A 57671-nucleotide genomic window follows, 5' to 3' on the forward strand; every position below is an offset into this window, starting at 1 on the left:
ATGGCCCGCAGCCTTGCCGGCCTGCTCGCTGATCGCGACATCTGGGAGCCACGCCGGACCCGCGCCCGCGCCTTTGTCGAGGCCGAGCGCAACTGGTCGATCAATGTCGGTCGTTACGATCCTGTTTACCAAAAACTAACCAAGAGCGTGCCATTCGAGGAGCCATGGTCTTCGTCTCCCGCCGCCAACGCCTGAATCTCCCGATCGCGCCGCTTGTCGCTGCGCTGATCGGCGGGCTGACCGCGCTGGTCTTCGCGCTGATGCCGGTCGACAGGCTCGAGGATTTCGTGATCGACAGCGGTATCGCCGCGGTGCTGCCGGCCGCCGAGCCGCCGCTTGGCGACACGGCGCGCGCGGTGCTGATCATGGTGGGCGGCGGCGGCACGGCGCTGATCGCCTGGTTCGCCCTGTTCCTCATGATCGGCGCGCGCGCGATCGTCATTCAGCGCTCGGGCGCGTCCGACGAGGGGAGGGCGCCGGTGCTGCGCCGCGCCGATGCCCATCCCGATGCGCCTGCCCGGCGCCCTCTGTTCGCCAATCGCGAGTTGGGCACCCCTTTTCTCGACGTCCGCGCCAATCGTCCGATCCATATCGTCGCCGATCTGCGCGAGGCCGAGGACGCCCGGTTCGAGCCCGTGACCGAGGAGCGCGATCTCCCCGCCGATCTCGACACGCCGCTCGCCGCATTCGATCCGCAGGCAATCCCCGAGGAGCCGCTCGACTGGTTCCGGAAGCCGGCGCCGCTGCTCCGCACGCCGCGCCGGCAGGTGTTCGATCCGAGCGAGCGTTTCGAGACCTTCGACCTGACGCCAATGCGCCGCTCGGCCCCATCGCCGCTGTCGCCGCCGACCCCATTCCCGGCGCCCCTGTCGCCAGTGCCCGTTTCGTCAGAGCCCGCGTCGCCAGCGCCCGCTTCGTCGGCGCCCCTGTCACCATCTCCCGCGTCGCCGCCTCCCTCACCGATGGCGCCCGCGGCGACCACCCCGGCATCGCCGGTGTCCGAATCGCCCCGGTCGCGTGCGTCGGCGCGTGTCGAGCTCGATCCTTCGGCAACCATCCACGCCCTGCTCGATCGGCTCGAGCGCGGCGTCGGACGGCGCGAGACGGCGCTCCCGCCGCCGCCACCGCCGCGGCGCGAGGAAACGCTCGAAGACACGCTGGTCGCCTTGCGCCGCCTCGCCCAAAGAGCCTGACGCTCATTCCTCGACGGTCAGGGCTTCCAGCCCGATCGTCGCGCTGCCCCCGGCCCGCCGCACCGACATCACGACGATATCGGCGACGAGATGGCCGCGGATCGGCAGGTCGGCCTCGGGCAGCCCCGCCAGCCAGCCATCGAGCGCGTCGCCTTCGGTAGCCTCCAGGCTCAGTTGATGGCGCGCGCCGCTAAAGGTCGCGCTCGCCCAGCGAGTCCAGTCGGAGGAAACCAGCCGCACCGCGCACCGCGCCCGCCCGGCATCGGCCTCGATCGCACGCACCAGGGCGGTGCCGGCATCCGGACCGCGGCTCATTCCGAAACGCTCCCCTGCTCGGCGCACTCAGCCAGAAACGCCTCGATCCGCGCAACCACCCGCCGGCCGGGCTCGCGGCCGTTCCTCAGATCGCCCACCAGCCGCGGGTCCCTGACGGCAAGGCGGCCGAACCGGGTGGGCGGCATCGCGGTTTCCTTGAGATAGCGTTCGATCTTCCGCAGCACCGACATATCACAGCCTCTCCGAGTCTCGGGTTGTGTTCCTGATCTGTTCCACAATTTCCAACTTGTCTAGGAAAAATCCTACGGCTATTGGAACCGATATGGAGACAGGTGATCCCCGGGCGGCGCTTGACGCCCTCGTCGTGGCGAGCGGCGAGAGCTATGCCGCCTTGTCGCGCATGCTCAGGCGCAATGCGGCCTATCTTCAGCAATATGTGAAGCGGGGCACGCCGCGGCTCCTGGCCGAACGCGATCGCCGCTTGCTCGCCGGCTATTTCAGGGTGGACGAGGCAGTGCTTGGCGGGCCGCCCGGCACGGCGGAACCTGCCGGCGCACGGATCCGCCGGCTCGACATCGCCGCCTCGGCCGGGCCCGGCGCCCTTGCCGAGGATGATCGCGCGCTGGGCAGCGAATATTTCGATCCGCGCCTGCTCGTCTCGCTCGGCGTCGATGCCGGGCGGAGCGCGGCGCTTCGCGCCAGGGGCGATTCAATGGCGCCGACCATCGAGGACGGGGATCTGATGCTGGTCGACGAGAGCGACCGGCAGGTAATGGCGCGGGCGGGGATCTTCGTCATCCGCATCGACGGCGCGCTGATGGTGAAGCGCGTGGCGCGTACCGGCGACGGGCTGAAGATCACCAGCGACAATCCCGATTTCCCGGTCATGCTGCCGCGGCGGACGGATGGCGTTGATGTGGTGGGGCGGGTGGTGTGGCTGTCGCGCTCGCTGAAATGAGGTGAAGACGGAACGGAAGCCGGGGCCTGAACTTCAGCGGCTCAGCCGGGCCTGTCCTGTCAACGCCTGCGATCGACCAGCCAGATCAGGATTGCGATCGCCGCGCCGGCGGCGAACCCGATCAGGAAGCCCGCCGTCACCTGGCCCTGGGACGCGCCGATCACGGCGCCCCCCATCGCGCCGATCGCGATCGGCGCGCCGCCGGCTAAAGGGGTGCGGGGCGGGGGTTTGCTGGCCATCCCCCGCTCTGCCATGTCCCGCCGCAGGACGCCAGCGTCCCGCGACGGGATCGGTGGAGCGGCGGCCGGAGCGGCGTTTACCATTGCCTCCCGCCGCCCGCCGCGATTCCGCCGCTCTGGCACGCCCCTTGAAGCCACGGGTCCCATGATCCGAGGAATTCCAATGTCCTACATGCCCTATCTCGCCGATCGCGCCCAGGTCGCCGACGCGACGACGCTGATCGCCCTGTTCGGCGACGACGCCGGCATGGAAGCCGCCGCCCGCGCCGACGAGAGCCGTGATGTCGGCAATTATCTCCATTTCTGCCGCTGGCGGCAGATCGAGCGGCTGATCGTTCTGCTCTCGGTGGAAAACGCGATCGGCACGGTGCACTGAGGAGGCGTGAGCGCGGGACGGGGCCGCGCGCTGTCTTCGCGTCCTCCTCAGCTTCGATGGCGATTTCAATACGATCAAGCAGGATTTGCCCAAGGGTGCCGGCAAACGCTTCTCTAGGCTCAGCTGCATTCACATAGAGCTGAAGAAACTAGCGGGACGTGCGCGCGTCGCCGCAGCAATGTCATTGATCGAGTTCGCATGTGCCGAATCGCGGTTCGCGATAACGGCTGACGTTGAATGTGGATTGTCATTCAGACGACCGGAATCAAGATCAACCGACTGGAGGGCACGATGATCGATCTATTGATGGTGCTGGCGGCGCGAGCCGGTCCCGACCCAAATCCGGGAGCGAAGGTCGTTACAATGCGGCTCGCAATTACAAAGGCCGTCACTCCTACTAACATAGTCAAGATATAGGCCAGGCCTGCTACGAGTCGCTTACTCGCCACAGTAGGCTTCCTGCGCATATGTGATCGCAAGAGAGGTTCCTACGCCCACCAGCAGCCCAATACCAACACCCACTGGTCCACCGAATGCACCCACCTCACCACTAATTTCTGCACCCTCGACAGCTCGGCTGACCGCGATCGAGCCCCGAATCATACGAGAATACCTTGCAACGGTTGGGGCAGTTAGGATGCCGGCCGTTGTAGAGGCTAGAGCGTTGGCAGGGTTACTGCAGACGACTCTCTTCAAAAGAGATGGTTTTGGCGTCGGATTCGGGTCCTCCTTTTGCGGCAAACATCATTTTCGCCGGAACGTTTGATAAATAAATGCCGCCGCTAATATCACACAAATTGGAGAAACAATCAAAGTATATGCATGCTTCACAAAAAATGGAGATACAATGCCTACGAGAAGCATAATAGCAAACCATATTTTTAACATATATTGATCAATCATCTTATATGTATTCACGTTATCCTCCGCAAGGATCTTTTCCGAAGGCGCCTTCGGATAGTTTATCATATGTATTTCACAATACTACTCTGCCAATGGCGCCCACCCGACTCAGGGTTGGCACCTCGAAAAGACTTCCGGCGAATTGGCCGCTATTGTAATTACTGCCTCCAGAAGCCATCCATTTAATGCCTTGGCCCGCGCTGGACACCGCCGCGCCCCAGAAATATACGCTAGCTCCAGCCCCTGCTATTGCACCTCCAGCGCCAATACCAACACCCCTTATGGCTGTTGCCGCGCCAACGACCCCACCTGCCACCACACCGACCGTACCAGCCGTTTTGCCATAGCCGCCAAGGCTGTCGATGAAGCCGCCAGCCTTATATGCGAAGCTGCTACAATAGGATGCCTTTGCGGCGCTGGATTAGAGCCATTTGTTCCTGCCACAGCTTCCCTTTCACGCCTCTAATGAGGAACAATAGGCGCGTGAATTGGCGTTGTTAGGGCAAAAGTAAGAAATAAAACTATTATGTATATTGTTGCATAGAATATAATAAAGGCTTTATCTCTATAGCTAAGGCGGTCAAATTTTCTTTCAAATCTTGTTCCAATCCCTCGTCCTATCAGGAGAAACTGATTGACTGCCGCCTCAGAAAGGCAAATAACTGACAATTCTAGGAAATTTGGACTCCAGGTGTACGTCAGTTCCCTGAAAATACAATTAATAGCGACAAAAGTCGTAAAAAGAGATATCATTGATACAACGGCAATCGCTTTAGTATTGTCGGCGTCCATAGAATCCGGCCACGCCCCTTTATTAATTCTGTAAAATATAAGGTACATAAAGGGATATACGCTGAGAATGAGGTGGAGTTGATTTAGATTCTTCTTTCTATTCATGAATATGCTCTTTGGATGCAACATAGTATTTCTGTGTAAATCGTACAATCTGAAATTTATTTGTTCAGAAATGGATCTGGGGAGCCGGCTGCCGCATCTACCAAGAAATACGTTGTCGATGCCGCCGCTCCGATCGGTCCACCTAAAACACCAATGACTCCCATTACCGTATTGAGTCCTAGTTTTTCACCACTCAAATTCCCAGATTCATAGCTCGCAAGATCATTAAGAAATCCAGCGACCGCCAATCCAGCTCCAAATCTAAATGCGACACGACCTACACTTGCGGTTTTGATAACTCCGTTGCCACGCCATCCGCTAGCGTAAGTTTTTAAATTGGTTCCGACTGTCGAAAGCTTCGAAGCTGAGTCAACAATGGAGCCTACCAGTCCGCTCTCGCCAAGGACTAGAGAAAAATTCCCAGAGAAATTCGAGGTCTCCGTTTGGCTTGAACCCGAGTTTTGCCAAGAGAAATACACACTTGGTACCCAAGTTAAACTGGGCACGATATCAGCATCTTCCATGTGGGAAGGAAGTCCGTCAGTATTTTCGAAATGTCCGGGGATATAGTTTAGCACTCCCGCCGCATTATAACCGGATGAAATATAGTTTTCGAAATATGGATCATTTCCTGGGATTCCGCCTGCTTGAGGAGGTGTGTAATTCTGTCCGGGCCAGTAACTCATGCATGATGAGAAGGTCCCTGTCCCGGAAGTACAGACCCCATCCGTCCCGCTCGGGTCGGCCGCATTGACCGGGTCGCTCCCGACATAATTGTACCAGTTCATCCCGTCACTATAACCGATCGGATCGGTCTGCAGGAACCGGCCGATCCGCGAGGAATAGATCCGGGCCTTGTAGTAGTAGAGCCCAAGCGTCGGAAGATATGCCTGGCCGGTATATTGGAACTTGCCGATATTCCCGCTCCCCGGCACCCCATATTCGTCATAGCTGTTGATACCGAGCAACGCACCGCCCGCATCGGTCACGGCAATGACCGAACCACGCTCGTCCGTATGCAGCCAGCGCCGGTCGGTTGTCCCAGCGCCCTCGTACCAGACCAGCGGCGCCTCGCCGTCCGGGCCGAACACATAGCGGCGCAACAAGGTGCCTGCGCTGCTATATTCGCCGACGCGCTGGCTGCCGTCATAAGCATAGAATTCACTGGTCGTGCCCGACGCCTCATAGAGGCGCTTCAAGGGATCATAGACGAGCGTCGTGCTCGATGGCCCGGTCCGGAGCAGGTTCTCCGAGCTATAGGTGTAGGTGTTGGTACCGGTATTCGTAAGATTGCCGCGCGCGTCATAACTCAACGCGCCCCCGCCGACGGTGGTCATCTGGTTAAGTCCGTTGAGGGCATAGGCCCTGTTGGTATTTCCGGCTGTGGTCGCCAGCCAGGCATAGCTGTCGTTCGAGCGCGTGGCACTCATGATCTGGCCCGCCGGATTATAGCCGAAGCCAAGCGTCAGATCGTTCGCCGTGCCGAACAGGTCCTGCGCCAGCGAGGTCAGGCGCGAAACAGTGTCAAAGCCGTAGCTCGTTGCGGTTCCGTTGCCCCGCGCGATACTGGTGCGCCTGCCGAGATTGTCATAGCTGTAGCTAGCCAGCACGCCGACACCCGAGGTTGCGCCATTCTCGCGAATGGCGCTTACCTCGCCGGTGACCAAATGGTCGTAATTCACATAGAAGCTATCGGGCCAGACGGTTGTCGTGCGACGTCCGGCAAGATCATAGCCCATCGCGACCGTCCCGAGCGGCGTGGTCTGCGACGTGGCGCGACCCAGCGCGTCATAGCTCGTCGCCACGGCATTTCCACTCGTGTAAGCTGAGGTTATATGGCCGAGATTATCGTAGCTATATGCCACGGCAGGCTCGCTGCCCGGCAGGGTCTTCAAACTGGTCCGGTTGAGATGGTCATAGGTCATGACGATCGAAGTGCCGTCCCGTAGGCGCCGGCTGAGCATATTGCCGTTCGGATCATAGCTGAATTGTTCATAGTCGGTCGTTGAGCTCGTCCCCGAGCCGGCGGTGCTCGAAGGGTAGCGCGTCTTCACGAGGCGATCTAAGCCGTCATATTCATTCGTCGTCGTGTTCAGCTCGCCGTCCGTGGCCGTCGCCACCAGGCCGTTGATCGAATAGGAGGTCGAATTCGTGGCTGCGGCCGGCGTGCCGAGCGCTGTGGTCGTGCCAGTTACCCGACCGGCAAAGTCATAGTTCATCCGCGTGATCCGGTCATTGCCGAAGCTGGCCGATGTCCCGAGCGAACAAGCCCCAGGCGCCGAGCCGAATGCGGCCGGGTTCATCCGAACCGCAACGCAGTCCGATCGGCCCAGTGCGTCATAGCTATAGTCGGTCTGAGCATAGGTCGTGCCGCCCGCGCTCACCGTATCCCGGGTCTTGCGCGCGTTCGCGTCGTAGCTGCTCGCCGCCTGCTGCAGCGACGCGAAACCCGCCCAGTCGGGATCCGACTGGCTGTTCACCGTGCCGATCTCCGAAAGAGTCACCTGGCCGTCAACGTTACGGGTGATCCTGGCTGCGCGGTTCTTGAGCGCGCCGCTGCCATCGGGGTCGGGACCGACCGCGCCGACCACCTCGCGTGCCGCATCATATCTGATCCGGGTCGTGTCGGCTGCCCCTGCCAGCGGACCATCGACCGTCAGCACATTGCCAATCATGTCATAGGTCACCGTCGAAGACGCCGTCAGGGAACCGTCGCCGGCGCCCGTCGTGCTCGAGACCGGAAGCAGGTTGTTGGCCGTGCCCGCGGTCTGCGGTCCATAGGCAATGGTCGTCTTCACTTCGTTGCTGGTGGCGGCACAGCTTGCTCCGGTCTGGCAGCTCGAAACGGAGGTCGGCATCGCGATCGGCTCTCCTGACGCCACGATCGAGCCGGCGCTGTTCTTGAAATAGGCCTGAAGTGCTGTGTAACCGTAGCGGGTCTCCGGGCGCACCCCCAGCGCGACGGGCGCGGGGGCGAGCACGGAGGTGATCATGCCGGTCGACGGGTCATAGCTATAGTCGGTTTCATTGTTGTTAGCGTCGAAGGTGGCGTTCGGAAGGTTGCATTTTACGATATTGGTGCAGGTCGTGTCGTAGCTTGCGGAAGTCACGATGTCCGGGGGCGTTCCCGGTGTTTTCGAGATGGCGCGCGTCTCCGTCACATTGCCGCGAGCGCCATAGGTGGTTTTGACCTGGTTTCCTTCCGGCGCGGTGACGTAGGTCAATCGTCCTGACGTGTCATAGGTGTACGACGTAATGTGACCGAACTCGTCCTGCACCGAGGAAGGTCGCCCTACAGACAGGGTCGTGATCGCGATCCGGGTCTTGCCCGCCGGATCGGTTCGCGTCATCGTCGCGACGCCCCCGCTAACGACGTAGTTATAAGTGTATGTCACGCCTTCCCGGGTAATCGATGATACATGATTGCTGGCATCATATCCTATACTGACATCCGGCGTCGCCGCACCCGGACGCTGGATCGCGGTCACGTAATTGCCCGACAGGGTGAAGTGGGTCGTGTGTCCCAACGGGTCCGTAAGGCTGGTGATGGCGGGATAGGCATTGGCGAGGAAATAGGGCGTCGTTGTTGAAACAGAAGGCCAGGATTGAGTCAGTCCGGTGCAGCTGTCGGCGGTCGGATCGCAATAATCGACAGCTGTGTTGATGGCCGTAACTGAGGAAAGATAGGTTGCTGTTGGATGTGAATAGCCATATTTTATCATGTAACCATGATTGCTCGTTACCGACTGAAGCCGGGAAACTACCACCATGTTCCAATTGCCGTTCGGTGTATTGGCAGGCGCGGTGATAACCTTGTAGAACAATCTGAGAATTGTCCCGTCCGGATATTTTACCGAGATCGGCGAAGCTCTCGTCCATACCGGGGCCGAATTGACCGCCGTCCGGACGTCGTAGGTGATGACCGTGCCGCCCGATTTGGTGTAGACATAATAAGTGCCGTTGAAGGTTAGGGTCGCCCCGGAACCTTGCGCCGATACCCATGTCGAACCCGACGGATTGAAATATTCGGTCGAGCCGCCGAACGACACGCTGATGCCGCCGCTTCCGGTAGGCAAGGCGAGACCGAAAAAATTATCGGCAGCCCATTGTCCGTCCAGCGTCTGCGGGCCGTAAGAGAGGCCACCCGCTCCAGCCGGGCCGATGCTTAAAACGCTTGAGCTGTAATTGAAGGTGCCGAGGGAAATGTCGACACCATTTTCGTCAATCTGGCTATAGCTGGGCGGCAGAGGGACGGTGGATTGCCCGAAGGCGGAAGAGGCCTGCACGGTAATCAGCGCCGTGGAAAGAAACAATCCTGCCCGGCGGGCCAATGCGCGACGGTTTTCTCTCTGGCGTGATGATTGCACGATTTCGTCCCCTCCAAATATGCTTTTTGATGTCAGGTGATTCCGACCAGCCGAGGTGACGCCGCTTGCGGAGCGCCGGTCTCCCGGCGGAAATCATCCAGTCATCGTCGATGAAACGTGATGGCCGCCGGTGCGCCGTCAGGGCGCCCCGGTAACGTTCAGATGCACGCGGTTATCGGCGCGATCGAACGTATAGTTCGCCACGACATTGTTGTTCACGCTGCCCGCGTGTTGCACGAGCACAAGCCGCCCTTTGGCGTCATAGGTATAAGTGATCGTCTCGGAGGCGCTCGCAATGCCCACCGCGGCGATCAGCGCGCCGATGACGATGAGCTCGATCGCTCTTTGCCGTTTCATATATTACACCCCTCCTGCCGGCCGATTTCCCGCCCGTGCGAACGTAAGACATAGACATGCCGGTGCGACCGTTCGCAGCCGGTCTCCCGGTCTCCCGGTCTCCCGGTCTCCCGGTCGCGCGCCGCAATTAGCTCAAATCACGATATATTCTCGAGCGGGCGAAAATCGAAACGAGCGCCGCCGTTCGACTCGATCATCGTGATGCGCAGTAGATTCCAGAGGCAAACGCCCCGCAAGCCTGAAACGGGGAAAGCAACCGATCTGGATGCAATTGCCTTGGCGAGGGGTACGTCGATTCGACATTGCATGGTTGGGGAATCTGGCGGCATTATACTTTTTGTCAGGTCGGAAAGGGCTGGGCGGTGTCAGATTTGAAGTGCGACATTTGAGGCGATTCAACCACCGCCGAAAATTGTGGAAGGCCACGGTTCGGACTGGACACTGCCCGTTCCGCCCCGCTCTTTGACATGACCGCCATCCTTGAACGACGCCTCGCCGCTGCGCCGGCGACACGTCCCGCTGTTATGCCGCTGTTCGCCGCTGTTATGGCGCGCTGTCCCGCTGTTAATCCCCGCTGTTCCCTCGCTGTTCTCCGCTGTTATTCGATAACAGCGAGATTCCCGGTATACTATTGATAATAAATAGAAAGCTCCTTCGAAAATTCCAACATAACAGCGGCAGAAAAGTTTTTTTTCCGAAGAACAGCAAAGAACAGCGGGAATTCGCGATCATCAGCCGCGATTGCGATATGCGTCCAGCAATCCTGGCGACACCTCGACAGGCTGGTCATGACAGAAGAGACCGGTTCCGCCGGCGTTCGCAGGAGCCGGCTCCGCCCATTCCCGGCGAACCGGCGTTCGAACGGCACGGACCACCCAATCGCTCCAGCCGTTCGCCTGATCGCCGCCACCGCGCTAACCCTCTGTCACTTCCGGATTTGACCCGCTAGGACAGGGCATGTCGCTTTTGTTGGCGCGGCGTGGCGCGCTTCTGTGTGCCGCCGCGGGTCTTTTCGTCTGTATCGCCCCCTGTGCGCTTGCGCAGGAGAGCCAAGCGGCGAGCGCTCCGCAAACCGCCACGCCGCCACCCGCCATGCCTCAGTCCGGCGGTCTCGATCCGCAGTCCCCGCTCGCGCCGCTGCCCGGCCTCGGCGTCGACTGGCCCGATCTCAGCGCCCTGCCGCCCGAGCCCGCCGATCCCAACGCCCCGACCGGGATCAGCGGCGACTCCCGCTATACCTACCGCGTCGACGGCCTCGATGGCGTGGGCAGCCCGCTGCTCCATCAGCGCTTCAGTCAATTGTCGACGCTCAATGCCAATGACGGCCAGCCCGCCAACGCGGCCCAGCTCGATCGGCGCGCGCGCGAGGACAGCGCGCTGCTCGCCAGCCTGCTCAAGGGCGAGGGCTATTATGATGCCAGCGTCACCTCCCGGGTCGAGCCCGGCGGCGGTCGCCCGCTGGTCGTGCTCGAGGCGACGCCCGGCACGCTCTACAAATTCGACACCGTCACGCTCGACGGCCTCGCCGCGGCTGACGGCAAGGCCGATCTGTTGCGGGGCAGCTTCGGGGTGAAGGCCGACGATCCGGTCAATGCCGATACCATCGTCAAGGGCGAGGCTGATCTGCGGGCAACGATCGGCGAGAAGGGCTTTCCCTTCGCGAAGGTGAGCGAGCCCGAGATCGTCGTTGATCACGCCACTCATACAGCGACGCTCGCGATGACGGTCGCGCCCGGCGGCGAGAAGAGGTTCGGGGTGATCACCACGCCGGCGAACAACAAGGTGTTCAACGCAAAGCATATCCGCGAGATCGCTCGCTTCTCCAAGGGCGATGTCTATGATTCCTCCTCGCTGGTCGATCTGCGCCGTGCGCTGATCCAGACCGGACTGGTCTCCTCGGTCGATGTGAAGCCGGTGCCGGGCGCCGATCCCGATGTGGTCGATATCGCGGTGTCGCTCGAGCCGGCGCCCAAGCACACCATCTCCGGCGAGATCGGCTACGGCACCGGCGAGGGGGCGCGGGCCGAGGTGAGCTGGACCAACCGCAACATGTTCCCTCCTGAAGGCGCGCTTACCTTGCGCGGCGTGCTCGGCACTCAGGAGCAGCTCGCCAGCGTGATCTTCCGCCGCAACAACTTCCACACACGCGACCAGGCGCTCAACCTCGGCGTCACTGCCTCCAACCTGACGCACACTGCCTATCAGGCACGGACCTTCTCGCTCACCGGCAGCCTGGAGAAACAGACCAACATTTTCTTCCAGAAGAAATGGACCTGGTCGCTCGGCGCCGAGCTGACCGCGAGCGACGAACGCGACGTGATCCTCTCGACCGGCGCGCCGCGGCGGCAAACCTATTTCATCGGCGCGCTGCCGACCACCCTCAGCTATGACGGGTCGGACGACCTGCTCGACCCGACCCGGGGCTTCAGGCTGAGCGGACGGCTCTCGCCCGAAGTCTCGCTCGAGGGCAAGGCGTTCGGCTATGCCAGGATCCAGGCGGATGCGAGCACCTATCGCAAGGTCGGCGGCCGGGTGGTGCTCGCCGGGCGGGTCCGGCTGGGCACGATCGCCGGCGCCCCGCGCGAGGCGATCGCGCCGTCGCGGCGTTTCTATGCCGGCGGCGGCGCCTCGGTGCGCGGCTATGGCTATCAGGATATCGGGCCGCGCGACCCCAATAACGTCCCCGTCGGCGGGCGCAGCCTCACTGAATTCTCGCTCGAGGCGCGGGTGAAGGCGTTCGGCAATTTCGGCCTGGTGCCCTTCCTCGATGCCGGCAACATCTACACCTTGCAGCTGCCGAAGTTTAAGGATCTCCATTACGGAACGGGCCTCGGCGTGCGCTATTATTCGAGCTTCGGGCCGATTCGCCTCGATGTCGGGACGCCGATCAACCCGCAAAAGGGCGATCCGCGCGTCGTCGTCTATGTATCGCTGGGGCAGGCGTTTTGAGCGAGGACGAAGCGCCTCCCGCCGCAGCCGCTGCCCCCGCCCCCGCCGCGCCGGTGCGGTCGCGCCGCCTCTGGCTTCGGCGCCTGGCTGGCGGGCTGCTCGGCCTTGTCGCGCTGGCGGTGGTGGCGCTCGGCGTGCTCGACACCAGCATCGGCCATCGCTGGGTCGCGAACCGGATCGGCGCGCTCAGGCCGGCCAATGGCCTGCGCTTCACGGTCGGGCGGATTGACGGGTCGCTCTATTCGACGGCGATCCTCACTGACGTGCGCGTCTCGGATCCCAAGGGCCTCGTGCTCACGGTGCCGAGCGCGACGCTTGACTGGCGGCCGTTCGCCTGGCTCGACAACCGGCTCGAGATCAGGAGCCTGCTCATCCCGCGCGCGACCCTGGTCAAATTGCCGGCGACGATCCGCACCGGCAAGGCGGGGCCGATCCTGCCCAGCTTCGACATTCGCATCGGCACGCTCCGGGTCGATCGGCTGACGGTGGCGCCGGCGATCACCGGCGTGCAGCGCACCGGCCGGTTGCGCGCGCAGGCCGATGTCCATGCCGGCCGGGCGCTGGTCAACCTCAACGCGCTGGTCGAAGGCAGCGACCGGCTGACCCTCAAGCTCGACGCCGAGCCCGATCGCGACCGCTTCGACATCGATATCCACGCCCGCGGCGCCGCCAACGGCGTACTGGCCAAGCTTTCCGGCGCGACCCGACCGATCGCCGTCGACGTGGCGGGCGATGGAAAATGGCGTGCGTGGAAGGGCAGCGGCCATGTCCGGGTCGGCAGCGTCGCGCTGGTCGATCTCGCGCTGACCAATCATTCGGGCCGCTATGCGTTGACCGGCACGCTCGATCCGGCGCCGCTCGTAACCGGCAAGCTGGCGCGGTTGACGAGCCCGCGGATCCAGGTGCGCGGCGCGGGCACGCTCGCTGATCGCCGCCTCGACGGCACGCTGGCGCTGCGGTCGGCGGCGCTCGCAATCGACACCGTCGGTGCCGTCGATCTCGGCCAGGGCAGCTTCCGCAACCTGCGCATCCAGGCCCGCTTGCTCCAGCCGCCCGCGCTCTTCCCCAACATGACCGGCCACGCCATCGAGCTGCGCACCATCCTCGACGGCCCCTTCGCCACCGCCCATTTCGATTACCGCCTCGCCGCCGATCGCTTCGCCTTCGATCAGACCGGTTTCGAGGTCGTGCGCGCCGCGGGGGCAGGGCATTTGTCGCCGGCGCCGGTGCTCCTGCCGATCCGCCTCACCGCGGCGCGCGTGACCGGCGTTGGCGATGTCGCGGGCGGCATCCTGCGCAATCTGAGCGTCGAGGGGCTGTTGCGGGTCACCAGCAAGCTGGTCACCGGCGACGATCTCCGGGTGAAGTCGGACAAGCTGACCGGCCGCATCAACCTGATGCTCGATCTCAGGACCGGCCAGTACGAGGTCGGGATCAACGGCGCGCTCGGGCGCTATCTCATTCCCGGGCTCGGGATTGTCGACGTCACCTCGACGCTCAAGGTCGTGCCCGGCCCCGGCGGGCATGGCAGCCGCGTGGTCGGCACCGGCACCGCGCAGATGGTGCGGCTCGACAATGCCTTCTTCCGGTCGCTGGCGGGTGGCCTGCCGCGCATCGTCACCGGGCTCGAGCGGACGCCCGACGGCGTGCTTCACCTGAACAACCTCGTGCTGACCGCGCCCTCGATCCGGATCGTGGGCAACGGCTTCCGCCGCCGCGACGGCACCTTCCATTTCGACGGGCGCGGCCAGCAGGCGACCTATGGCCCACTGACCCTGAAGCTCGACGGCAAGATCGACAAGCCGACGCTCGACCTGGTGTTCGAGCGGCCCAATGCCACGCTCGACCTCACCAAGGTCGCCCTGCATCTGGATCCGAACGCGGCCGGCTTCGCCTTCACCGCGCATGGCGGCTCGATGCTCGGGCCGTTCAGCGCCAATGGCGAGATCGAGCTGCCCAAGGGCAGCGACGCGACGATCGCGATCGCCGAGATCGACGTCAGCGGGACGAAGGCGAAAGGCGCGCTGCACGTCGTGCCCGGCGGGTTCGACGGCAGGCTGGATCTCGCGGGCGGCGGGCTGTCGGGGTCGCTGCTGTTCAGTCCGGTCGGATCGGTTCAGCGGATCGAGGCCCATATCGACGCCGACAATGCCCATCTTGCCGATGCGATGACGCTCAGGCGCGGTCATCTCGATGCGGTCGTCCTGCTCGATCCGGCGGGAACCTCGGTCGAGGCGACCGCGACCGGCACCGGGCTGCGGCGCGGCACGCTGTCGCTTGGCAGGTTCGCGAGTCACGTGTCGCTGCGCGGCGGCACGGGCGAGATCCGCGCGTCGATCGCCGGCTCGCGCGGCCGCGCCTTCGATATCCAGACGGTGACCAGGGTGACGCCCGACAGCTATACCGTCTCGGCCCAGGGCACGCTCGATCGCCGCCCGCTGCAGCTCGTCACCCCTGCGGTGTTCACCCGCGACAGGGATGGCTGGCGCCTCGCGCCCACCGAGCTCAGCTTCTCGGGCGGTAGCGCCCGCATCTCGGGCCGCTTCACCGGCACATCGAGCGCGATCGACGCGACGCTCGCGCGGATGCCATTGTCAGTGCTCGATATCGGCTATCCAGGCCTCGGCCTTGGCGGGACTGCGTCGGGCAAGCTCTCCTATGCGCACGGCGCGGGCGCGCCGACCGGGCGGATCGATATGACTGTGCGCGGCCTCACCCGTTCGGGGCTGGTGCTCTCCTCGCAGCCGGTCGATGTCGGTGTTGCCGGCATTCTCCAGCCCGGCAAGGCGGCGATGCGTGCGGTCGCAGCTTCCGGCGGCAAGACGGTCGGCCGCGCCCAGGCATTGCTGACGCTGAACGGGTCAGGCGACCTGGCCACCCAGATCCGGAGCGCAGCATTGTTCGGCCAGCTCCGCTACGACGGACCAGCCGACACGTTGTGGCGGCTGACCGGCCTCGAGATGTTCGATCTCAGTGGTCCGGTCGCAATCGGCGCCGATCTCGGCGGCAAGGTCTCGGATCCGCAGATCAGGGGCGTGGTCGTCGCCAAGGGCGCCAGGCTCGAAAGCGGCATCACCGGCACGGTGCTGACCAATGTCCAGGCGACCGGTCGGTTCGGCGGATCGCGGCTGGTGGTCGACAAGCTCACTGCCGATGCCGGCAAGGGCGGGACCGTCACCGCAACGGGATCGTTCGATCTCGCCGCGGCCAACGGCTTCGGTATCGATCTCAGCGTCCAGGCGCAGAATGCGGTGATGATCAACCGCGACGATATCGGCGCGACGGTAACGGGTCCGCTGACGATCAAGTCGGACGGGTCGGGCGGGGTGATCTCGGGCGACCTGCTGCTCAACAAGAGCCGATATCGGCTGGGCCGGGCAACGGCGGCGAGCGCAGTGCCGCAGCTCAACATCCGCGAGATCAATCTGCCCGGCGGCGGCGAGGAAGAGCAGGCGCCGCGCAAGCCCTGGCGGCTGGCGGTCAAGGCACGCGCGCCCAATCAGCTGATCGTCAGCGGCCTGGGCCTGCGCAGCGAATGGTCGGCCAACCTCCAGATCGCCGGCTCGCCCGACAACCCGGCGATTGCGGGCCGCGCCGATCTGATCAAGGGCAATTATGAATTCGCCGGCCGCGAATTCCAGCTCGAACGCGGCATCATCCTGTTCTCGGGCGATGTACCGGCCAACCCGTCATTGGATATCGCCGCCAACGCCGATTCAACCGGGCTCAACGCGACGATCCGGGTCACCGGCCCGGCGCTCAAGCCTGAGATCACCTTCTCCAGCGTACCGGCGCTGCCCCAGGACGAACTGCTTTCGCGGCTGTTGTTCGGCACCTCGATCACCAATCTCTCGGCGCCCGAAGCCTTGCAACTCGCCTCTGCGGTGGCTGCGCTGCAGAACGGAAAGGGGGGTCTCGACCCCATCAACGCGATCCGCCGCGTCGCCGGGCTGGACCGGTTGCGCGTGCTCCCCCCCGATGCCCAGACCGGTGCCGGCACCGCGGTCGCGGCGGGCAAATACATCACGAGGCGGCTCTTCGCCGAGATCATCACTGACGGTCAGGGCTATTCGGCGACGCAGGTCGAGTTCCAGGTGACGCGTTGGCTCTCGATCCTGTCGACCATCTCGACGCTCGGGCGGCAAAGCGCGAACGTCAAGGTATCGAAGGATTATTGAGGCGGCGCATCTCGCACGGCGGCGGCTGATCGAGATCTTGCGACGGGCCGTGAATGAAGCAGCCGTCTCCCGGCCGCTTTGGGCTTGGCGCCGCTAAAGCAGGGCGCGCATCGCCTCGGCAAGGCGGGCAGGGAGCTCGGGTGCCATATGAGGGTAAAGATCGGGCTCGATTGCCTCCAGCTCCATCAAGGCGAGGTTGCCGTCCGGGAGGCGCAGCAGGTCCACGCGCGCATAGAGCGACGGCACGGGCAGGGCGGCGATCACCCTTTCCGCCAGCCTCAATTGCCCGGTCTCCGGCTCGAACCGGCTGAAAACCCCGCCGAACTGCGGCTGGATGCGGAAGTCACCCGGCTTCGCCACCTTGCGCACGGCGTGGCTGAAGACCCCGCCGACGAACAGGAAGGACAGCTCCCCTTCGCCCGATACAGCGGGCATGAAGGGCTGGACGATCGCATCGTCGAGCGGCGCGACCGGATCGCCTGAGCGAACCCGTACCGTGCGATAGCTGCCGCCCGAGACCTGCGGTTTCACCACCAGTTCGTCGGCACCGAACGCCTCGAACGCAGCCGCGACGCTCGCCTGGTCGGCACGGCCGAACCAGCTCGGCACGATCGGGATTCCCGCCGCCTCGAGTTCGAGCAGATAGGTTTTCCGCGTGTTCCAGGCGAGCAAACGCGCCCCGTTGAACAAGGGCCGCTCCGCCGGCCAGGCCGCAAGCATCGCCTCCCAGCGGGCGACGTCGAGATGATAGCCCCAGGCGAACAGCGCCAGCGTCGCCTCGCCCCCATTCTGGCTGACGCCCGGCCCCAGATCCCAGGGCCGGGCGGTCAGCGTCATGCCGCGGGCCGTGAATGCCTGGCGGTACTGATCCAGTATCTGCCGCGCCGCCGCGCCATATTCACTGCCGGCGGCCGGCATGAGGACATCAATGGCAAGCCCCATCGCCGTCAGGCAGGCTCGCCGACCACTGTCTTCACTTCCATGAAGTCGGTCAGGCCATATTTGCCGCCCTCGCGGCCGTTGCCCGATTGCTTGTAGCCGCCGAACGGCCCGCCGCCCTCGGGCGCCCAGGAGTTGATCGTGACCAGCCCGGCGCGCAGGCGCGGCGCCACCTTGGCGGCGGCTGCGGGATCGCCCGAGATCGTCGCCGACAGGCCATAGGGTGTGTCGTTGGCGATACGCACTGCCTCGTCCTGACTGTCATAGGAGGTGATCGTCGCGACTGGCCCGAACGTCTCTTCCCGCGCGATACGCATGTCCGGCGTCACGCCGGTGAACAGGGTCGGCTTGATGAAATACCCCGCATTGCGTCCGTCGGGCCGCCCGGTGCCGCCGGTGACGAGCGTCGCGCCTTCGTCGATCGCCGACTGGATCAGGCCCTGGATCTTGTCATACTGCGCCTTGTTGACGACCGGCCCGATATGCGCGCCCATCACCGAGGGGTCGCCGACCTGGGTCGCCTCCATCATCGTCTTCACGATCTGCGTTGCCTCGCCGACCTGCGAGGCATGGACCAGCAGCCGGGTCGGCGCGATGCAGCTCTGGCCCGAATTGGCGAGCACGCCCGCCACCGTCGGCGGCAGCACCGTGGCCAGATCGGCGCCCTCGAGCACGAGATTGGGCGCCTTGCCGCCCAGTTCCTGATGGACCCGCTTGACGGTCGCGGCCGCCGCCTGCGCCACCGCGATGCCGGCGCGGGTCGAGCCGGTGAAGCTCACCATGTCCACATCCTTGTGGCTCGACAAGGCAGCGCCCACACCCGGCCCATCGCCATTGACCAGGTTGAACACGCCGGCGGGCACGCCTGCCTTGTCCAGCACCTCGGCCAGGATCATCGCGCAGGCGGGCGATTCCTCGCTCGGCTTCAGCACCATGGTATCGCCCGCCGCGAGCGCTGGCGCGACCTTCGCGCAGATCTGGTTGAGCGGCCAGTTCCACGGGGTGATCATCGCGACGACGCCGAGCGGCTCGTGCACCACGCGCGCGCGGCCGAGCCGCTCCTCGAACTGGAATTCGTTCAGTGCTTTCAGGGTCGACATGAAATGGCCAAGCCCGGTCGGCGCCTGCGCCGCGGTGGCGAAGCCGATCGGCGCGCCCATTTCCTGCGAGATCGCGGCGGCGAGATCGGGGATGCGCGCCTTGTATTCCTCGATGATCCGGCCGAGCAAAGCGGCGCGCTCGGCAACGCTGGTCTGCGAATATGTCTCGAAGGCGCGGCGCGCGGCGGCGACCGCCTTGTCGACATCGGCGGCGGACCCAAGCATGATCTCGGTGCAGGGCTGCTCGGTGGCGGGATCGATCACCTCGTGGCGCGTGCCGCCCTCGCTCTCGACCCATGCGCCGTCGATATAGTGCCTGAGGTAGCTCTTCATCCTCGCCTCCAACTTTTTTGAACCTGCGGTACGGTGAACCGTCTTGATGGCGGGCAAGACGAAGCGTTGCAACCTGAAACGCGATGACTATCTGCAAACGACCCCAAAGGAGACCGACATATGGCACGCGTTGCACGGATCGAGAAAACCGGCGGCCCCGAGGTGATTGAGTGGGTTACCGTCGACCTCCCTGATCCCGGCCCCGGCGAGGTTCGGGTCCGCACGACGGCCGTCGGGCTCAACTATATCGACGTCTATTTCCGGACCGGCCTCTATCCGTCGCCGCTGCCGAGCGGCCTAGGCAGTGAATCGGTCGGCGTGGTCGAGGCGCTGGGCGAGGGCGTGACCGGGCTTGCGGTAGGCGACCGGGTCGGCACCTTCGGGCCGGTACGCGGCGCCTATGCGACCGAGCGCAACCTGCCGGCCGCACAGATGCTGAAGATCCCGGACTCAGTCGACGATCGCATCGCGGCGGCCGTGCTGCTCAAGGGCTGCACTGCCGAGTTCCTGGTCGAGCGCTGCGCAAAGGTGCAGGCTGGCCAGACGGTGCTGGTCCACGCCGCCGCAGGCGGCGTCGGCCATATCCTGGTCGGCTGGCTCAAGCATATCGGCGCGACCGTGATCGGCACCGTCGGCACCGAGGACAAGGCAACCCAGGCAAAGGCGGCGGGCGCCGACCATGTGCTGATCCACAGACAGGTCGATGTCGCGAAGCAAGTCCGCGCGCTGACCGGGGGCAAAGGCGTGCCGGTGATCCTCGACGGTGTCGGCAAGGCGACATGGCCGGTCTCGCTCGATTCAGCGGCGCGTCGCGGGCTGATCGTCAGCTACGGCAATGCCAGCGGCGCGGTCGACGGCGTGGCGCTGGGCATCCTGTCAGCGAAGGGATCGCTGTTCGTCAGCCGGCCGACCCTGTTCGATTATTATGTCACCCCCGAGGAACGCCAGGCCGGCGTCGACCGGTTGTTCGCCATGCTCGCGAAGGGTGCGATCGTCCCGGAGATCGGCCAGACCTTCGCGCTTGAAGATGCCGCCGACGCGCACCGTGCGCTCGAGGCAGGCGAAACGCGCGGCGCGACAGTGTTGATTCCCGGCTGACCCACCGCGGCCCGAATGCATCCCGGTCTCGCCGCGGCGATCGCGGCGACGGATCTGGACGATTGGGCCTGATCTGCCGGGAGGCGCCCGTTTTGCCGGATGGCTCCTGTCGCCGCGTTACGCCGCTTTCCCCGGCAGTTTCTTGAACGCCTCGAGCAATTCGGTCGGGAACATGGCGATGATCGTCGAATTATGCTCGACGCCGATTTCCGCGAGTGTCTGCAACCTGCGCAGCTCGAGCGCGCCCGGTGCTTCGGCGATGATCATCGCCGCGTCGGAGAGCTTGCGCGCCGCCTCCTGCTCGCCCTCGGCCTTGATGATGCGGGCACGCTTCTCGCGCACCGCTTCGGCTTCGCGGGCGATGGCGCGCTGCATCTGCGGCGGGATGTCGAGATCCTTGATCTCGACGGCGTCGAACTCGACCCCCCAGCGGTTGCAGGTCGCGGTCAGCAGCTCGTTAAGCCGTGCGTTGATCGTGGTGCGGTCCTTGAGCATCTGGTCGAGATCGCTCTGGCCGATCGCATCACGTAGCGCCGTCTCGGCCGCCTGGATGATCGCCGATTTCCAGTTGGCGACGGTGGTGACGACACCGGCGGCGTCGAAGGCGCGGAACCACAGCACGGCGTTGACCCGCACCGCGACGCCGTCGCGCGTTACGGTCTCCTGGGTGTCGAGCGCATAGGTGATGGTGCGGATATCGACCTTCACCACCCGTTCGACGATCGGGATCAGCCAGAACCAGCCCGGCCCCTTGGTGGCCTGGAGCCGGCCGAGCCGGAAGACGACGCCGCGCTCATATTCCTGGTTGATGCCGAAGGATTTGAGCGCGAGCACCAGCAGAATGATGCCGACCGGCATCAGGGTGAACAGCAATGTGGGGACGAGCATCGAAATGCCTCGAAGATACCGCGAGCAAGCGGCGTGACGCGGCGAATGCCGCGAGCCTCTGTTTACGCCTTTGCGCGTCCGGCTGGAAGATACTGAACATCAATCACGCGTGCAGAAACTGCATGAGCCAGGTGTTATCCTCGACACTCACTTCCGGCATGATGATTGGGAGAGAGAGGTCACCCACCCAAAGCCCGCCGCGCCAATCCCTCGCAATCCGCATCAGTCGCCCGCGGCCCATTATCCCCGCTGATGGCGCGCCCGATCGCCTTGAAGATGTTGCCCACCGATTTCACCCCCGGCGTCACCCCGACATGCGGCTCGCGGATCGTGCCGCCGACGATGATCGCGCCGGGCAGTTTGATGATGACATTGCCCTTCGGCGTGCCGACCAGGCGCAGCGCCATCGCCTCGGACGGGAAGCTGATCGTGCCCTGGCCATTGGCCTGGCTCGCGGTCGTGTCGATGAGGAAGGGATCGGCGGTGCCGACGCCGCCCCGAACCGCGAGCCGCAACACCACGCAGCGCAATCCCGCTTCATCATCGCCGCTCCCGAACAGCCCGCGCACTGCGTCGAAACCGAGCTGGGACGCGACCTTGGCCGGCAGCGCACCGTCACGCGCGACCAGGCCGATCATGCCGTCCGACGCACCGACCGCTTCGCGGATCGTGCTGCCGGTGCCGATGAGCGTCACCCGGCCATCGACTCGCCCGTCGACCTCACCGCCGCCGCCCGCCAGCGCTGCGATGCTGCTGCCGCGCATCGCCAGGTCGATCGTCACCAGCGGCACCGGGCGACCGCCGCGCTGGTCGACCCGCATCGAGCCGGTGATCGCGCCGCGGGTGAGCTGGAGCGTGAAGGGTGCGATCGTCATCAGTTGATGGTCGAGGGTGAGCGTGCCGTGCATCGCCGCTAGCGCTGAGTTGCCGTGCCCGACCAGGTGGCGCGCGGTGAAGACGATGGTGCCGTCGCTATGGGTGATCTTGCGGATGTTGATGCGGGTGTCGGGCACCAGCCGGGGGCCGATCTGCTGGCGCTCGGCGGCCGCAGCGGCGGCGCCGGCGCGCGAGGCGAAATCGTCGAAATCGAGCGCGTTTGAGGTCACTTCCCCCTTCAGTTTGGTTCGCCCGTCGACCTTGTCGACGTCCAGATGGCCGACAATGTCCGAGCTGCCGATCCGGCCGTTGATGCTGCCCACCTTCCATGCGGTGCCGTCCCGCCGCACATGTGCCGCCAGCTGCACTGGCTTCGTCCCGAACAGCCCCGCCTCGATGATGGCATCGACGAATTTCAGGTCGTCGGCGCGCGCGGTGACGTCGAGCGTCATATGAGCGAGGTCGAGGGGCCCGTCGGCTGTGCCGTTGGCCGTCATCGTCAGCGCCGCGCCGTCGATCGCCGCGTGGAACGGCCACGGCTTGCCGCTCGCCTGCTCGATCGCCGCGCCGCGCGCCGCGAGCGTCACTGCCTCGCCCCGGACCGTGCCGGTGCCCTTGATCGTCACGCCGGTCGCCGCGTCGGCGCTGATCTTCACGGCAAAGCTGCGGTCCTGAAAGGCGTCGCGATAAAGGATCATCGAATGGGCGATCCGCAAGCCCTTCAGCGCCAGCGGGCTGCTGCCACCGCTTTTCGCATCGCCGGGCCTGGTCCAGTTGTTGCGGCGATCGGCATCGCGGACCAGCACCAGATGCGCGCCGTCCACATCGATCGTGCCGGGGCGGAAGCGACCGAACAGCAATTGGAATGCGGAGAAGCGGACCCGGAGGCGTTCGATCCGGGCCAGGTCGCCGGTGCCGGCCCATGCCGCCTGGGGGATGCGCAGATTGTGGATCTCAACCGTCGGCGTGAAGGAGAAGCTGTCGACCCGCTCCACCGCGCCGATCGTCACCGGCCGCCCGAACCGGTCGCTCAGGCCGCGTTCGATGCTTGGCTTGAAGGCGCCCCAGGGCATCATCGCGAGGGTGATCAGGCCGATCGCCAGCAACCCGACCACCACGCCGGCGGCGATGTGCAGACGGCGGCCAGCGAGAAAGGGGAGGGGAATCATCGCGTCAGGACGAACCGAGGGGCGTTTCGTTCCGGTGCGCGTCATTCACTTTGCCCCCTTTTCTGGGGAAGGAGTAGCGGAAGCGGCTCTCACCAAAAAGGGCGCCCGACATAGCCGGACGCCCCTTCCTCTCAACCGGAAACCGGATGATCAGTAGCTGTAATACATGTCGAACTCGACCGGGCTGGGGGTCATTTCCCAGCGCGCGACGTCCTCGTACTTCAGCTCGATATAGGATTCGATCTGGTCCTTCGAGAACACGTCGCCCTTGAGCAGGAAGTCGTGATCGGCGGCCAGTGATTCGAGCGCCTCGCGGAGCGATCCGCACACGGTCGGAACCTCGGCGAGCTCTGCCGGCGGCAGGTCGTACAGGTTCTTGTCCATCGCCTCGCCCGGATGGATCCGGTTCTGGATGCCGTCGAGGCCGGCCATGAACAACGCCGCATAAGCGAGATAGGGGTTCGCCATCGCGTCGGGGAACCGCACCTCGACGCGCTTCGCCTTGGCGCCCGCACCATAAGGGATGCGGCACGAAGCCGAGCGGTTGCGCGCCGAATAAGCGAGCAGCACCGGCGCCTCGTAGCCCGGCACCAGCCGCTTGTAGCTGTTGGTGGTCGGGTTGGTGAAGGCGTTGATCGCCTTGGCGTGCTTGATGATGCCGCCGATGAAGAACAGGCAGGTGTCCGAGAGGCCGGCATAGCCATTGCCGGCGAACAGGGGCGTGCTGCCCTGCCAGATCGACAAATGGGTGTGCATGCCCGAGCCGTTATCTTCCTTGATCGGCTTCGGCATGAAGGTGACCGTCTTGCCATATGCCTGGGCCACATTGTGGCAGACATATTTGTAGATCTGCATGCGGTCGGCAGTGGTGGTCAGGGTGCCGAAAGTCAGGCCGAGCTCATGCTGGGCGGCGGCGACCTCATGGTGATGCTTGTCGCAGGGCAGGCCCATTTCGAGCATGGTGGAGACCATCTCGCCGCGGATGTCGGTCGCTGAATCGACCGGCGCGACGGGGAAATAACCGCCCTTGGCGCGCGGACGGTGGCCGAGATTGCCTGCCTCATAGGTGGTGCCGGTGTTGGTCGGCAGCTCGATATCGTCGATCTTGTAATAGCTCGTCGAATAGCTGTTTTCCCACTGCACATTGTCGAACATGAAGAATTCGGCTTCGGGCCCGACATAGACGGTGTCGCCGATGCCGGTGGTCTTCAGATACGCCTCGGCGCGCTTGGCGGTCGAGCGCGGATCGCGGGCATAGAGCTCGCCGGTCGAAGGCTCGACGATGTCGCAAACCAGGATCAGCATCGGCGTCGCCGAGAAGGGATCAGTCCACACTGCGTCGAGATCCGGCTTCAGGATCATGTCGGATTCGTTGATTGCCTTCCAGCCCGCGATCGAGGAACCGTCGAACATGAAGCCGTCGGTCAGCTCATCCTCGCCGACCACGCCCGCAACCATCGTCAGATGCTGCCATTTGCCCTTGGGATCAGTGAACCGCAGATCGACCCACTCGATCTCCTGGTCCTTGATCATCTTGAGGACGTCATTCGCCGAATTCGCCATATGCCCCGTACCTTTCGCTATCGATAGTCTGCCCGACAGAATCGGGAATCTTGTTGTCACCCGGACGCGCCTGCTGTCACATTATGTTGCGTCGCGTCAAATCGCGTCTTCGTTCCGCTCCCCGGTGCGGATGCGCAGGGCCGTTTCGACCGGGATGACGAAAATCTTGCCGTCGCCGATCCGGCCGGTCTGCGCGGCGGCGGCGATCGCCTCCACCACCCGCTCGGCCAGCGCGTCCTCGACGACGACCTCGAGCTTCACCTTGGGCAGGAAATCAACGACATATTCTGCACCACGGTAAAGTTCGGTATGTCCCTTCTGGCGGCCGAAGCCCTTTGCCTCGGTCACGGTGATGCCGGAGACGCCTACTTCGTGGAGCGCCTCCTTCACCTCGTCCAGCTTGAACGGCTTGATGATCGCCTCGATCTTCTTCACGTAAAAATGCCCCCGGTTGCTGGGTTGAAGCCACGGCCTTGTCGGCAACCCTTACAACAAGCGTGCCAGCTTCGCGAGCCGCGAGCATCCGTAGCCGAGGCCGGGGTGGCGGGTAAACAATTGCCTAACGCAAGTGCAGGCGGGCAGGCGCTGCCCTATTTTGCGGCAGCTCGTGAGTCGCCGAAATAGAGCACGCTCGCCAAACGACCCATCGCGTCTTCGCCTTGGGATCGTGCTTTTCGAGCGCAAGCGTGCGACCGGTCTATGCTTTGGGCGCTCCACGCCACCCCGCGCTCCCGAGTGGCCGCCCCGTCGTCTCGGATTGGCGCGGTGCCGCACAGGGCGTACCGCGCAAGCAACCTAATTCACATATTTCGCCATGCGCAGCAGACACAGGAGCAACGTATCGAGCTGATCATCATCTTCTCTTACGTCCCGCCCGGGATTACGCCAGCGCCAGATAACCTGCATCGCCAGCGGATCCACCTTGCGAAACTCTTCCCTGAAGGAAGAAGCCAGGTCGATATTGCTGATGGTCGGCGTATCGTCGACGATGGACCTGAATATCGTCGACGGCTTATTTCCGGAAAGGATTTCGTTCATCATGGCGGCGCATCCTGCTTGAAGGCTTGTCCGGATTCGGCCCGAATTTACCCCGTCATCGTTGCAGTGATGTTGCGGGTTTCGGGCGATCAGATGACAATGGCTCAGCCCGGCTCAGCCCGGGACAGCGTCGATCAGCTCTGCCCGAATTACCCCAGGCGCGGCGCCGTTTTCGGCGGATTTCCGTACGACTCCGGCCCTGGCGACGCTGATTTGGGCACAATCCCGAGCGCCATCGGGTCTCGATTCAACCGCATGTCCGCGCGTTGCTGTGGCTGAGCTGCCGCCGGCCGGAGCAGTGGGCAGGAGCGAGCCGCGCGACGCGCCGAAGCGGCTGCGCGTTCAATGCGTTCCGGCAGCACCTCGAACAAGGCGACGGCGGGGCGCCCGCCAAATGGGGCTGACGGGCCCTCCAAGCCCGCTCAGGCGTAAGGCGGCCGGTCGAGTCCCGCAGGGCTGGTGGTGAAGATCTCGCATCCGTCCTCGGTGATGCCGATCGAATGCTCGAATTGCGCCGAGAGCGAGCGGTCGCGGGTCACCGCGGTCCAGCCGTCGTCGAGCAGCTTCACGTCAGGCCGGCCGATATTGATCATCGGCTCGATCGTGAAGATCATGCCGGGGCGCAGCTCGGGGCCGGTGCCGGGCCGGCCGACATGGACGACCTCGGGCGCGTCGTGGAACAATTGCCCTAGCCCATGCCCGCAGAAATCACGCACCACGCCGAAGCGGTGCTTCTCGGCGTGCACCTGGATCGCGCTCGCCACATCGCCCATGTGGTTGCCCGGCTTCGCCTGTTCGATGCCGAGCATCAGGCATTCATAGGTCACGTCGACCAGGCGCTTCGCCTTGATCGGCACGTCGCCGATCAGATACATCCGGCTCGAATCACCGTGCCAGCCATCGACGATCGGCGTCACGTCGACATTGACGATATCGCCTGCCTTCAGCGTTTTTTCGCCGGGGATGCCGTGGCAGACGACATGGTTGATCGAGATGCAGCTGGAATGGGTGTAGCCGCGATAGCCGAGCGTTGCGGGTACGCCACCGCGATCCCTGATGAAGCGGAAGATCATGTCGTCGATATCGCCGGTCGCGACACCGGGCACCATGTGCGGCACGATCATGTCGAGCGTCTCGGCGGCGAGGCGGCCAGCCTTGTGCATGCCTGCGAAAGCAGCGGGGCCGTGGAGCTTGATCGCGCCGGTGCGGCCCGCAGGGGCGTCGGGCGTAACGGTTACATAGTCGGTCATGGCGATGATATAGCGAGGCCAGCCGGGCTTTGCGAGACCCGCGCGAGCGGCTATGCGCAGGCGATGAACGAGCGCATCTGGACAGCCGCGCTGGCGGTGATCGGCGACGAGATCCTGTCGGGCCGCACCCAGGACAAGAACATCGCCCAGGTTGCGGCGTGGCTCAATGTCCAGGGCATCAGGCTGGCCGAGGTGCGGGTCGTGCCGGACCGGACCGATGCGATCGTCGAGGCAGTCAATGTGCTCCGCGCACGCAACGACTATCTCTTCACCACCGGCGGCATCGGGCCGACTCATGACGACATCACCGTCGACGCGATCGCCGCTGCGCTCGGCGTCCCGGTCGTCCATCACCCCAGGGCGCTGGCGGTGCTCGAGCACTATTATGAAACGCGCGGCGGGCTGACCGAGGCGCGGATGCGGATGGCGCGGGTGCCCGAAGGCGCCGACCTTATCGAGAACCGCATGTCGGGCGCCCCCGGCATCCGGATCGGCAATATCTTCGTGATGGCGGGGGTGCCGCATATCACCGCCGGCATGCTCGATTCGCTCACGGGCACGCTCGAAGGCGGGCTACCGGTGCTCTCGCGCACGATCGGCTGCTGGGTCGCGGAAAGCGAGGTCGCGGACCTGCTCGGCGCGGTCGAGCGCGCGCATGACGGCGTCGCGATTGGCAGCTATCCCTTTTTCCGCGATGGCCGCACGGGCGCCAATTTCGTCGTCCGCGCGACTGATCAGGCGCTGGTGGACAGCTGCATCGCCGATCTCACCGCGCGGCTCGAGGCCGAGGGCTGGGCGGTCGTCGCTGACGGCATTTGATGGTAATGCCGCTGCCCGGGAACAGGACGGTTCCTGTGACTTGATTTCCGCCAGGAAGAGCCCAGCTAGGGCCCGTCGCGGCGGCGGGATGGGGTGACCAGGCATGACGGACAGGAGTGTCGCGGCGGTGGGTCGCGCGGTGCGGGTACCGAGCACGCCGGAACCGGCGATCGTTTCGTCGCGCAGGAGCGATTCGGGCGAATTGAAGCCGCCCCTTGCGTTGTGGATCTATGTCGCCCGTGGAATGGCCAGGATCATCTTGTCGGTGCTGGCGCTGCCGTTCGTCTGAACCTCCGGATCAGTCGGGCAATGTCTGGAAAGCCTGCAGATTGGTCGGGAGCATCGCCCAATCCGGGCGGTCCCGGGTGAAGATCGCGATCGTCGGACTGAAGGCACCGGGGTCGTCGAGCGAGCCTGCATAGATGGTGTGAGATGAATCCACGCCGACCATCCCGCCGAAGACGAGGCTGCCGCAGGCGGCGCAGCGGTTGCGCACCGCGTCACCGCCCCGAAACGAAGGCGAGCTGAATTGTCGCGTCTCGCCGCTGAACCTGACCTTGTCGCTCGCAAATCCCATGAACGGAATGAAGCCCGAACCCGAGGCCCTGCGGCAATCGGCGCAATAGCAATGGCCCGCATTGATGGGCTCGCCCTCGGCCTCATAGCGCACTGCGCCGCACTGGCAGCCCCCGCTATATCGGAGAGTAGCGCCGGTCATTCTTGAATCCCCTTTTAAGCTACGGTCAGCATGCATTTCGACCTCGGGCGAAACGGGGGCGCCCCGGTCCGATCCGACTTTCCGCAAGGGCGCCACATCGGAAAGGCCTATTCGGCGAGCGACAGCGCGCCCACGCCGTTGATCTGCTCGATCAACGCGCGGTGCGCCGGCAGGTCGAGCGTTGCACGTTCCCCGAAATGGCGGATGCGCGCGAAGGTCTTTTCCGCGGCGCCCGTGTTGGGAAAGTCGGCCCGGCCCGGCGACAGGTCGGTTTTGAAGCCCATCCCGTAGAGGATGTACTGGTAATTGAAGAAGGCAAAGGATTCGAGATCGAGGGTGAAGTCGAATCGCCCCGGTGGCCGGTGGCGCCATTGCTCGAGCAACTCGGTCAGCCGCTCGGGCATCGAGGCGGGATCGGCATTCTCCCGCCAGAAGGGCTCGCTGCGCCGGCTCAGGCAATAATGCAGCTTCAGGAAGGTGACGATATTGTCGTAGCGCGCAGCGATCAGCTCGTTGAAGCGCCGCGCCGGGGCGTCGACCGGGCCGTAATGCGGGAACATTTCGGCGATCATCCCGATCGCCGCCTCGATCAGCAGCACGCCGGTCGATTCGAGCGGCTCGAGAAAGCCGCCCGACAGGCCGACCGCAACGCAGTTCTTCACCCATTGCCGCTCGCGATAGCCGGCCTCGAACGCGATGCGCCGGGTTTTGATCTCATGGTCGCGCGGGCCAATATAGTCGTGCAATATCTCGGCGGCGCGGTCGTCGCCGATATGGTCGCTCGAATAGACGCAGCCGATCCCGCGCGCGCCATTCAGCCCGATGTCCCAGGTCCATCCCGCTTCATGCGCCGTCGCGATCGTGTAGCTTTCGATCGGCGTATCGGGCCGGTCATAGGGGATCTTGCAGGTGAGCGCCCGGTCAGTGAACAGGATCGGCCGGACCGATTTGAACGGTACGCCGAGTGCCCGGCCGATCAGCTCGGCGCGAAACCCGGTGCAGTCGATATAGAGATCCGCCTCCAGCCGGCCATGCTCGAGGCTGACGACATGGTCGATCGCGCCCGTCGCGTCGAGCTCGACCTGCCCGACCAGGCCCTGGAGATGGACGACGCCGAGCTGCCTTGCCCGTTCGGCCAGCACGTCGGCAAGCCGGGCGGCGTCGAAATGATAGGCATAGTTGAGCGGCCCGGAGAAATCGCCTTCGTCGGGCCGTTTCGGCCCGCGCTTCGCCTCGGCGACTCGGTTCTGGATCGTCATCGCCTCGGCAAAGGGGCGGCGGGCCTTCTCGTCCTGGAGAAGCCAGTAAGGGACGAGGTTCGCGCCCTCGATCTGGAAGGGGGCTTCGAACGGGTGAAAGAAATGCTCGTGCTCGCCATTCTCGGGCGTGCGCACCCAGTCGACGAAGCGGATACCTTGCTTGAAGGTCGCCGAGGCGGCTCGAATGAAGCGGCTCTCGTCGATGCCGAGGAACTTCAGCGTGGTCCGGATCGTCGGGAAAGTGCCCTCGCCGACGCCGATGATGCCGATATCGGGCGATTCAAGCAGCGTGATCTCGAGCCGCCGGTTGTCGAAGATCTCGAGCGACTTTGCCAGATAGGCAGCCGTCAACCATCCCGCGGTGCCGCCACCGACAATGAGGATTCTGCGTTTGCCGTCCATCGTCCCCTCGTAGCCTGTGCTCACGCCCTGACGAACAGATTCTTGAGCCATTGCGGTCCGGCCTTTGCCGCCTGCCGCCAATCGCCATCCTCATCCGCCGCCTCGGCGCGGTAGGTCCAGGGATTCAGCACCTTGATCCGTCCGGCCTTGAACGCACCCGGATTGCCGGTGGCGAGCGTCAGCCCGTGCTCGACCGCGGTCGCGGCGATCAGGCCGTCGCGGGCGTCCGTATAGGGAAGCTGGCTCCGGCGCCGCACCACCGCCGTATCGACTGGCAGGATCCGTCCGTCGAAAGCGCCAAGCACCTTGGTGTCGATCCATTCCTGCAAGGCGAGCCCAGCGGCTTTGTCACCGCGCGCGACCCGCGCCGCGCCGTTGCCGAGCTCAAGGAGAGTGATTGCCGAGATGAACAGATTCTGCCGTGACAGGCCGGCGGCCCAGCTCGCGAAGCCGGCATCGGTCCCGCCAGCGCGCGCTTTTCGTAATTCAAACACAACGCCCGTATCGAGCAGGTACATCAGCCGACCGCCTCATGCCGATTCCACAGGTTTTCGGGGCGTGTGTCGGCGAGGTCGATTTCGGGGATGTCGGGCATGGCAAGGAGGTCGACAATGGATTCGGTCTGGCCGGTGAGCTGTCGAAAGGCATCGATGCTCATCAGGACATGAGTTGGTCGGCCGCGATCAGTGACGAACACCGGTTCGAGTCGCGCGGCGCGCTTCGCCGAACTCACATCCTGGTTGAATTCACGGCTGGCGATGACCTTCACAAATGCGCCTTTCCTGAGCCTATGATCCTACAATATCCGCTTGAACTTGTAGGTACAATACTATGCTGTGGCGGCGTCGCAACAACCGGTTGGCAAATTCGGGAAAAATGACAGCGCCAGACAGGAGCGCGGCGCTTTCCGGATTGTGCGGCGGCCCGAAATTCGTCCTTTTCGCGTGGGTCGCGCAGTTGCGCGGTAGGAGACAACCGAAAGAAGCGGGGATGTTGCATGGCAAACGGGGTGGTGGACAGCATGTGGTCGACGATAGGGGGCATCCTGTCGGCGCACGGTCCCGCGGTCGAGGCGTCGGCCAAAAGCTACACGCCGGGCGATTTCAGCGTACATTTCTTCCTCCAGCTCGCGATCATTCTGCTCGCCTGTCGCGTGGTCGGCTGGGCCGGCAAGAAATTCCTCGGCCAACCCCAGGTCGTCGGCGAAATGATCGCCGGCGTCATCCTCGGGCCATCGCTGCTCGGCCTGTTCTTCCCCGGTGCGCAGCTCGGTCTCTTTCCCAAGGAAACGCGCAATGTGCTCTATGCCGGCGCGCAGCTCGGCGTCGGGCTCTACATGTTCCTGGTCGGCACCACGCTGCAGATCGACAAGTTCAAATCCAAGGCGAAGAGCGCGGCTGGCGTGTCGATCGCCGGCATCGCCGCGCCGTTCATCATCGCGGCGCTGATCACGCCCTTCCTGCTCGGCGTGCCGGGTCTGTTCGCGGCCGGCATCTCGACGGTCGACGCCACCTTGTTCATGGGCGCGTGCATCGCGTTGACCGCCTTCCCGATGCTGGCGCGCATCATCAACGAGCGCGGCCTCGCCGATACGGCGCTCGGCACCCTGTCGCTGACCGCGGGCGCTTTCGACGATGCCTGTTCGTGGTGCGTTCTTGCGCTCGTGCTGGCGACCTTCGGCGCCGGCCCCGGCGTGGCGGTGCTCGCGATCGGCGGCGGCGTTACCTATGCCGCTTTCATCCTGCTGTTCGGCCCGAAGCTGCTGGCGCCGCTGGGTCGCGCGGTCTCGCGTGCCGGCGAGATGAGCGTAACGGTGCTTGCCATCACGCTGATGCTGTTCTGCATGTCCGCCTTCCTGATGGACGCCATCGGCATCCATGCGATCTTCGGCGGCTTCATCCTCGGGGTCGTCATGCCGCGCGGCCTGTTCACCCAGGAACTCAAGAAGAAGGTCGAGCCGGTCGCGGTTGTCCTGCTGCTGCCGATGTTCTTCACTTACTCGGGCCTCAACACTCGGATGGACATGGTCAATTCGCCGACCTTGCTGCTGATCGCGTTCGGCATCCTCGTCGCCTCGATCCTCGCCAAGGGCGGCGCCTGCTATCTCGCCGCGCGGCTCGCGGGCGAGGATAATCGCACCGCGCTCGGCATCGGCGCGCTGATGAACTCTCGCGGTCTGATGGAGCTCATCATCATCAATATCGGCCTGCAAAAGGGCATCATCGGCCCGACCCTCTTCTCGATGCTGGTGCTGATGGCGATCGTCACGACGATGATGGCGGGGCCGCTGTTCGAGCTCGTCTATGGCCGCAAGGCACGCGCCTCGGGCGAGCTTGGTTCGATCGACGGCCGCCTCGCCCCCGAACCTGCCTGAGGTCCCTCCTGGAGCGGGCGGCCCCTGACCGGGCCGCCTGCTTCCTTTTCCTCTTTCGGCGCACTGCCTGAAATCGAAGGATCTTCCCGTGAACAAGACGAAGAATTGTGCGCTGGCATTCGCAGCGCTGGGCGCATGCGCGCCGGAAGCTCAGGCGCAGGATATCAAGCTGAAGCCGCTGATCGATGCGCGCTTTCGCTACGAGCATGTCGACCAGGATGGTGTTGCCGACCAGTCCGACGCGGCGACGTTGCGGGTCCGCAGCGGCGTTCAGGCAAGCACCGGCCCGTGGGCGGCGCTGGTCGAGAGCGAGGCCACGATCGGCATCGACAATCATTACAATGACGGCCTCAACGGACGGCCCTTGCCGCTGGTCGCCGATCCCCAGAATATCGAGCTGAATCGCGCGCAGCTTCGCTATGTCGATCATCATGTCACCGTCACCGCAGGGCGGCAGCTGCTCGATCTCGCCGATCAGCGTTTCGTCGGTCCTTCGGCCTGGCGGCAGAACGAGCAGACCTTCGACGCGGTGCGGGTGACCTGGGCAGGCGTGCCGCGGCTCAGCATCGACGCGACATATTCCTGGAGCGCGCGCACCGTGAACGGCATCGACGGCACGCCCGCGCGTCCGCAATCGGTACCGGGCGACAACTGGTTCGGGTTGGCGAGCTACGCCGCCCCGGTCGGCACGCTGACCGGCTTCGCCTATCTGGTGGACCAGGACCTTGCCTCGCTGCAGGGCTTCCGCCTGTCGAGCCAGAGCTATGGCGCGCGCTTCGCCGGCAGCCGGACGATCGCGAAAGGCTGGAAGCTGGGCTATGTCACGAGCTTTGCGCGGCAGAGCGATTACCGCAATAATCCAAATCGTTACGTTGCAAGCTATTATCTCGCCGAGGCGTCGCTGAGCGGTAAGGTGTTGGCGGCGACGGGCGGCTACGAGGTGCTGGGTGCGGATCAAGGTACGGCGCTGACCAGCTTTCAGACTCCGCTTGCCTCCTTCTTCCGCTTCCAGGGCTGGGCGAGCAAATTCACCACCACGCCGCCCAATGGGTTGCGCGATCTTTACGGAACGCTGGGCGCGAGCTGGAAGGCCAATGGACCGGTCAGCGGCTACAGCGTGAGCGCGACCTGGCATCATTTCGACAGCGACCGGCTCTCGCAGCATTATGGTGACGAGATCGACCTGCTCGCCCAGGCCAGGATCCGCCGCACGACGGTGGCGGCGCGGCTGGCGCGCTATGCGGCCGACGCCTTCGCGACCGATACGACCAAGGTCTTCCTGACTCTGGAATGGTCGCTTTCCTGAGGTGGTGAAGGGTAGTGATCCCCTCGGCCCCTCGACGCCGGGGCGCATCACGAAAAGCGTTGTGCTGCAAAGCAATTTTAGGCAGGGCTCGTTCGGGGCGAGGGGCGAACGACATGCATCGATGAACGATCAAACGCCCTTCGACGACGCTTCGCGGCGACGATCCCTGCAGAAATTCGACAGCCCCTTGATGCGCGGATTTCGCAAGACGGTCTGGCGCCGCCTCCCTGTGGCACTGCGGGCGCGATTGCTTGCGATGATCGCGCGGTTCAGCGGCGGACCGCTGCCGATCGACGCAGCGGCTGACGATCCGGTCTGTGTCGCCGGCATCCTCAGCACCGCGACCGGGATCGGTGAAGGCGCCAGGCTCAGCGGGCGCGCGCTGGTGGCGCTGGGCTATCGGGTGCGCAGCTTCGACATCGACGAGGTGTTCGGCGCCGAGCCGGGACACGACCGTGCTCCACCGCTCGAGCGGGGCGCCGGGACGGTTCTGCTCCACTTCAACCCTGATCACCTCACGCCGCTGCTGATGCTGCTGAGCCGCAGCCAGCTCCGCGGCAAGCGGCTGATCGGCTATTGGGCCTGGGAGCTTGCCCGTATTCCCGATCTCTGGATTAGCGCGCTCGACCAGGTGGACGAGGTTTGGACGCCGAGCGATTTCGTGTCCGATGCCGTGCGACGCCACACCAGCAAGCCAGTCAGGACAGTACCGCATCCGGTGGTGCAGGGGCGCCGCGGCACCCCGCGCCGCGCCCATTTCGGCCTTGGCAACCAGTTCGTCGCGCTGACGATGTTCAGCTTCGCCTCCTCCTTCCAGCGCAAGAACCCGATCGCGGCGGTAAGGGCGTTCAAACAGGCCTTTGGCAACGCTGCCGACCGGTTGCTGATCGTCAAGGTTTCGCAAGCGCATGAATCGCCCGAGGAGATGGCGCTGTTGCTCGCGGAGATCGGCGATGCGCCAAATATCCGCGTGGAGCAGAAGATGCTGAGCGACGAGGAGCGGCTCGACCTGATCGCCAGCGCCGACGTGCTGCTCTCGCTGCACCGCTCTGAGGGTTTTGGCCTGGTGATGGCCGAGGCGATGGCGGCAGGTGTCGCGGTGGTGGCGACCAACTGGTCGGGCAATCTCGATTTCATGGACGAAACCAGCGCCTTGCTCGTGCCGTTCCGAATGATCGCTGTCGCGGATTGCAGGGGCGTCTATGATGGGCGCGAGCAATGGGCTGACCCCGATGTGGCCGCGGCGGCGGCGCATCTACAGGGCCTGGCCGCGAATCCGGCGGGGTACGAGGACATGCGCCGCGCCGCGCGTGTGATGGTCGAGGAACGGCTTGGGCTCGACGGTTTCCGTGAGGCCGTGCTTGGGCCGCTCGGGCCGCCGCGGCGCCGCGCGGTATCCGGGATCAGCACGCTGCTGCCGGTGCGCGCGGCCGATTTCGTCCAGGGCGGCGCGGCATGATCCCCGTCCCGCGAGCCCCAGCCGCTGACGACCGCGTGCTGGGTGGGGCGGTGCCGGGCAATACATCGCGTTACGGTGCGGCGCTGGCCGATGTGGTCGATGGTGCGCGGCACTGGCCGCAATGGTACACGCTCGGCAATCTCGACATCTGGCTGCGTTTCCGGCGCACCGGCCTTGGTCCGCTCTGGACGACCTTGTCCTTCAGCCTGATGGCGATAGCGCTGGGCGTGGTCTATGCTCGCGTGCTCGGCGAGGGCATGCGTACCTATCTGCCTTATGTTGTGACGGGGCTGTTCGTCTGGAACTTCGTCGCTGCAACCTGCCAGGAAGCCTGCGAAGCGTTCGTCGACTCCCGGCACATCCTGAAGCAGCTCTATCTGCCGCGGATGACCGTCATCTATCGGACCTTGTGGCGCAATATCGTGCTGCTCGGCTTCAATTCCGTCACGGTCATCGCGGTGATCATGCTGTGCCGCGTACCGGTTTCCTCGTCGATATTACTGGCCCTCGCCGGGTTCGTGCTGCTGTGCGTCAACCTGCTCTGGCTGTCGCTGTTGCTGTCGATCGCGGCGACGCGGCTGCGTGCCGTCTCGCGGGTGGTGGCCACCGGCATGCCGATCGCGCTGTTCATCACGCCGCTGATCTGGCGGCCCAACGCCGACAGCCCGCGCATCCTGACTGACTGGAACCCGCTATATTACGCGATCGAGCAGGTGCGCGGGCCGCTGCTCGGCGCGCCGCCGGCACCCTGGATCTGGGCGGCTTCCGCCGGCTGCGCGCTGATCGGAAGCGTTGTCGCGCTGCTCGTGTTCGGCGCGACCCGGCACCGCATTCCCTATTGGCTCTGAACATGGCGTCGATCAGCCTCGACCATGTCTCGGTGCGCTTCCCGCTCTATGGCGCGCGCAGGCCCCGGCTCGGCGCCGCGCTGCGCCATGTCGGGGGGATCATCAGCCGGCCAGCACACGGGCCGGCCCATGTCGACGCGCTGCGCGACGTCTCGCTGAGCCTCGAAAATGGCGATCGCGTCGGCCTGATCGGCCATAACGGCTCGGGCAAGAGCACCCTGCTGCGCGTCATCGGCGGCATCTACCCGCCCGTCAGTGGGTCGGTACGGGTTTCGGGCCGGGTGCTGGCGCTGTTCGATCCGCTGCTCGGCATGAACGTCGAATGCACCGGGCGCGAGAATGTCGTGCTGCGCGGCATCTTTGTCGGCCTCACGCCGCGCCAGGTGATGGCCCAGATCGACGAGATCACTGCGTTCAGCGAGCTCGATGCCTATATGGACGTGCCGCTCAAGGCCTATTCGACCGGCATGCAATTGCGGCTCGCCTTCGCCATCGCGACAGCCTTTCAACCGGATATCCTGCTGCTCGACGAGCAATTCGCGATGGGTGACGCCGCCTTCATGGCGAAGGCCGAGCGGCGGCTCGCGACCTTTGTCGGCCGCGCCGGGATCGTCGTCCAGGCGTCGCATTCCGAGCGGCTGTTGCGCGAAACGTGCAGCCGGACCATCCTGCTCGATCAGGGCGATATGGTGATGTTCGACGAGACCGACCGGGTCTTCGCGCGCTATCACGCGGGTATTGAAGGAAAGGCGGCCCATGCCGATTGACCGCCCGACCATCAAGGGCCGCCTGCGGCGCGTTGCACGCGCGCTGCTGCGTCCGGGAGCGTCATTGCCGACCTATACGTCGCGCATGCTTCACCTCAACGATATCGGCACCCTGCATCGTGCGGCGCTGGAGGATGCCTGTCGGCGGGACGCGAGCCCGGCCTATCTCGGCGACCATATCGGGCTGTGTCGAATCCTCGGGCGCTATAAATTCCATGTCGACACCCGCGACAGCGGTTTCGGCGCCAACATCCTGCTCGACGGCTATTGGGAATTGTGGCTGACCCAGTTCATGGCGCGATCGGTCGCACGTGGCGCGGTCGTCGTCGATGTCGGCGCAAATTACGGCTATTATTCGTTGCTGCTCGCTGACCTGGTCGGGCCGGCTGGGCATGTCTACGCGGTCGAGCCCAATCCGGCCGCGGCGGCGCTGCTCAGGCGCTCGATCGCGCTCAATGGTTTCAATCCGCGCACCACGATATGCGAAGTGGCCGCCGGCGCCGCAGACGGCGGCACCGCGACGCTGTTCGTGCCCGATGGCGAACCCAAGAACGCAGCGATCATAGCGGACGGGGCAGGCGCGCCGGCGCATGGGGCGGCCCATCACGTCCCCGTCGCGACGCTCGACAGCCTGCTGACGGCGCATCCCAGGATCGACTTCATCAAGATCGATGCCGAGGGGGCCGAACAGGGCATCATCGCTGGCCTGGCGCGGACCTTCGCGGTCCACCGCCCGGATATGGTGCTTGAGTTCAACGCGGCGCGCTATGCCGATCCGGCCGCATTCCTTGCCGAGCTGACTGCCATCTACGGGGCGCTGCGCCATGTGGATTTCACCGGCAACGCAGCCGCGATCACGCCCGAGCGCGTGCTTACCGAGCAATTCGGTGAAGACTGGCTGCTGTTTCTCAGCGCGTCATGATCGACGCGAGGGGCCAGCAGGGGGAAACGCGCGCCTTCCTGCCGCAAGTCGAGTCGCTGCGCGGCTTCGCGGCGCTGGCGGTCGCGTACAGCCATTGCGGGATCGCGCTGATCTTCGGCGCGAATATGCGGCGCGGGGCGGTCGAATATGGCTTCAGGGGATGGGTGCTCCGCCCGCTGGGATGGGCGACCAATGGCGAGGCAGCGGTCATCACCTTCTTCGTGATCAGCGGCCTGGTCCTCAGCCTCGCGCTGGACGCAAGGCCAGCGCACCGCGCGCTCGGCAGCTATGCCGCCTTCGGCGTGAAGCGAGTGTTCCGGCTCTATCCCGCCCATCTCGCGGCGCTGGCGCTGTTCGTACCGCTCGCAGCGCTGACCGTGTTCCGCGTGCCCGTGCTCGATCCGGCCCGGCTCGCCGCGCTCAGCTCAGGGTTGAAGCCGTGGGTCGACGGCACCGTCTACGCCCATCCATCGCTGGTCGGGGCGCTGAAGACGGGTGCGTTGCACGACAATTATTATAACCCGGTGACCTGGACGTTGCAGGTCGAAATCCTGGCCTGCCTGTTCCTGCCGTTCTTCGCGGCGCTCTCCCGGCACGGTAGATGGTGGATCGATACTGCTGTGCTCGCCCTGCTGGTCGGCGCGGCGGTGGCGCTGGATTCGCAGGCGCGGCCTGATCTCGTTCCGCTCTATCTGCCGGCCTTCTACGCCGGCTGCATGGTCAGGACGCATGGCCGCCGGTTCGCAGCCCTGCTGGGCCGGGCGCGGGGCGGGCAGGGGCTTGGGTTTGCCGCCTGCTTCCTGCTGCTGGTGGGCCCCGCCGCCGCGCTCAGCCCGGATCAGGCGCGGCTCGCGATCGTGCTCGATATGGCGGTGGCGGGCTTCGGCCTGGTCTCGATCATTGCCTGGGGGACCAGCCCAGCCCTCTCGCGCCTCATGCTCAACCCGGTCTCGCGCACGATGGGCCGGCTCTCCTACTCCTTCTACCTGTGGCACGACCTGACGCTCTTCGTCTTTACTCGGCTGTTGTTCGCGACCGTGCTGCCGGCGACGCTCGCCCGGTGGGACCTGGCGGTGTTATTCGGCACCGTGCTGGTGACGATATCGGGTTCCTTCGCTATCGCCGCCCTCTCGTATCGCTGGATCGAACGGCCCTTTGTCGCGTTCGGGAAATATGTGGCAGGGGCGGGTATCTTTACGCGCACGCCAGCCTGGTGGCGCGCTCAAGTGGTTGCGCCCCATATAGATTGAGCCTCACCGGCCAATCATGGTGACATGGCTCTAAGAATAGGTGGCATCATCGCGAGTTGGATCGGCCACCATAGAGATTGTATCGAGCCTGCATCATTAACTTATCTCAATCACCGTCGCAACGAAACTAATGCCGCACTTGATCGTTCGAAGCGCACATCAAAAAATCTGGAAAGGATTTGCTCATGAGTCGCTTGGGTCTATTAGCACGTGGCGTCGGTATATCGGCGCTGCTCGCGCTCTCCACCACGCCAGCCCTTGCGGGGCCCGGCAAAGCCGAGCGCGCACGCACGGCGATCGCCGAGGCGCGGGCGAAGGTCGAGGCCGGCGCCAGGATCGGTGCCGGTGGCGAAGCGCCCGGGCTTCATGATCGGGCGAAAATAGCGCTCGAGAATGCTGAAGCGGATCTGGCGCGCGGCAAGAAGGATGAGGCGATCATCGAAGCGCAGCATGCTTCGGACCTCGCCGGTATGGCGATCGTCGCGGCTGACCGCAACAAGGTCGCTGCCGAGCGCGCGCAGCGCAACGATGCCGAGAACGCCGCCGCGCAGTCACAACAGGCCGCCGCCGCCGCCAATGACCGCGCCGATGCTGCGCAACAGGCGGCCGCGACCGCGACCGCGCAAGCCGAGGCGCTTCGCAACGCGCCGCCGCCCGCGCCGGTCTATGTGCCGGTACCGACGCCAGCCGCGCCCACCACGACTACCGTGGCGACGACTGAACGGACGGTTGTCCACACCCCGACAAAGGCTCGGGCGGTACCCGTCAGGCATGTCGTGAAACGCCGTGTCGTCCGCAAGCCCGGCCATGCTGCCGTTGCCGAGAAGACGACGACCACGACCGTCACGACCCAATAACATCATGCCGATCCGGGGCGATGGCTGTCGCCCCGGACGGTATCTTTTACAGATCGCGTCGTTCGAGCCGCTCCAGTAGCGTCGCCATCTGGTCGGCAGCGGCCTGCACCGCTGCCGGATTGGGCACGCCAGCTCGTGCGGTCGGCGGCGTCACCGTTACCTCAACCAGGTTCGTTACCTCGTTCGGGTCCGCCTTCAGATCATACATCTCCCATTCCTGCGGTTCCTTGCCCGACGGATCGAAATAACGCGCGAGCTTGAAATCGTGAGTGCGCACGCAGCGCACATGGTTGGGCTGCTTCACCGATCCCGTGGTGAGATTCTCCACCGGTCCCTTGCCGCCCTTGCCGGTGATCACCGAGGCAACCACCTCCTGATAGACCGCGAACTCCTCATAGCTGTGCTTCTCCTGCGCGGTCCGTGAGGGGGGCAGGGGCGCGGTGATCTCGTCGTCAGTGATGAACAGCACGCCCTCGCGCACGCCGCCATCGGGCTCGACGATCGGAATTTCCACATCGTCGCCGCTCAGCGCATTGAGAAGCACCTCCGAGAGATCGACGCCTGGAAGCGGCGGCACCGGACGGCTCTGGGCAAGTTTCGCACTGTAGCTCCGGCGCGTGGCGGCATCGACGCCGGCAAGCCCCAACACGGTCGGCAGAATATCGATATGGCTGGTCAGCGCATCGATCTGCGCAGGCTCGGGCGCGACCACGCCGGCGGTGGCTGGCTGGGGTTCCTCATCTGAGCTCGGGAATTGCACGACGACTGGCACATGCAGCGCCTCCTGATAGGCAGTGTGCCATTTCTCGATCATCATGCCGTGCGCGGCGGCATATTCGCCGTGATCGGCAAGGAAGATGACGATCGTGTTGTCGGCCTGGCCCGATTCCTCCAGCGCATCGAGCACTGCAGTGATGTGGGTATCGACCACGGCGTGGAGCCAGCCGTAGAGCTGGATGAACTGCAGGCAATTGGTGTCGGGATCGTCCGAGAGCTGGAGCGGCAGGCAGCTCTTGAGCGACTGGGTCACCGCCGCCTGCATTTCCTGCTCGCGGAACGGATGGTTCGGAAGGTCGATATTGGTGCCACCATTCGGCAGCGCGCCCGCGATCGCGGCCGAGGCGGCACCGACAATGCCGTTGACGAGATTGAACCCGCCCTTGGCGGCGAGCGCCAGCCCGACCTTATAGGCCATCTCATATTGGCAGCTCGGCTTGGTCGAAAGATCCTCATTCTGGGTCGGCGCCGGCCCGGCGCACTCCTGCGGAAAGCCGAGCGGATTGAGCGGGATCTGGATCGAGCCCGCCACCGGCGGCGGCGTCACGTCGCCCGCCAGCGGCACGGTGAGGGGCCCGAAGATCGACTGTGTCGTCGGTGTGATCGTCTTGGGCCCGATCGTGATCGGCTGCGGATCGTCGGCGGGCAGCGCCTGGGCGATCACGCCGGGATAGGTCGCGATGTCATGCGGGTTGGTGAAGGAGGCAACGGCGAACCAGGGTGGGATGTTGGCCGTATCAGGGCCCGTCGTTGCCGGATCCTCGACCGCCATCTGGGCGTAGACGCGGTTGTAATTGGAGGCGAGGCCCTGGCGGCGGATGAAGGCGCAGGCGCTGTCGGTGAAGCCGGCATCGCGATAGACGCCGAGATTATTGGCCTGGGCGCCGTGCGGCTCGGGATAGCTCTCCTCCCAATTGTCGAAGCCGTAGCGCTTCAGCGAATGCTCGGGCGGGTTGGAGACGTGCCATTTCCCGAAATAATGGGTCGAATAGCCCGCCTCCCGCATCCAGGTGCCGAGCGTCGGGATGCCGTCAGCGTCGAGCCAGGGGAAGTTCGAGGAATCGCCGTTCTTGAACAGCCCGTCTGTCTGGGTGACGCCGGTCTTCGTCCCATATTGCCCGGTATAGATGGTCGCGCGGCTGGGCGTGCAGGCGCTCGCGGCGATGCTGTGGTTGCGCAGTACCACCGAATTGCGGCGCAGGCGGAGCAGGCCGGGGAAATATTTGGCGTAGCTATTGTCCGCGTGGACCTCGCCTTGGAAGCCGAGAATCTGCTTGAGCTCCTCCACGAAGCCACCCTCGGCGCCATAGGAGAAGCGCGGGAAGCGATATTGGTCGCAGGTGATCAGGAGGATGTTGGGCGGCGGGGGCGGAGCGGGCGCCGGTGTCGGTTTCGTGTGGCCAGTGCCGTTCGTGCCGTCTGTCATGTCCCGCCCCCGTTGCTCAAAGCTCAGGATGCGGAAATGCCCGGGGCGGATGGTGCAAGGCAAGCCGGGCGGGGCGGGAATAGCGCCAGAGTTGGGGCATCTCCCGGCACATCAGCGTTTCGAACTTTACACTGCTTAACGATGGGCGGGAACGCGCGAAACATCGGCGCGCCAGAAACGCCCTGCCGCAACGGTGCAGTTGATTGGACCGCGAGCGGCGAAAGGAGATCATCGAGATGAACGACACACCGGAAAACAACTTTCATTCGCTCAATCGCGCGACGGGGCGAGGTTGGCTGCGACGCGCAGCTCTGGCCGTTGCACTTGTGGCGAGCGGCGCGGCGTTGCCGATCGTGGTCGCGTCCGCCCAGGGAGTCGGTATGCACGGGATGCATGGCCCGATGGGCAGCGCCGGCGACATGCACGCAATGGCGATGAGGCACGTCACGCAGATGCTCGACCAGGTCGGTGCAAGCGACGACCAGAAGGCGAAGATCGGTTCGATCCTCCACGCCGGCTTCGAGCCAATGGCCAAGATGCACGAGGACATGGCCGATACGCACACCGCCCTGCACAAACTCCTGTCCGCGCCGACGGTCGATCGGGCCGCGATCGAGCAGCTCCGGGCCGCCCAGATCGCGCGGATCGACGGCGCGAGCCGCATCGCCACGGCGGCGATGGCCGACGCCGCAGAAATATTGCGGCCCGACCAGCGCGCCAAGCTGGGGACCCTTGCGGCAGAACATCGCCACGGGATGTGACGTCGCTGCTCCGTCCATGGTGAACCCCGCCTCTTGCCCCTGGGGCGATCACGGTTCACGAGCATGGACGGAGCCGCACTTTCTCCTATTCGAGGCAGCATCACGCGCCGATGCCCACAATTCTGATCATCGATGACGACGTCCGGCTTGCCGAGATGCTGCGCGACTATCTGTCCGAAGGGGGCTTTCTGGTCGAGACCCGTCACAGCGGGGCAGCAGGGATCGAGGCAGCGACCCGGCATTGTGCCGATGGCCGCGGATATGACGCGGTCATTCTCGATATCATGCTGCCGGATATTGACGGTCTCGAAGTCTGCCGTCGCCTGCGCGCGCAAAGCGACGTACCCATCCTCATGTTGACTGCCCGTGGCGAGGATACCGACAGGATCGTCGGCCTCGAACTCGGCGCCGATGACTATCTGCCCAAGCCGTTCAATCCGCGCGAACTGCTGGCGCGTCTCAAGGCGATTCTGCGACGCCGAGGCGATTCGGGCAGGGACGAGTCAGCCACGCTTCGGTTCGGCCGGCTCGAGATCGATGCCGGATCACGGTCTGTGCGGCTAGACGGCGAAACCAGGATATTGACCTCCTATCAGTTCGACCTGCTGCTCATTCTCGCCCAGCACGCCGGCAGGATCATGTCGCGCGAACGGCTGATGGATCTTGCGCGGGGAGAGGAGCTCGAGGCGTTCGATCGATCAATCGACGTGCATATCTCGCGCCTGCGCGCCGTTCTGGAAGATGTTCCCGCGCGGCCGCGCCGGATCATCACGGTGCGCGGTGCCGGCTATGTCTTCGCCAAGATCCAGGATCAGGCCTGAGATGCGCCGCTTCCGTCGTCGGCACCTGTTCTGGCAGATTTACCCGACTCTCCTGATCAGCGTCGCGCTGGTCGCGGTTCTCGGGGCAATCGTGTGGCACCTTTCCGGCGTGGCGCCGATGGGGCCGGGCTTTCCCATGCACCGTCCCTCGGTGCAGCGCTTCCAGGTGCACAGCCTGGCGATGCTGATCATGGTCGCCATGGTGGTCGGCGTCGGTGCCTATCCGGTCATTTCCAGGATAACGCGACGGCTCGAGGCGTTGCGCGCCAGCGTCGAGGCATGGGGTGGCGGGGACCTGGCCCGGCGTGCCGCAATCGATGGCGACGACGAGATCGCCGCTGTCGCCGCGAGCTTCAATGCCGCTGCTGATCGGACGGATGCCTTGCTCTCCGCCCACAAGACCTTGCTGGCGCATGCAAGCCACGAATTGCGGTCGCCGCTCGCCCGTCTCGCGCTGGCGGTGGAAATGCTCGCCGAGGCTTCGGGCGGATCGCTCGTGCCGGTAATCCGCGGCGAAATCGCCGAGCTCGATATGCTTGTCGAGGAAATCCTGCTGGCAAGCCGGCTCGATCACGGCACGGATGTCGGCCGACGCGAGATCGTGGATTGCCTCGCGCTGGCCGCCGAGGAGGCAGCGCGCGCCGGCGTGCAGATGTGCGACGTTCCGCAAGGGTCGCCGGCCTTCGAGGTCGTCGGTTCGGCGACTCTGCTGCGCCGCCTGATCCGCAATCTGATCGAGAACGCCATCAAGCACGGCGCCGCGCCGGTCGATATCGCGCTTCGGCACGGCACGCGGGACGGCGAGGCGATGATCGTCATTGCGGTGCATGATCATGGAATGGGCATTCCGGCTGCGCTGCGGAACCGGGTGTTCGAGCCTTTTTTCCGCCCCGAAGGTTCGGCAGAGGCAGCAGGCAGCTGGGGCCTCGGTCTCTCGCTGGTACGGCAGATTGCCAATCGCCATGGCGGCCGCGCGTCCTGTTCGTCGTCGGATGCTGGTATAACCACGTTCACCGTCGAGCTTCCGATCAATGACGGGCAAGGCTCGACCGGCGACAGCCCGCCGGTGCCTTATCGCCAGCCGGACGATTATTGAATCGTCGCCGGTGCTCCGCCGCCGCCCAACACCTGGCCCCGGGCCAGTCGCCAGGTCTCCGGCGGTCCGTCGCGGGAACCCGCCGGGGCGCCTGGCAGGCTGTCGGGGGTCAGTCCCGCTGCGAAGGCTATTCGCAGCGCCGCCGGAAGCGAGCGGACGTCAAGCTTGGCCATCATCTTCGAGCGGTAGATCTCGACCGTCCGTGCGCTGATCTCGAGTATCGCAGCGATCATCTTGTTGGCGCGACCTTCGAGCAGGTTCATCAGGACGTCGCGTTCGCGCGGCGAAAGGCTGGCGATTTTCGCTCTCGCCAGGCCGGCCGCTGTCGTCGTCGCGCGGCTTTGCGCCAGAGCGGCGTGAGCGGCATCGACTGCGTCGAACAGTTTCTGGCTCGGGCAGGGTTTCTGGATGAAATCGGATGCGCCGCTCCGCATCGCATCGAGCACACGCGGCACAGTGCCCATGCCGGTGAGGATCAGGATCTCGAATTTATGCGGATGTGCTGCCTGAAGTATTTTCAGCACCTCGAGGCCGCTCAGGCCCGGCATATTGAGATCGAGCAGCAGGACACCGGGGTCGAGATTGCTGGCTTCAGCGAGAAGTGCCTCCCCGCTGTCGAAACTACGCACAGACTGGCCCGGCTGCAGCTCCAGCAGATCGCTGAGGGCTTTACGAAGGTCATTGTCGTCATCGACAATGTAAGTGGTACGTACCATCTCCTTGTATCTCCCAATTCAGCGCCGCTAAGCAATTTCGGGCCGCCCACTCAATTGACGATAGTTGGACCGTGCCGCAACGGACTCTCACTCAATGAAAATATCTCATCAATTTCCCAGCTCTGACTACATAAACATATATTATATTGATTAGTTCCACGGGTAAAAATTTGCTATAAACTTATATAAAGCGTCAGTCTTAATCATCGGCATTTCGCGGTCATAGAGAAAAATATTCGAGCTAATCTTCATCTACTTAAGCGATTGGCATCGCTAGACCTTGCTCCATTGCCGTGGTGAGCCATGGCAGGATGCGCGCAGCGGGGGGCATCTCGGTCGCGTCGTGCGGATCGTCGGGGAGAGCCGCAAGCCAGTCATGCTGCCATGGTTCGAGCCGTTTGCAGACGACCCGGTATTGCACGCGCGAAACGGAAAGCCGGGTTTGGCCGGCCACGGGCAGCGGCGGCGCTTCGCCGCGCTCCGCGCAGGCGAGAGTATCGGTGAAGTCGAACGGCAATGTGAGCAGGCGGACAGTGTCAGGCCGCCACCAGCGACGGGCTCGACCGTGGCGCAGACCGAGGATCGATGCCATTACCGGATCTAAACCGGCCTCGGGCGCGACGGGGCTGTCGCGCTCAACGCCCCGCGCGCGATGGACTTCAGCTCTGGCCCGCTCGATCCGCGCCAGCGCCGCCGGGATCGCCTCGACGGGTTGCGGGGTCCCGTCGCCCACCGGTCGTGCGGCCTCCAGATAGTCGGCAAAGCCCGCCCCGAAATCATAGAGGGTGTAGGACCGCGACGGGTGCGCGGCGATATAGCCTTGCGCGAACAGGCCGAAGGCGGTCGGCCCGGCGAGCGCCGCCAGCACGGGATATTCGGTCTCAAGGCATTCGAACAGTCGCTGCCGATAGCCTTGCGCGTAGATGCCGAGCCGCATCCCGGCGGTCAGCCGGTTGTCGCCGCGAACATGGTCGCGCGGGTCCTGCGCTTCGCCGTCGAGCATCGCAGCTTGCAGCCAGCTCTGGAGATCGGCGAGCCCTGCCATCACGCGGCGACCAGCGTCTTTAAGCCGAGCCGCTCGCGTACCGCTTTCGCCTTGGCGAGCTCGGCCAGCAGTTCGTCAAATGGGGGAATATGTGCATCCCATTCGAGCAGGGTGGCGACTGGACCGCAATGCTCCCAGGCTCGCGCATAGAGCGGCCAGACAGAGTCGGGCACTGGCCTGTCATGGGTATCGATAAGGTGCGTGCCATGGTCGCTCGGCCCAGCAAGATGGACCTGGACGACATGATTGGCGGGCACCGCGTCGATATAGTCGAGCGGATCGAAGCCATGGTTGAAGGCGCTGACATGGACATTGTTGACGTCGAGCAGCAGCCCGCAGCCGGTATCCTCGGCGAGCCGGCCGATGAACTCCCATTCGGGCATCCGGCTCGCCTGGAATTCGAGATAGGTGCTTGGGTTCTCGAATATGATCGGGCGGCCGAGATACTCCTGCACCATGCGCACCCGGCCGGCGGTGTGGGCAAGGCTTTCCTCGGTGAGCGGCATCGGCAGCAGGTCATGGCTGTTCAGGCCGCCAATGCCGGTCCAGCAGAGATGGTCCGAAATCCATAAGGGAGAAACCCGCGCTGCCAGCGCCTTGAGCTTTGCCAGATAGGCCATGTCGAGCGCTGCGGTGCTGCCGATCGACAGCGAGACGCCGTGCATCACGACCGGCCGGTGCGCGGCCACATGCTCGAGGACGCGCATGCCATAGCCTTCATTGTCGAGGTAATTTTCGGAAATCACCTCGAACCAGTCCACCCCCCAGGCGGCGGGCGGGGTGCGCATCAGATGCGGATAATGCTCCTCGCGCAGGCCCACCCCGTCGCCCGGGTTGGGGAGACCGAGGCGTGGAGGAACGGTGCGCGATGCCCCTCCTTCGTCATGCCTGACCCGTTCCGGCATCCATGGTTCCGCAAGCGCCGCAGATGTTGCGGACGCGGGACCATGGACCCCGGAACAAGCCCGGGGTGACGGCGGGGGATGGGGGAAATGTGCTTTCTCCAAGGTCGATCCTCAGGTCGATGGCGGGAAGGCGAGGCGGATGTCGTTCGGCTCCTGCTGCACGGGCGCCTTCAATTTCATGTGCTTCGCCACCGCGCCGAACGCCGCGAAGGCGATGTCCTCGACCTTGTCGCCCTTGTTGAACGGGATGGTGCCGAACTTTGTCGGCTTGAAACCGCCGGCATTGGCCTCGGGCGTCGGCTCGAGCTGATACAGGTCCATCGTCCCGCTGACCGGATAGATCTGGCAGGCCGAGATCGGCACCGCGCACCCGCCGAAGCCGCCGCACCGGTTGTCGCTCGGCGCGGTATAGGTCGTCCCGCTCGGCGTCGGCGTCGGGGTGCCGCACAGCCCGCCCTTGGCCCGTACCGCCACGGCGGAGCAGCCGCCGCCCTGCGGCTTGCCGGGGGTGGGCTCGGACGCGCTGCGCACGCTGGCGCTGCAATTGCCGCCGCCGCCGCTCGGCTGCACGAAGCCGCAGCCGCCCATGCCCTTGCACAGATTCGAGCCGCGGCAGGTGTGATAGACTTGGGTGAGGGCGCAGCTGTTGGTGCCAATGCCGTCGGGCGCGTGCAGATCGAGCCCTTGGCAGGTGTGGTTGACGATCCGCGTATTGGGGGCGGGCACGCCCTTGCTGAGATCAGGCATGCGGGCCATCGCCGCCCATGCCGTCGCCATGCGATCGCCCGAGCCCGACATGGATGGATAGGGGAAGGAAATCGACGCGCCCTTCGGGTTCCAATATTGGTCGAGCACCGTCGTCACGCCCTTGATCGCACCGACCACTGCCTGGCTGAGCGTCGCATGGCTCTGCTCCCGGACATCCTCGGCATAGAGATTGTTGAGCGCGCTCGCGATCTGCTCGGGGGTGGGTAGCTCATAAGGGTTGTCGGTCGGGTCGTAATCGGCGGTGATGAGGTCGGCCGCCGACCAGTTGCCGGCCTTGCCCGCCTTGTCCCAGGTCACGATGCCGCCGTCGCGCATCAGCTGGCGCACTTCCTTGAAGCGCTCGAAATGATCCTCGCCGTCATTGTCGAAACGCGCCGCGGCATCGCCCGAGGGAACCTGCGCGCCGGTATCCGAATAGCTCGGATAATCCGATTCGAGCGCGTCGCGATCGGGGCGGTAGCGCACCTCGACCGCAGTGAGCAGCCCGGCCTCATTGGCCAGCTTGAGCCGCGCCTTCAGCGTCGCACCCTCGCCCTGATCAGTGATCGCGTTCATCATGTTGAGCGCCTGCTTGAAGGCAATGCCGCTGTCGGTCAGCGCGACGGTGGTCTCGACCCCCATATATTCGCGCATCGGATGGCCGGGAAAACTGAAGGTGTTGAACAGGTCGTTCTGCTGGCCGTCCGGATTGAAGACATGGTCCCACAGGCAGGAGCCGTCATCATAGCGGATCTGCAGATAGTCGCGGTAGCATTGGTACATATAGCCGATCGAGCCGAACAGGATGCCGGCGGTGGCCGGATCATAATCGGGGTCGCCGCCGTCGAACGGCACTTTCGGGAAATATCTGCCCTTGTTGCGCTTGATATCATGCTCGGCATCGTCCTGCGGCTGCTCGATCGCGAGGAACAGCTTGATGCGGTCCTCGTCGAGTGGGCCGACATCGACCTTCACATCGGTATAGGTGTCGGTATCACGCAGATCGACGATGTTCGGGATCGTGGTCAGCGCCGGACCGTAACAAGTCCAGCCATTGTCCGAATCCTGCAGGGCCGGATCAGTGAAGGAGGGCGTGCAGCCGATGGCGGTCGCGATATTCGCGGCCATCTGCAGATGCAGCATCTCCTGGATGAAGATCGAGAAGATGATGTTGAAGGCCTGCTTGTTGCCCCAGCCCGGCCTGGTCTTGTCACCCTCGGTGAAATAGGCGGCCTTGGCGCCGGGCCATATCCGGCCCTTGTAGAAATCATTCCCCTTGCCGGTGATCGGGTGGAAGCCCTCGATCGAATAGAGCGTCGTCATGTAGAGCGGGATGGTGAACAGCTCGACATTGACCGCCTGCTGCGCGATCCATCGCACCACGCGCTTGTCGGTCTCGGCAAAGGTGACGTCGCGGGCCGACAAGCTGCCGGCTTCGTGGGTGAGATGCATGGTATGTCCCTCTTCCTGATGCGGATGATTGCTCTGCAACGGGCTATTCCACGGCCGAAGAATCGGCGTCAATCGACTGAAATTGCAGCAAAAATGGTGATAACTTCGGTAAGTGGCGCGAAAGGTTGGGGAAAGCGGTCCGGCACCGGTTATTTGGGTTCGGATCTGGTTCTATCTCCCCGAGGCGGCCCCGTGGTTGCGAGAGCAAAGTAAAGCCGTTGGATCGGCCGGAATTCAGCCCAGTAAAGAGTGATTTTCGTCAGGGCGCGTCCACCCCGCATTTTGACATCGCTACTTTGTCGTTCTCCCGCGCGGCCGTAGCGAGGAGATGGCGCAAAGCATAGTTGCTAGAATTTCACTGAAATATGTGCGAATCTTTACTGATAATTATCTTAACGAATTTTGAGAAGATGCTATTTATTCGTAATATTACATATAGAGATATCAGTATCGCTGACTGAATATTTGCGTGCCTCCTTTCCGCCGAGCGTAGGCTCGAGCCTTTTCGGGAGAAATCCTAGGCTCCGTGCGGCCGCGGTTGAATCGCTAGTGCGCGACTGTACCTTCACAGGAATAGGGGGAACGCGATACCCGGAACCGGAGATAGGGTGCCTGGCACGTCGGCGCCTCCGCCGGAAATGCAGGAGTTCAGCAGACTGTCGTCGAAAGTGAGTCCGGTTTTCATCCGCGAGTCACGGCTGGTCTTCCTGCTGTGGGGAGCGCCGTTCATCCTGGCGGTCGCGCTGTTCTTCGCTGCCTGGTTCGCGATGTTAGCATCGCTGGCAGGGCCGGATGCGCACTCTTCCCTTCGCCTCCTCGGGCGGACATACCCGGCATCGCCCGAAACTGTCCGGATCGCGTTGCTGTTGCTGGGCGGCTTCATCTTCCTTTCCTTTGCCGCGACGGTGGGCCGGCGAATGCTTCCGGCAATGGCCTCAACGATTTCGATCAGCGAGGCGGGCGTGATCGTGACTGCCGGTTGGGAAAGCGTCTCCGTCCCGCTGGACGCCTTGACCAGGGCCCGCGTGAACCGCCAACTGGTCGGCGCCCGGGCGAAGCTGACCCCACAAACCCGGCCCTTGGCCCTGACCTTTGCCGATGGACGGCGGTTGGTTAAGGCGCTGGACCGGCTGGGCGTCGTCTGCAGCACCAATGACGATGCCCTCAAGCCGGATTCCAGCTTTTGTCTGCCCGCTGAAGAGCCGGTGCGGTGGGAGGGCAGGCCCGGCTGGCCGATGGCCTATTGGTTCATCGCCGCCCTGGCCTGGCCTCCGCCAATGATTTTCGCTCTGTGGCTCTGGGCAATCTGGAGTCGGCCAGGGCTGCTTGTGACCCACCTGCTATATTCGTTCGTGGCCCTCCTCTCGATCGGCATCATGGCTATCGGCATGATGGTGCTGATCGTCACCAGGGCGGGCGTGCTGGCCCGCGCTCTCGCCGGCACGATCGCTATCACTGATCGTCGGATCGCATGGCGCGCACCGGGGACGGGCGTGATATATCGCCAGATCCAGGGCGCCGACCTCCTGTCGGCAAGCCTGATCGAGGAGAAATCGGACCGCGGCTGGATCAGCCTGTCGGTGCGTGACGCGAAGGGCGAGGTTCAGGAGATCGATTTGTTCGACCTGCCGAAACCCGATCAGGCGCTCGTGGCGCTTCAAGCGCTGATCGTGCCCGATCCGGCAGCGCGCCGATAGGGCGCGTGGCGAAAAGGGCGCGCATCACGAGAGGCCCTGCACGATCATCGCCCGGTAATCAGCGGCTTGCCTGCGATAGGGCAGCGCCGCCTGATAGGCCGGGCTGTCATACCAGGCTTTCGCATCCTCGACGGTCGGGAATTGCAGGACGAGCACGCCGTCGGGCGTCGGGCCTTCGAGCGCCTCGACGGCGCCATAGACGACGAGCGGCGTCAGCTTGGCGCTGAATTCGGCCGCATTCTCGCGATTCATCCGCTGATATTCAGCCATCGCCTCCGCGTCGCGCACGGGTTCGTCGCGGATCAGGATCATATAGGCAGTCATTAGCATTCCTCTCTTCGGGCTCATCGGCGGGTGCTTGTTCGGATCGGCTCGCGGACCAGCCTGGTCGGCGCCGCGCCGCCCTCCGACCCTCGCGCGGGAAACGCTCCTGCGTTGTTGTTCGAGGCTGATTGCTGAACACTTGATCAGCAATCGCGAATTCGGCAGTTGAATGCAACAAGGGCACGCGGGGTACGATCCGCGGCGCACCCGGATGAGGTTTCAAATCATGTCTTCGCCTGCCGATGTCCTGTTCGAGCCGTTCCGCCTGAAGTCGCTCGGCCTCAGGAACCGGATCGTGATGGCGCCGATGACGCGCTCGTTCGCGACAGGCGGCTTGCCGGGCGAGCCGCATGTCGATTATTACCGCCGGCGGGCTGAAGGCGAGGTGGGTCTGATCCTGTCCGAAGGCGCGGTGATCGAGCGACCCAATTCGCGCAATGATCCGGGCATTCCCTTCTTCTTTGGCGATGCGCTGCCGGGTTGGAAGAAAGTGATCGACGCAGTCCATGCCGCAGGCGGCGCGATGGGGCCGCAGCTGTGGCACTCGGCTTCTATCCGCAGCATGACCGCCAATTGGGAACCCGAGGGCGACGTCGAGAGCCCGTCAGGCCTGGTCAAACCCGACGAGGCGCGCGGCGTCGCGATGAGCGAGGAGGATATCGCCGATTCAATCGCCGCCTGGGCGCGCGCGGCGGTGGATGCGCAGCGGCTGGGCTATGACGTCGTCGAGATTCACGGCGCGCATGGTTATCTGGTCGATCAGTTCTTCTGGGACGGGACCAACGGGCGGCGCGATCGCTATGGCGGGGCGACGCTCAGGGAGCGGTCGCGCTATGCAGCCGAGGTGATCGCCGCGATGCGTGCTGCGGTCGGCCCCGACTTTCCGATCATCCTGCGGGTCAGCCAGTGGAAGCAGCAGGCCTTCACCGTGCGGCTCGCCGAAACGCCGGATGCAATGGCCGATTGGCTGGTGCCACTGGTCGAAGCGGGCGCCGACATGCTGCATTGCTCGCAGCGGCGTTTCTGGACGCCCGAATTCCCCGAGATCGACGGCGAGGAAGGGTTGAACTTCGCCGGCTGGGCCAAGAAGCTGACCGGCGCTGCGACGATCAGCGTCGGCTCGGTCGGGCTGTCGGGGGATTTCATCAATGTCTTCGCCGGGGAGCAATCGACCCCGACCTCGCTCGACAGCCTGATCCGACGGATGGAACGCAATGAGTTCGACCTGATCGCGGTCGGCCGTGCGCTGATCACTGACCCCGATTGGGCGGCGAAGGTGCACGCCGGAGACGATCGCGGCCTGATGGCGTTCCAGACCGAGGATCTCGCCGCGTTCCATTGATGGGCGCGGGGGGGGTGCCGCCCGGCGCTCCCCTGCGACGCAGTCAGCCTTTCTTCGTCGGCAGCTCGATCTCGCCCTTCGCGGTCGCCATGGTGACGCCGAGCTGGTTGGCCATCTTGCAATCGACCTGAACGACATGGCGGCCCTGCTCGTCGACCAGCTTGTCGATGATGTCGGCCGTCATGATCGTCGCGTCGCCGGTAAAGGCAGGCGCGCGATAGGCCGAATTGACGTGGACGACCTGGCCCCATTCGCCAGCCCAGCCGGCGAGATAGTCGAGCACCCAGGCGCCCATCGACGCGCCATAGCCATAGGTACGCGGCATGCCGATATAGCGCGCCCAGCGCGGGAAGAGATGGCCGCGCGAGGGGCCGAAATAGGCGCCGTCGGTCAGCTCGGGATTGATCCGCTCCATCACGCCGTCATTTTCGTGGCCGGCCATCGCGGGATCGAAGCCGAGCGCATCGAAATCGAGGGTCGGGCGATGGGTGTCGCCCCACAAGGTGAAGAGATAGGCGCGCCATTCAGTGGTGATGCTGGCGATACTGTGCGGGCCGAACACGCGGACCGGCAGCTTGTCGCCGATGCTGACATCCTCCCACCAGCGTTTGCCGTGGCCGAGCGCGTGCATCATGTCGATGAATTCGAGCTTGCGCGTTTCGAGCTCGGCGAGTTCGTCATCAGTCCATTCGGGATCCTCGGTCGCGGTCATCGATCCCATCTCGACCGCGAGATCATTGCGGTAGCGGATCGCGGTCGAGCGCTGCTTGGCGATCAGGTCGCCGTCCTGGTTGTAGTAATTATTGTCGCCGCGCTGGAAGCAGGTCGGCCCGGCGAATTTGGTCTCCTTGACGACATAGTCGAACGGAATCTTCTCGTTGGTGATCCGGTCGCCGCCGAAAATGCGCGGCCCGTAGAACCACCATTCGTCACCGCCGAAGATCAGGTGCGACCCCTTGATGCCGCCGACACAGGCAGGGCCGGCGCCGTGACCGTCGTCAGTCGCGACCGCGAAGGACTGCGGCGCGACGAGCCGCCCGTAACGGCCTTCCTTTGCGAAATCATGATCGTAATGCAGCAGGTTCGGATAGTGCATTGCCTGCACCCAGCGGCGGAAGTCGTTATTGTGCAACGGCTCTTTCATGCGCGCCGGCTGGATCGGCTTGCCGAGATACTGGTCTAGGTCCGAGCAATCGAGCGTCCTGTCAGTCACCACATGTCTCCGGATTGAATCGGGTTCGGGCGGTGGGATCCGCCCGTCATGCGTGAGGCTCGTATCGAGCGATCGCGGCGCAAGCCACCATGGGACCGACCGTGCGGCGAAATACCGCGTCGGCGGTAATCGATGATGTCCGACGGCGCCTCCGGTCCGGCCTCGAGGCTGGTGCTGGCCGTGCTGGTTGCGGCTCGAGCTGTGTCGATCAATCGCCGAGGGGTGGCGCCGTGACGCCACAGCCGGCACCTGATCGCAGCCGCGATATGTAATCCAACACCCCTGTATGATTGAGGCCATTGCCCAACATTTGTGCATAACGCGCAGACGAATCGACGTGCCGACGCAGACCCTAAAAGAGGTTGTGCGGTGAAACCCCAGGGGAGGACCCAACTCATGAAGGCAATTATTTCCAGTTATCTGGCGTGCGCTTGTGTTGCCGCACTGGCAGCGCCGACCCAGGCGATGGCGCAGCAGACGCCGCCTGCCGCACCAGCCGCCCAGGCCGATGCGAACGAGGATCTTGCGTCGACGAGCGACATCATCGTGCAGGCGCGCCGTCGCGACGAACGCCTCCAGGACGTGCCGGCCGTGGTCAACGCGGTGACCGCCGCCGATATCGCCAAGCTCAACATCCGCAACTTCACTGAAGTCCAGAACCTCGTCCCCGGTCTGCAGCTGTCGACCCTTCCGAACGGCACCGGCGCCAACGCACAGCTGCGCGGCGTCAACTTCGATATCAACGCAAGCGGCAACAATCCGACCGTCGAATTCTATCTGGACGACGCACCGATCACCGCAGGCGTTATCCTGCAGCAGGTTTACGACATCGGCCAGGTCGAGGTGCTGCGCGGTCCGCAGGGCACGCTGCGCGGCCGCGCTTCGCCATCGGGCTCGATCACCGTCACGACCAAGAAGCCGGATCTCAATTCGATCGGCGGCTATGTTCAGGCGACCGCCAACGACATCGGGACCCAGAACCTGCAAGGCGCAGTGAATGTCGACGTCATTCCGGGTATCGCAGCGATCCGCGTCGCCGGCCTCTACAATGTCGGTGACGCCAACCGCGTCCGCAGCCTCGACCGCAGCTATGACGCGCGCGACCCGCACACCCGGACCGCCAGCGGCCGCGTCAGCGCGATCGTTCAGCCGGTCGACTGGCTGCGGCTCGAAGGCATGTACGAGCGCTTCGACAATAATTACCGCAATTTCGACCAGTATGAATCGTACAGCCAGGCCAATCCGGCCGCACCGGCGACCACTGATCCGCTGATCACCGCCGATGCCAGGCTTTCCAACCGGGCCCGGCCGAACGTGGTCAGCCAGCTCTATGATATCTATAACGGGCGCGCCGAGCTGTCGTTCGCCGGCCAGCAGCTGATCTATCAGGGCCAGCATTACACGCAGAAGATCCGGTCGGCTGTCAGCCAGGATACGGCAAACCTGTTCCCGGGCACCGACACCTATCAGAATACGTCGAGCAACATCTCCTCGACTTCGCATGAACTGCGGCTGCAGAACCAGGAGCGCGTTCTCGGGATCTTCGACTATGTCCTCGGCGCCTTCGACAACAAGAACACGACGCCGACGACGCTGAACTCGCCGACGATCGTGCGCCTTCCACTGCTGTTCGGCGGCGGTGTCGCAGCGCTTGTGCAGACGCCAGTGGCCCGCAACGGCCGGTCGCACGAGCAATCCTTCTTCGGCAACGTGACCGCCCATATCGGCAACTCAACGCAGTTTTCGGGTGGCCTCCGTCACATCAGCTACAAGGATGTCGGGAACCTCGTCGTCGGCGGGAACGTGGTCCTGAACGACAGTCGCGAGGAGAAGAAATGGATCTACAGCGCGTCGGTGCAGCATAACTTCACCCCCGAGATCATGGTCTATGCCAGCACGGGCTCGTCCTTCCGCCCGGGCATCAGCGCGATCGGCGATTTCAACATAGCGAGCTCGGCGCTCGAGCGGTCGTTCATCAACCTTCCCGCGGAATCCTCGAAATCCTATGAAGTCGGGTTGAAGAGCACGCTGTTCGACCACCGCGCGCATTTCAACATCAGCGGCTATCACCAGACCTTCAGCAACTTCGTCTACCGTGCGCCGGGCAATGGCGTCTATTACATCAACACGGTGGCGGTACGGGACGCGCAGGGCAATGTGACCGGCACCTCGCAGCAGGTCGCGAACTTCAACTTCGTGGCCGCGGTTCCGGCTGAAGTGAACGGCGTCGAGGGCGAGCTGTCGGTCGATGTAACCCACCGCTTCAGCATCGGCATCGTCGCCAGCTATGCGCTCGGCAAGATCAAGGGCGGGACGATCCCCTGCACCGATCTGAACAAGGACGGCGTGCCCGATGCGGTCACTTCCGCCCCGACGCTCGCCCAGCTGCAGGCGGCGACCGGCGCCAACAATATCAGCGCCTGCAAGGTCACGCAGCGTTCGTCCTTCCTGCCGCCGTTCAGCGCCACCATCCAGTCGGAATATTCGCATCCGATTTCGGACCATGTCGATGCCTATCTGCGCGGGTTGCTGACCTTCAACGGCCAGTCGCAGGGCGACCCGACCAATGCGTTCGACCAGGTCGGCTCCTATGGGTTGCTCAACCTGTTCACCGGCATCCGCGATCCGCGCGGCATGTGGGAAATCAACCTGTACGCGAAGAACATCCTCAACACCGACAAGGTGCTGACCCGGACCACGCCGAACTCGACCTCCTACCAGCAGCTCGGCTTTGGTGGTTTCGGTCCGAACGGACCAATCCTGACCGGGCCCACAGCGGCAAACACGACAAGCAGCTACACCACCATCACCACGACGCCGAACCGCGAGTTCGGCGTGAACATGGTGTTCCGCTTCGGATCGCACTGACCACTGAAAGCCATTGCTCGATCGGAGATCGGCCGGACAGCACCCGCTGCCCGGCCGATCTTCGTTGGAGGCCCTGAGGCCCGCGGCGCTACCGCTTCATCGCGCCGGCCATCGCCATCAGGGCATCGCGCCGGGGCATTGCCAGGAGCCGGTCGAAGCTGGCTCGGTAATGATCGCTGCTGATGAAGGTCGGCCCTTTCCGGATATTCTCCATGGTCAGGCGAACCACGTCGTCGGCTGACATCACATTCTGCAGTTTCGAGAGGTCGATGCCCTGCCTCTCCGCCGCCTCGGACTCCGTCGCCCCGGGGCACAGGGTCAGGACGTCGATGCCGTCCGGTCTGAGCTCAGCCCACAGCGCCTCCCCCAGCGACACCACGAGCGCCTTGGTCGCGGCATAGGCGGCGGAATAGGGACAGCCGATAAGGCCTTCGACCGAGGCGGTCAGGATCAGCCCGCCCCGCTTGCGGGCACGCAGGCGCGGGATGAAACCATGGGCGAGCTGCATCGGCACGGTGCAGTTGACCATCACCATGTCGGCCATTGCGCTTGA

At 64.3% G+C, this 57671-nt stretch carries 49 protein-coding genes (2 of these 49 only partly in view); 23 read left to right on the forward strand and 26 right to left on the reverse strand.

The genetic code is table 11. The features are described 5' to 3' along the window. Positions 1–195: the 3' end of a TIGR04063 family PEP-CTERM/XrtA system glycosyltransferase gene (locus tag ABD050_RS23100; RefSeq protein ID WP_343891877.1), read on the forward strand. Its footprint begins 1047 nt before the window's first position; only the last 195 of its 1242 coding nucleotides appear in the window; its start codon lies beyond the left edge, outside the window; the stop codon is at positions 193–195. Then, the gene (locus tag ABD050_RS23105) at positions 165–1193 is read left to right on the forward strand and encodes a hypothetical protein (protein ID WP_343891878.1); all 1029 of its coding nucleotides are present in this window, start codon (positions 165–167) and stop codon (positions 1191–1193) included. Before ABD050_RS23100 ends, ABD050_RS23105 begins: the two co-directional genes overlap by 31 nt. Positions 1194–1196: 3 nt before the next feature. Here ABD050_RS23105 and ABD050_RS23110 read toward each other — a convergent pair whose 3' ends face one another. Both ABD050_RS23110 and ABD050_RS23115 read right to left on the reverse strand, forming a co-directional pair. Continuing rightward, the gene (locus tag ABD050_RS23110) at positions 1197–1508 is read right to left on the reverse strand and encodes a hypothetical protein (RefSeq protein WP_343891879.1); all 312 of its coding nucleotides are present in this window, start codon (positions 1506–1508) and stop codon (positions 1197–1199) included. Next, positions 1505–1699, reverse strand: a complete 195-nt coding sequence (locus tag ABD050_RS23115; RefSeq protein WP_343891880.1) for a hypothetical protein — start codon at positions 1697–1699, stop codon at positions 1505–1507. The genes ABD050_RS23110 and ABD050_RS23115 overlap by 4 nt, the downstream gene beginning before the upstream one ends. Before the next feature lie 92 nt (positions 1700–1791). On the opposite strand from ABD050_RS23115, the gene ABD050_RS23120 reads away from it, so the two are divergent. Then, positions 1792–2427 (forward strand): S24 family peptidase, encoded by a 636-nt coding sequence (locus ABD050_RS23120; RefSeq protein WP_343891881.1) that lies wholly within the window; start codon positions 1792–1794, stop codon positions 2425–2427. A 59-nt stretch (positions 2428–2486) separates the two neighbouring features. Here ABD050_RS23120 and ABD050_RS23125 read toward each other — a convergent pair whose 3' ends face one another. Further along, entirely contained in the window at positions 2487–2666 is a 180-nt protein-coding gene (locus ABD050_RS23125) for a hypothetical protein (RefSeq protein WP_343891882.1), read from the reverse strand. Between the two features lie 163 nt (positions 2667–2829). Here ABD050_RS23125 and ABD050_RS23130 point away from each other — a divergent pair, with 163 nt between their 5' ends. Beyond that, positions 2830–3042: a hypothetical protein gene (locus ABD050_RS23130; RefSeq protein ID WP_343891883.1), complete on the forward strand. Its 213-nt coding sequence runs from the start codon at positions 2830–2832 to the stop codon at positions 3040–3042. 1365 nt (positions 3043–4407) lie between these two features. Here ABD050_RS23130 and ABD050_RS23135 read toward each other — a convergent pair. The 3 genes from ABD050_RS23135 to ABD050_RS23145 form a co-directional block, all read right to left on the reverse strand. After that, positions 4408–4737 (reverse strand): hypothetical protein, encoded by a 330-nt coding sequence (locus tag ABD050_RS23135; RefSeq protein WP_343891884.1) that lies wholly within the window; start codon positions 4735–4737, stop codon positions 4408–4410. A 161-nt stretch (positions 4738–4898) separates the two neighbouring features. Then, complete coding sequence (locus ABD050_RS23140) at positions 4899–9209, reverse strand: RHS repeat domain-containing protein (RefSeq protein WP_343891885.1); 4311 nt, start codon at positions 9207–9209, stop codon at positions 4899–4901. Between the two features lie 138 nt (positions 9210–9347). Then, entirely contained in the window at positions 9348–9566 is a 219-nt protein-coding gene (locus ABD050_RS23145) for a hypothetical protein (RefSeq protein ID WP_343891886.1), read from the reverse strand. Positions 9567–10523: 957 nt separating this feature from the next. Here ABD050_RS23145 and ABD050_RS23150 point away from each other — a divergent pair. Further along, the gene (locus tag ABD050_RS23150) at positions 10524–12515 is read left to right on the forward strand and encodes a BamA/TamA family outer membrane protein (RefSeq protein WP_343891887.1); all 1992 of its coding nucleotides are present in this window, start codon (positions 10524–10526) and stop codon (positions 12513–12515) included. Further along, positions 12512–16693, forward strand: a complete 4182-nt coding sequence (locus ABD050_RS23155; protein ID WP_425542505.1) for a translocation/assembly module TamB domain-containing protein — start codon at positions 12512–12514, stop codon at positions 16691–16693. The genes ABD050_RS23150 and ABD050_RS23155 overlap by 4 nt, the downstream gene beginning before the upstream one ends. A 93-nt stretch (positions 16694–16786) precedes the next feature. On the opposite strand, the gene ABD050_RS23160 is transcribed toward ABD050_RS23155, so the two are convergent. Continuing rightward, positions 16787–17611, reverse strand: coding sequence for an ATP-grasp domain-containing protein (locus ABD050_RS23160; protein WP_343891888.1), 825 nt, complete (start codon positions 17609–17611; stop codon positions 16787–16789). Between the two features lie 29 nt (positions 17612–17640). Then, positions 17641–19065, reverse strand: coding sequence for an aldehyde dehydrogenase family protein (locus ABD050_RS23165; protein ID WP_343891889.1), 1425 nt, complete (start codon positions 19063–19065; stop codon positions 17641–17643). A gap of 120 nt (positions 19066–19185) precedes the next feature. Here ABD050_RS23165 and ABD050_RS23170 point away from each other — a divergent pair, with 120 nt between their 5' ends. Next, positions 19186–20163 (forward strand): quinone oxidoreductase family protein, encoded by a 978-nt coding sequence (locus tag ABD050_RS23170; RefSeq protein WP_343891890.1) that lies wholly within the window; start codon positions 19186–19188, stop codon positions 20161–20163. Between the two features lie 117 nt (positions 20164–20280). Here the strand turns inward: ABD050_RS23170 and ABD050_RS23175 are convergent, their stop codons facing one another. The 6 genes from ABD050_RS23175 to map all read right to left on the reverse strand — a co-directional run bounded on the left by ABD050_RS23175 (position 20281) and on the right by map (position 26947). Then, positions 20281–21051, reverse strand: coding sequence for an SPFH domain-containing protein (locus tag ABD050_RS23175; RefSeq protein ID WP_343891891.1), 771 nt, complete (start codon positions 21049–21051; stop codon positions 20281–20283). A 179-nt stretch (positions 21052–21230) separates the two neighbouring features. Further along, on the reverse strand, positions 21231–23141 hold the full coding sequence (locus tag ABD050_RS23180) for an AsmA family protein (RefSeq protein WP_343891892.1): 1911 nt from the start codon (positions 23139–23141) through the stop codon (positions 21231–21233). Positions 23142–23246: 105 nt separating this feature from the next. Beyond that, the gene (gene glnA, locus ABD050_RS23185; RefSeq protein WP_343891893.1) at positions 23247–24659 is read right to left on the reverse strand and encodes a type I glutamate--ammonia ligase; all 1413 of its coding nucleotides are present in this window, start codon (positions 24657–24659) and stop codon (positions 23247–23249) included. A gap of 96 nt (positions 24660–24755) precedes the next feature. Then, positions 24756–25094, reverse strand: a complete 339-nt coding sequence (locus ABD050_RS23190) for a P-II family nitrogen regulator (protein WP_260598561.1) — start codon at positions 25092–25094, stop codon at positions 24756–24758. Between the two features lie 360 nt (positions 25095–25454). Next, complete coding sequence (locus ABD050_RS23195) at positions 25455–25700, reverse strand: hypothetical protein (protein WP_343891894.1); 246 nt, start codon at positions 25698–25700, stop codon at positions 25455–25457. A 419-nt stretch (positions 25701–26119) separates the two neighbouring features. After that, positions 26120–26947 carry a type I methionyl aminopeptidase gene (gene map, locus ABD050_RS23200; RefSeq protein ID WP_343891895.1) on the reverse strand — a complete coding sequence of 276 codons (828 nt, stop codon included), beginning with the start codon at positions 26945–26947 and terminating at the stop codon, positions 26120–26122. A 63-nt stretch (positions 26948–27010) separates the two neighbouring features. Between map and ABD050_RS23205 the strand changes: the two genes are divergently transcribed. Beyond that, positions 27011–27766 carry a competence/damage-inducible protein A gene (locus tag ABD050_RS23205; protein ID WP_343891896.1) on the forward strand — a complete coding sequence of 252 codons (756 nt, stop codon included), beginning with the start codon at positions 27011–27013 and terminating at the stop codon, positions 27764–27766. 103 nt (positions 27767–27869) lie between these two features. Beyond that, a complete protein-coding gene (locus tag ABD050_RS23210; protein ID WP_343891897.1) occupies positions 27870–28055 on the forward strand; it encodes a hypothetical protein in 186 nt (61 codons plus the stop codon). A gap of 9 nt (positions 28056–28064) precedes the next feature. Here ABD050_RS23210 and ABD050_RS23215 read toward each other — a convergent pair whose 3' ends face one another. The 4 genes from ABD050_RS23215 to ABD050_RS23230 form a co-directional block, all read right to left on the reverse strand. After that, on the reverse strand, positions 28065–28484 hold the full coding sequence (locus tag ABD050_RS23215; protein WP_343891899.1) for a GFA family protein: 420 nt from the start codon (positions 28482–28484) through the stop codon (positions 28065–28067). Positions 28485–28591: 107 nt separating this feature from the next. Then, entirely contained in the window at positions 28592–30196 is a 1605-nt protein-coding gene (locus tag ABD050_RS23220; protein ID WP_343891900.1) for a tryptophan halogenase family protein, read from the reverse strand. Continuing rightward, a complete protein-coding gene (locus tag ABD050_RS23225; RefSeq protein WP_343891901.1) occupies positions 30166–30663 on the reverse strand; it encodes a type II toxin-antitoxin system VapC family toxin in 498 nt (165 codons plus the stop codon). Before ABD050_RS23225 ends, ABD050_RS23220 begins: the two co-directional genes overlap by 31 nt. After that, positions 30663–30914: a type II toxin-antitoxin system Phd/YefM family antitoxin gene (locus ABD050_RS23230; protein ID WP_343891902.1), complete on the reverse strand. Its 252-nt coding sequence runs from the start codon at positions 30912–30914 to the stop codon at positions 30663–30665. The genes ABD050_RS23225 and ABD050_RS23230 overlap by 1 nt, the downstream gene beginning before the upstream one ends. Positions 30915–31142: 228 nt before the next feature. Between ABD050_RS23230 and ABD050_RS23235 the strand changes: the two genes are divergently transcribed. The 8 genes from ABD050_RS23235 to ABD050_RS23270 all read left to right on the forward strand — a co-directional run bounded on the left by ABD050_RS23235 (position 31143) and on the right by ABD050_RS23270 (position 39928). Continuing rightward, positions 31143–32519: a cation:proton antiporter gene (locus ABD050_RS23235; RefSeq protein WP_343891903.1), complete on the forward strand. Its 1377-nt coding sequence runs from the start codon at positions 31143–31145 to the stop codon at positions 32517–32519. An 88-nt stretch (positions 32520–32607) separates the two neighbouring features. Then, entirely contained in the window at positions 32608–33825 is a 1218-nt protein-coding gene (locus tag ABD050_RS23240; RefSeq protein ID WP_343891904.1) for an alginate export family protein, read from the forward strand. Between the two features lie 121 nt (positions 33826–33946). Further along, the gene (locus ABD050_RS23245) at positions 33947–35284 is read left to right on the forward strand and encodes a glycosyltransferase (protein ID WP_343891905.1); all 1338 of its coding nucleotides are present in this window, start codon (positions 33947–33949) and stop codon (positions 35282–35284) included. Continuing rightward, entirely contained in the window at positions 35281–36132 is an 852-nt protein-coding gene (locus ABD050_RS23250) for an ABC transporter permease (RefSeq protein ID WP_343891906.1), read from the forward strand. Before ABD050_RS23245 ends, ABD050_RS23250 begins: the two co-directional genes overlap by 4 nt. 2 nt (positions 36133–36134) lie before the next feature. Further along, entirely contained in the window at positions 36135–36899 is a 765-nt protein-coding gene (locus tag ABD050_RS23255) for an ABC transporter ATP-binding protein (RefSeq protein WP_343891907.1), read from the forward strand. Next, the gene (locus tag ABD050_RS23260) at positions 36889–37821 is read left to right on the forward strand and encodes an FkbM family methyltransferase (RefSeq protein ID WP_343891908.1); all 933 of its coding nucleotides are present in this window, start codon (positions 36889–36891) and stop codon (positions 37819–37821) included. Before ABD050_RS23255 ends, ABD050_RS23260 begins: the two co-directional genes overlap by 11 nt. Further along, complete coding sequence (locus ABD050_RS23265; RefSeq protein ID WP_343891909.1) at positions 37818–39071, forward strand: acyltransferase family protein; 1254 nt, start codon at positions 37818–37820, stop codon at positions 39069–39071. The genes ABD050_RS23260 and ABD050_RS23265 overlap by 4 nt, the downstream gene beginning before the upstream one ends. A 185-nt stretch (positions 39072–39256) precedes the next feature. Continuing rightward, the gene (locus tag ABD050_RS23270) at positions 39257–39928 is read left to right on the forward strand and encodes a hypothetical protein (RefSeq protein WP_343891910.1); all 672 of its coding nucleotides are present in this window, start codon (positions 39257–39259) and stop codon (positions 39926–39928) included. A 46-nt stretch (positions 39929–39974) separates the two neighbouring features. On the opposite strand, the gene ABD050_RS23275 is transcribed toward ABD050_RS23270, so the two are convergent. Next, positions 39975–42131: a sulfatase-like hydrolase/transferase gene (locus ABD050_RS23275; protein ID WP_343891911.1), complete on the reverse strand. Its 2157-nt coding sequence runs from the start codon at positions 42129–42131 to the stop codon at positions 39975–39977. 236 nt (positions 42132–42367) lie between these two features. On the opposite strand from ABD050_RS23275, the gene ABD050_RS23280 reads away from it, so the two are divergent. The 3 genes from ABD050_RS23280 to ABD050_RS23290 all read left to right on the forward strand — a co-directional run bounded on the left by ABD050_RS23280 (position 42368) and on the right by ABD050_RS23290 (position 44809). Beyond that, the gene (locus ABD050_RS23280; protein WP_343891912.1) at positions 42368–42892 is read left to right on the forward strand and encodes a Spy/CpxP family protein refolding chaperone; all 525 of its coding nucleotides are present in this window, start codon (positions 42368–42370) and stop codon (positions 42890–42892) included. 110 nt (positions 42893–43002) lie between these two features. Next, positions 43003–43713: a response regulator gene (locus tag ABD050_RS23285; RefSeq protein ID WP_343891913.1), complete on the forward strand. Its 711-nt coding sequence runs from the start codon at positions 43003–43005 to the stop codon at positions 43711–43713. Position 43714: 1 nt separating this feature from the next. Continuing rightward, a complete protein-coding gene (locus ABD050_RS23290; protein ID WP_343891914.1) occupies positions 43715–44809 on the forward strand; it encodes a sensor histidine kinase in 1095 nt (364 codons plus the stop codon). Here ABD050_RS23290 and ABD050_RS23295 read toward each other — a convergent pair. The 4 genes from ABD050_RS23295 to ABD050_RS23310 form a co-directional block, all read right to left on the reverse strand. Continuing rightward, positions 44803–45525 carry a response regulator transcription factor gene (locus ABD050_RS23295; protein ID WP_343891915.1) on the reverse strand — a complete coding sequence of 241 codons (723 nt, stop codon included), beginning with the start codon at positions 45523–45525 and terminating at the stop codon, positions 44803–44805. The genes ABD050_RS23290 and ABD050_RS23295 overlap by 7 nt on opposite strands. A gap of 256 nt (positions 45526–45781) precedes the next feature. Beyond that, positions 45782–46570, reverse strand: coding sequence for an HvfC/BufC family peptide modification chaperone (locus ABD050_RS23300; RefSeq protein ID WP_343891916.1), 789 nt, complete (start codon positions 46568–46570; stop codon positions 45782–45784). Further along, positions 46570–47475, reverse strand: coding sequence for an MNIO family bufferin maturase (bufB, locus tag ABD050_RS23305; RefSeq protein WP_343891917.1), 906 nt, complete (start codon positions 47473–47475; stop codon positions 46570–46572). The genes ABD050_RS23300 and bufB overlap by 1 nt, the downstream gene beginning before the upstream one ends. 111 nt (positions 47476–47586) lie before the next feature. Then, positions 47587–49674, reverse strand: coding sequence for a ferritin-like domain-containing protein (locus ABD050_RS23310; RefSeq protein ID WP_343891918.1), 2088 nt, complete (start codon positions 49672–49674; stop codon positions 47587–47589). A 668-nt stretch (positions 49675–50342) separates the two neighbouring features. Here ABD050_RS23310 and ABD050_RS23315 point away from each other — a divergent pair. Then, positions 50343–51371, forward strand: a complete 1029-nt coding sequence (locus tag ABD050_RS23315) for a hypothetical protein (protein WP_343891919.1) — start codon at positions 50343–50345, stop codon at positions 51369–51371. A gap of 24 nt (positions 51372–51395) precedes the next feature. On the opposite strand, the gene ABD050_RS23320 is transcribed toward ABD050_RS23315, so the two are convergent. Then, positions 51396–51695 (reverse strand): DUF1330 domain-containing protein, encoded by a 300-nt coding sequence (locus ABD050_RS23320; RefSeq protein ID WP_343891920.1) that lies wholly within the window; start codon positions 51693–51695, stop codon positions 51396–51398. A gap of 226 nt (positions 51696–51921) precedes the next feature. On the opposite strand from ABD050_RS23320, the gene ABD050_RS23325 reads away from it, so the two are divergent. Beyond that, the gene (locus ABD050_RS23325) at positions 51922–53037 is read left to right on the forward strand and encodes an NADH:flavin oxidoreductase (protein WP_343891921.1); all 1116 of its coding nucleotides are present in this window, start codon (positions 51922–51924) and stop codon (positions 53035–53037) included. Positions 53038–53080: 43 nt separating this feature from the next. Here ABD050_RS23325 and ABD050_RS23330 read toward each other — a convergent pair whose 3' ends face one another. After that, entirely contained in the window at positions 53081–54250 is a 1170-nt protein-coding gene (locus ABD050_RS23330) for an FAS1-like dehydratase domain-containing protein (RefSeq protein WP_343891922.1), read from the reverse strand. A gap of 396 nt (positions 54251–54646) precedes the next feature. Here ABD050_RS23330 and ABD050_RS23335 point away from each other — a divergent pair, with 396 nt between their 5' ends. Next, the gene (locus ABD050_RS23335) at positions 54647–57118 is read left to right on the forward strand and encodes a TonB-dependent receptor (protein ID WP_343891923.1); all 2472 of its coding nucleotides are present in this window, start codon (positions 54647–54649) and stop codon (positions 57116–57118) included. Positions 57119–57206: 88 nt separating this feature from the next. On the opposite strand, the gene ABD050_RS23340 is transcribed toward ABD050_RS23335, so the two are convergent. Further along, on the reverse strand, positions 57207–57671 hold the 3' portion of the coding sequence (locus ABD050_RS23340) for an SDR family NAD(P)-dependent oxidoreductase (RefSeq protein WP_343891924.1). 321 nt of this gene lie beyond the right edge of the window; only the last 465 of its 786 coding nucleotides appear in the window; the start codon falls outside the window, past its right edge — the gene reads right to left on this strand; it ends in the stop codon at positions 57207–57209.

Source organism: Sphingomonas oligophenolica, from assembly GCF_039522915.1.
Classification (GTDB): domain Bacteria; phylum Pseudomonadota; class Alphaproteobacteria; order Sphingomonadales; family Sphingomonadaceae; genus Sphingomonas; species Sphingomonas oligophenolica.

What these genes read in the sequence shown, in the direction of transcription:
- ABD050_RS23265 (WP_343891909.1), top strand. Translation starts at nt 37,818, where the DNA reads ATGATCGACGCGAGGGGCCAGCAGGGGGAAACGCGCGCCTTCCTGCCG.
- ABD050_RS23235 (WP_343891903.1), top strand. Translation starts at nt 31,143, where the DNA reads ATGGCAAACGGGGTGGTGGACAGCATGTGGTCGACGATAGGGGGCATC.
- ABD050_RS23220 (WP_343891900.1), bottom strand. Translation starts at nt 30,196, where the DNA reads ATGGCTCAAGAATCTGTTCGTCAGGGCGTGAGCACAGGCTACGAGGGG.
- ABD050_RS23260 (WP_343891908.1), top strand. Translation starts at nt 36,889, where the DNA reads ATGCCGATTGACCGCCCGACCATCAAGGGCCGCCTGCGGCGCGTTGCA.
- ABD050_RS23295 (WP_343891915.1), bottom strand. Translation starts at nt 45,525, where the DNA reads ATGGTACGTACCACTTACATTGTCGATGACGACAATGACCTTCGTAAA.
- ABD050_RS23285 (WP_343891913.1), top strand. Translation starts at nt 43,003, where the DNA reads ATGCCCACAATTCTGATCATCGATGACGACGTCCGGCTTGCCGAGATG.
- ABD050_RS23290 (WP_343891914.1), top strand. Translation starts at nt 43,715, where the DNA reads ATGCGCCGCTTCCGTCGTCGGCACCTGTTCTGGCAGATTTACCCGACT.
- ABD050_RS23210 (WP_343891897.1), top strand. Translation starts at nt 27,870, where the DNA reads ATGACGGACAGGAGTGTCGCGGCGGTGGGTCGCGCGGTGCGGGTACCG.
- ABD050_RS23250 (WP_343891906.1), top strand. Translation starts at nt 35,281, where the DNA reads ATGATCCCCGTCCCGCGAGCCCCAGCCGCTGACGACCGCGTGCTGGGT.
- ABD050_RS23320 (WP_343891920.1), bottom strand. Translation starts at nt 51,695, where the DNA reads ATGACTGCCTATATGATCCTGATCCGCGACGAACCCGTGCGCGACGCG.
- ABD050_RS23175 (WP_343891891.1), bottom strand. Translation starts at nt 21,051, where the DNA reads ATGCTCGTCCCCACATTGCTGTTCACCCTGATGCCGGTCGGCATCATT.
- ABD050_RS23310 (WP_343891918.1), bottom strand. Translation starts at nt 49,674, where the DNA reads ATGCATCTCACCCACGAAGCCGGCAGCTTGTCGGCCCGCGACGTCACC.
- ABD050_RS23195 (WP_343891894.1), bottom strand. Translation starts at nt 25,700, where the DNA reads ATGATGAACGAAATCCTTTCCGGAAATAAGCCGTCGACGATATTCAGG.
- ABD050_RS23120 (WP_343891881.1), top strand. Translation starts at nt 1,792, where the DNA reads ATGGAGACAGGTGATCCCCGGGCGGCGCTTGACGCCCTCGTCGTGGCG.
- ABD050_RS23280 (WP_343891912.1), top strand. Translation starts at nt 42,368, where the DNA reads ATGAACGACACACCGGAAAACAACTTTCATTCGCTCAATCGCGCGACG.
- ABD050_RS23325 (WP_343891921.1), top strand. Translation starts at nt 51,922, where the DNA reads ATGTCTTCGCCTGCCGATGTCCTGTTCGAGCCGTTCCGCCTGAAGTCG.
- ABD050_RS23170 (WP_343891890.1), top strand. Translation starts at nt 19,186, where the DNA reads ATGGCACGCGTTGCACGGATCGAGAAAACCGGCGGCCCCGAGGTGATT.
- ABD050_RS23145 (WP_343891886.1), bottom strand. Translation starts at nt 9,566, where the DNA reads ATGAAACGGCAAAGAGCGATCGAGCTCATCGTCATCGGCGCGCTGATC.
- ABD050_RS23150 (WP_343891887.1), top strand. Translation starts at nt 10,524, where the DNA reads ATGTCGCTTTTGTTGGCGCGGCGTGGCGCGCTTCTGTGTGCCGCCGCG.
- ABD050_RS23205 (WP_343891896.1), top strand. Translation starts at nt 27,011, where the DNA reads ATGAACGAGCGCATCTGGACAGCCGCGCTGGCGGTGATCGGCGACGAG.
- bufB (WP_343891917.1), bottom strand. Translation starts at nt 47,475, where the DNA reads ATGCCGGAACGGGTCAGGCATGACGAAGGAGGGGCATCGCGCACCGTT.
- ABD050_RS23245 (WP_343891905.1), top strand. Translation starts at nt 33,947, where the DNA reads ATGAACGATCAAACGCCCTTCGACGACGCTTCGCGGCGACGATCCCTG.
- ABD050_RS23215 (WP_343891899.1), bottom strand. Translation starts at nt 28,484, where the DNA reads ATGACCGGCGCTACTCTCCGATATAGCGGGGGCTGCCAGTGCGGCGCA.
- ABD050_RS23275 (WP_343891911.1), bottom strand. Translation starts at nt 42,131, where the DNA reads ATGACAGACGGCACGAACGGCACTGGCCACACGAAACCGACACCGGCG.
- ABD050_RS23180 (WP_343891892.1), bottom strand. Translation starts at nt 23,141, where the DNA reads ATGACGCGCACCGGAACGAAACGCCCCTCGGTTCGTCCTGACGCGATG.
- ABD050_RS23115 (WP_343891880.1), bottom strand. Translation starts at nt 1,699, where the DNA reads ATGTCGGTGCTGCGGAAGATCGAACGCTATCTCAAGGAAACCGCGATG.
- glnA (WP_343891893.1), bottom strand. Translation starts at nt 24,659, where the DNA reads ATGGCGAATTCGGCGAATGACGTCCTCAAGATGATCAAGGACCAGGAG.
- ABD050_RS23160 (WP_343891888.1), bottom strand. Translation starts at nt 17,611, where the DNA reads ATGCCGGCCGCCGGCAGTGAATATGGCGCGGCGGCGCGGCAGATACTG.
- ABD050_RS23270 (WP_343891910.1), top strand. Translation starts at nt 39,257, where the DNA reads ATGAGTCGCTTGGGTCTATTAGCACGTGGCGTCGGTATATCGGCGCTG.
- ABD050_RS23300 (WP_343891916.1), bottom strand. Translation starts at nt 46,570, where the DNA reads ATGGCAGGGCTCGCCGATCTCCAGAGCTGGCTGCAAGCTGCGATGCTC.
- ABD050_RS23105 (WP_343891878.1), top strand. Translation starts at nt 165, where the DNA reads ATGGTCTTCGTCTCCCGCCGCCAACGCCTGAATCTCCCGATCGCGCCG.
- map (WP_343891895.1), bottom strand. Translation starts at nt 26,947, where the DNA reads ATGACCGACTATGTAACCGTTACGCCCGACGCCCCTGCGGGCCGCACC.
- ABD050_RS23165 (WP_343891889.1), bottom strand. Translation starts at nt 19,065, where the DNA reads ATGAAGAGCTACCTCAGGCACTATATCGACGGCGCATGGGTCGAGAGC.
- ABD050_RS23225 (WP_343891901.1), bottom strand. Translation starts at nt 30,663, where the DNA reads ATGTACCTGCTCGATACGGGCGTTGTGTTTGAATTACGAAAAGCGCGC.
- ABD050_RS23130 (WP_343891883.1), top strand. Translation starts at nt 2,830, where the DNA reads ATGTCCTACATGCCCTATCTCGCCGATCGCGCCCAGGTCGCCGACGCG.
- ABD050_RS23255 (WP_343891907.1), top strand. Translation starts at nt 36,135, where the DNA reads ATGGCGTCGATCAGCCTCGACCATGTCTCGGTGCGCTTCCCGCTCTAT.
- ABD050_RS23335 (WP_343891923.1), top strand. Translation starts at nt 54,647, where the DNA reads ATGAAGGCAATTATTTCCAGTTATCTGGCGTGCGCTTGTGTTGCCGCA.
- ABD050_RS23135 (WP_343891884.1), bottom strand. Translation starts at nt 4,737, where the DNA reads ATGGACGCCGACAATACTAAAGCGATTGCCGTTGTATCAATGATATCT.
- ABD050_RS23110 (WP_343891879.1), bottom strand. Translation starts at nt 1,508, where the DNA reads ATGAGCCGCGGTCCGGATGCCGGCACCGCCCTGGTGCGTGCGATCGAG.
- ABD050_RS23125 (WP_343891882.1), bottom strand. Translation starts at nt 2,666, where the DNA reads ATGGCCAGCAAACCCCCGCCCCGCACCCCTTTAGCCGGCGGCGCGCCG.